This is a genomic window from Gammaproteobacteria bacterium (assembly GCA_013151035.1).
In the GTDB taxonomy this organism is placed as follows: Bacteria; Pseudomonadota; Gammaproteobacteria; order JAADJB01; family JAADJB01; genus JAADJB01.
On record JAADJB010000014.1, the window covers coordinates 1 to 57,671 of the forward strand.

The 57,671-nt window shown below is 46.7% G+C and carries 51 protein-coding genes and 4 tRNA genes (1 of these 55 running past the window's edge); 43 read left to right on the forward strand and 12 right to left on the reverse strand.

The features are described from left to right. Window positions 1–166 precede the first annotated feature (166 nt). Window positions 167–508, forward strand: coding sequence for a TusE/DsrC/DsvC family sulfur relay protein (locus GXP22_02940; protein ID NOX08441.1), 342 nt, complete (start codon window positions 167–169; stop codon window positions 506–508). A 64-nt stretch (window positions 509–572) separates the two neighbouring features. Here the strand turns inward: GXP22_02940 and GXP22_02945 are convergent, their stop codons facing one another. Then, on the reverse strand, window positions 573–1,007 hold the full coding sequence (locus GXP22_02945; GenBank protein NOX08442.1) for a bacteriophage CI repressor: 435 nt from the start codon (window positions 1,005–1,007) through the stop codon (window positions 573–575). A 158-nt stretch (window positions 1,008–1,165) separates the two neighbouring features. Between GXP22_02945 and GXP22_02950 the strand changes: the two genes are divergently transcribed. Continuing rightward, window positions 1,166–1,327, forward strand: coding sequence for a hypothetical protein (locus GXP22_02950; protein ID NOX08443.1), 162 nt, complete (start codon window positions 1,166–1,168; stop codon window positions 1,325–1,327). A 42-nt stretch (window positions 1,328–1,369) separates the two neighbouring features. Here the strand turns inward: GXP22_02950 and GXP22_02955 are convergent, their stop codons facing one another. Both GXP22_02955 and GXP22_02960 read right to left on the reverse strand, forming a co-directional pair. After that, window positions 1,370–1,588 (reverse strand): hypothetical protein, encoded by a 219-nt coding sequence (locus GXP22_02955; GenBank protein ID NOX08444.1) that lies wholly within the window; start codon window positions 1,586–1,588, stop codon window positions 1,370–1,372. Window positions 1,589–1,601: 13 nt separating this feature from the next. Continuing rightward, window positions 1,602–1,871, reverse strand: coding sequence for a hypothetical protein (locus tag GXP22_02960; GenBank protein NOX08445.1), 270 nt, complete (start codon window positions 1,869–1,871; stop codon window positions 1,602–1,604). Between the two features lie 240 nt (window positions 1,872–2,111). Between GXP22_02960 and GXP22_02965 the strand changes: the two genes are divergently transcribed. Both GXP22_02965 and GXP22_02970 read left to right on the forward strand, forming a co-directional pair. Next, window positions 2,112–2,519 (forward strand): nucleotidyltransferase, encoded by a 408-nt coding sequence (locus GXP22_02965; protein NOX08446.1) that lies wholly within the window; start codon window positions 2,112–2,114, stop codon window positions 2,517–2,519. Beyond that, window positions 2,516–2,854: a nucleotidyltransferase domain-containing protein gene (locus GXP22_02970; GenBank protein NOX08447.1), complete on the forward strand. Its 339-nt coding sequence runs from the start codon at window positions 2,516–2,518 to the stop codon at window positions 2,852–2,854. The genes GXP22_02965 and GXP22_02970 overlap by 4 nt, the downstream gene beginning before the upstream one ends. A gap of 19 nt (window positions 2,855–2,873) precedes the next feature. On the opposite strand, the gene acs is transcribed toward GXP22_02970, so the two are convergent. From acs to dksA, 3 genes are read right to left on the reverse strand one after another with little or no spacing between them, the layout of a single operon-like run. Then, the gene (gene acs / locus GXP22_02975; GenBank protein ID NOX08448.1) at window positions 2,874–4,835 is read right to left on the reverse strand and encodes an acetate--CoA ligase; all 1,962 of its coding nucleotides are present in this window, start codon (window positions 4,833–4,835) and stop codon (window positions 2,874–2,876) included. A 12-nt stretch (window positions 4,836–4,847) separates the two neighbouring features. Beyond that, window positions 4,848–5,723 carry a tRNA glutamyl-Q(34) synthetase GluQRS gene (locus GXP22_02980; protein ID NOX08449.1) on the reverse strand — a complete coding sequence of 292 codons (876 nt, stop codon included), beginning with the start codon at window positions 5,721–5,723 and terminating at the stop codon, window positions 4,848–4,850. A gap of 18 nt (window positions 5,724–5,741) precedes the next feature. Then, a complete protein-coding gene (gene dksA / locus GXP22_02985; protein NOX08450.1) occupies window positions 5,742–6,104 on the reverse strand; it encodes an RNA polymerase-binding protein DksA in 363 nt (120 codons plus the stop codon). Window positions 6,105–6,533: 429 nt separating this feature from the next. On the opposite strand from dksA, the gene GXP22_02990 reads away from it, so the two are divergent. Together GXP22_02990 and GXP22_02995 are read left to right on the forward strand one after the other, a co-directional pair. Beyond that, window positions 6,534–7,301, forward strand: coding sequence for an HAD family hydrolase (locus tag GXP22_02990; GenBank protein ID NOX08451.1), 768 nt, complete (start codon window positions 6,534–6,536; stop codon window positions 7,299–7,301). 111 nt (window positions 7,302–7,412) lie between these two features. Next, on the forward strand, window positions 7,413–8,576 hold the full coding sequence (locus tag GXP22_02995; protein NOX08452.1) for a pyridoxal phosphate-dependent aminotransferase: 1,164 nt from the start codon (window positions 7,413–7,415) through the stop codon (window positions 8,574–8,576). Between the two features lie 20 nt (window positions 8,577–8,596). Here GXP22_02995 and GXP22_03000 read toward each other — a convergent pair whose 3' ends face one another. The 3 genes from GXP22_03000 to queF form a co-directional block, all read right to left on the reverse strand. Continuing rightward, a complete protein-coding gene (locus GXP22_03000; GenBank protein ID NOX08453.1) occupies window positions 8,597–9,286 on the reverse strand; it encodes a transposase in 690 nt (229 codons plus the stop codon). 161 nt (window positions 9,287–9,447) lie between these two features. Further along, on the reverse strand, window positions 9,448–10,743 hold the full coding sequence (locus tag GXP22_03005) for an FGGY-family carbohydrate kinase (protein NOX08454.1): 1,296 nt from the start codon (window positions 10,741–10,743) through the stop codon (window positions 9,448–9,450). 173 nt (window positions 10,744–10,916) lie between these two features. Continuing rightward, entirely contained in the window at window positions 10,917–11,306 is a 390-nt protein-coding gene (queF, locus tag GXP22_03010; protein NOX08455.1) for an NADPH-dependent 7-cyano-7-deazaguanine reductase QueF, read from the reverse strand. A 148-nt stretch (window positions 11,307–11,454) separates the two neighbouring features. On the opposite strand from queF, the gene smc reads away from it, so the two are divergent. From smc to GXP22_03160, 30 genes are all read left to right on the forward strand, one after another. Beyond that, window positions 11,455–14,967, forward strand: coding sequence for a chromosome segregation protein SMC (gene smc, locus GXP22_03015; GenBank protein NOX08456.1), 3,513 nt, complete (start codon window positions 11,455–11,457; stop codon window positions 14,965–14,967). Between the two features lie 12 nt (window positions 14,968–14,979). Then, the gene (zipA, locus tag GXP22_03020) at window positions 14,980–15,660 is read left to right on the forward strand and encodes a cell division protein ZipA (GenBank protein ID NOX08457.1); all 681 of its coding nucleotides are present in this window, start codon (window positions 14,980–14,982) and stop codon (window positions 15,658–15,660) included. Between the two features lie 54 nt (window positions 15,661–15,714). Continuing rightward, window positions 15,715–17,715, forward strand: coding sequence for an NAD-dependent DNA ligase LigA (gene ligA / locus GXP22_03025; protein ID NOX08458.1), 2,001 nt, complete (start codon window positions 15,715–15,717; stop codon window positions 17,713–17,715). Window positions 17,716–17,773: 58 nt separating this feature from the next. Continuing rightward, a complete protein-coding gene (locus tag GXP22_03030) occupies window positions 17,774–18,367 on the forward strand; it encodes a hypothetical protein (protein ID NOX08459.1) in 594 nt (197 codons plus the stop codon). Further along, window positions 18,354–18,515, forward strand: a complete 162-nt coding sequence (locus GXP22_03035; protein ID NOX08460.1) for a hypothetical protein — start codon at window positions 18,354–18,356, stop codon at window positions 18,513–18,515. Before GXP22_03030 ends, GXP22_03035 begins: the two co-directional genes overlap by 14 nt. Before the next feature lie 101 nt (window positions 18,516–18,616). Further along, on the forward strand, window positions 18,617–20,275 hold the full coding sequence (locus tag GXP22_03040; protein NOX08461.1) for a thiamine pyrophosphate-binding protein: 1,659 nt from the start codon (window positions 18,617–18,619) through the stop codon (window positions 20,273–20,275). Window positions 20,276–20,281: 6 nt separating this feature from the next. Beyond that, window positions 20,282–22,084, forward strand: a complete 1,803-nt coding sequence (locus GXP22_03045; protein ID NOX08462.1) for a glycosyltransferase family 2 protein — start codon at window positions 20,282–20,284, stop codon at window positions 22,082–22,084. A 79-nt stretch (window positions 22,085–22,163) separates the two neighbouring features. Beyond that, window positions 22,164–22,694: a hypothetical protein gene (locus tag GXP22_03050; GenBank protein ID NOX08463.1), complete on the forward strand. Its 531-nt coding sequence runs from the start codon at window positions 22,164–22,166 to the stop codon at window positions 22,692–22,694. A 148-nt stretch (window positions 22,695–22,842) separates the two neighbouring features. Continuing rightward, complete coding sequence (locus tag GXP22_03055) at window positions 22,843–23,700, forward strand: alkaline phosphatase family protein (protein NOX08464.1); 858 nt, start codon at window positions 22,843–22,845, stop codon at window positions 23,698–23,700. A gap of 176 nt (window positions 23,701–23,876) precedes the next feature. After that, complete coding sequence (locus GXP22_03060) at window positions 23,877–24,296, forward strand: DUF2141 domain-containing protein (protein ID NOX08465.1); 420 nt, start codon at window positions 23,877–23,879, stop codon at window positions 24,294–24,296. A gap of 241 nt (window positions 24,297–24,537) precedes the next feature. Then, window positions 24,538–25,863, forward strand: a complete 1,326-nt coding sequence (rhlE, locus tag GXP22_03065; GenBank protein ID NOX08466.1) for an ATP-dependent RNA helicase RhlE — start codon at window positions 24,538–24,540, stop codon at window positions 25,861–25,863. Between the two features lie 172 nt (window positions 25,864–26,035). Continuing rightward, on the forward strand, window positions 26,036–27,841 hold the full coding sequence (recQ, locus tag GXP22_03070; GenBank protein ID NOX08467.1) for a DNA helicase RecQ: 1,806 nt from the start codon (window positions 26,036–26,038) through the stop codon (window positions 27,839–27,841). Window positions 27,842–27,920: 79 nt separating this feature from the next. Then, window positions 27,921–28,997: a GDP-mannose 4,6-dehydratase gene (gene gmd / locus GXP22_03075; protein ID NOX08468.1), complete on the forward strand. Its 1,077-nt coding sequence runs from the start codon at window positions 27,921–27,923 to the stop codon at window positions 28,995–28,997. A 7-nt stretch (window positions 28,998–29,004) separates the two neighbouring features. Beyond that, the gene (locus tag GXP22_03080; protein NOX08469.1) at window positions 29,005–29,934 is read left to right on the forward strand and encodes an NAD-dependent epimerase/dehydratase family protein; all 930 of its coding nucleotides are present in this window, start codon (window positions 29,005–29,007) and stop codon (window positions 29,932–29,934) included. Continuing rightward, window positions 29,931–31,130, forward strand: a complete 1,200-nt coding sequence (locus GXP22_03085; protein NOX08470.1) for a DegT/DnrJ/EryC1/StrS family aminotransferase — start codon at window positions 29,931–29,933, stop codon at window positions 31,128–31,130. The genes GXP22_03080 and GXP22_03085 overlap by 4 nt, the downstream gene beginning before the upstream one ends. 165 nt (window positions 31,131–31,295) lie before the next feature. Continuing rightward, window positions 31,296–31,787, forward strand: a complete 492-nt coding sequence (gene purE, locus GXP22_03090; protein NOX08471.1) for a 5-(carboxyamino)imidazole ribonucleotide mutase — start codon at window positions 31,296–31,298, stop codon at window positions 31,785–31,787. Further along, the gene (locus GXP22_03095) at window positions 31,784–32,875 is read left to right on the forward strand and encodes a 5-(carboxyamino)imidazole ribonucleotide synthase (GenBank protein ID NOX08472.1); all 1,092 of its coding nucleotides are present in this window, start codon (window positions 31,784–31,786) and stop codon (window positions 32,873–32,875) included. Before purE ends, GXP22_03095 begins: the two co-directional genes overlap by 4 nt. An 84-nt stretch (window positions 32,876–32,959) precedes the next feature. Continuing rightward, a tRNA-Lys gene (locus tag GXP22_03100) sits at window positions 32,960–33,035 on the forward strand. A gap of 131 nt (window positions 33,036–33,166) precedes the next feature. Continuing rightward, window positions 33,167–33,835, forward strand: a complete 669-nt coding sequence (locus GXP22_03105; protein ID NOX08473.1) for a hypothetical protein — start codon at window positions 33,167–33,169, stop codon at window positions 33,833–33,835. A gap of 644 nt (window positions 33,836–34,479) precedes the next feature. Next, window positions 34,480–34,564 (forward strand) — tRNA-Leu (locus GXP22_03110). 45 nt (window positions 34,565–34,609) lie between these two features. Further along, window positions 34,610–35,914, forward strand: a complete 1,305-nt coding sequence (locus GXP22_03115; GenBank protein NOX08474.1) for a trigger factor — start codon at window positions 34,610–34,612, stop codon at window positions 35,912–35,914. A 22-nt stretch (window positions 35,915–35,936) separates the two neighbouring features. Then, entirely contained in the window at window positions 35,937–36,572 is a 636-nt protein-coding gene (gene clpP / locus GXP22_03120) for an ATP-dependent Clp endopeptidase proteolytic subunit ClpP (protein NOX08475.1), read from the forward strand. 13 nt (window positions 36,573–36,585) lie between these two features. Continuing rightward, a complete protein-coding gene (gene clpX / locus GXP22_03125; protein NOX08476.1) occupies window positions 36,586–37,860 on the forward strand; it encodes an ATP-dependent Clp protease ATP-binding subunit ClpX in 1,275 nt (424 codons plus the stop codon). A gap of 192 nt (window positions 37,861–38,052) precedes the next feature. After that, window positions 38,053–40,479, forward strand: a complete 2,427-nt coding sequence (gene lon, locus GXP22_03130) for an endopeptidase La (GenBank protein NOX08477.1) — start codon at window positions 38,053–38,055, stop codon at window positions 40,477–40,479. Window positions 40,480–40,567: 88 nt separating this feature from the next. After that, window positions 40,568–40,840 carry an HU family DNA-binding protein gene (locus GXP22_03135; protein ID NOX08478.1) on the forward strand — a complete coding sequence of 91 codons (273 nt, stop codon included), beginning with the start codon at window positions 40,568–40,570 and terminating at the stop codon, window positions 40,838–40,840. Window positions 40,841–40,851: 11 nt separating this feature from the next. Continuing rightward, window positions 40,852–40,927, forward strand: a tRNA-Val gene (locus GXP22_03140). A gap of 6 nt (window positions 40,928–40,933) precedes the next feature. Next, window positions 40,934–41,010, forward strand: a tRNA-Asp gene (locus tag GXP22_03145). Window positions 41,011–41,199: 189 nt separating this feature from the next. Beyond that, window positions 41,200–43,116: a hypothetical protein gene (locus GXP22_03150; protein NOX08479.1), complete on the forward strand. Its 1,917-nt coding sequence runs from the start codon at window positions 41,200–41,202 to the stop codon at window positions 43,114–43,116. Window positions 43,117–43,141: 25 nt separating this feature from the next. Continuing rightward, window positions 43,142–43,291, forward strand: coding sequence for a hypothetical protein (locus GXP22_03155; GenBank protein NOX08480.1), 150 nt, complete (start codon window positions 43,142–43,144; stop codon window positions 43,289–43,291). Continuing rightward, entirely contained in the window at window positions 43,278–44,543 is a 1,266-nt protein-coding gene (locus tag GXP22_03160; protein NOX08481.1) for a dicarboxylate/amino acid:cation symporter, read from the forward strand. Before GXP22_03155 ends, GXP22_03160 begins: the two co-directional genes overlap by 14 nt. A gap of 26 nt (window positions 44,544–44,569) precedes the next feature. Here GXP22_03160 and GXP22_03165 read toward each other — a convergent pair whose 3' ends face one another. After that, window positions 44,570–45,355 carry an enoyl-ACP reductase gene (locus GXP22_03165; protein NOX08482.1) on the reverse strand — a complete coding sequence of 262 codons (786 nt, stop codon included), beginning with the start codon at window positions 45,353–45,355 and terminating at the stop codon, window positions 44,570–44,572. 240 nt (window positions 45,356–45,595) lie between these two features. Between GXP22_03165 and GXP22_03170 the strand changes: the two genes are divergently transcribed. From GXP22_03170 to GXP22_03200, 7 genes are all read left to right on the forward strand, one after another. After that, window positions 45,596–47,662, forward strand: coding sequence for an ABC transporter substrate-binding protein (locus tag GXP22_03170; GenBank protein ID NOX08483.1), 2,067 nt, complete (start codon window positions 45,596–45,598; stop codon window positions 47,660–47,662). Then, the gene (locus GXP22_03175; GenBank protein ID NOX08484.1) at window positions 47,659–48,636 is read left to right on the forward strand and encodes an ABC transporter permease; all 978 of its coding nucleotides are present in this window, start codon (window positions 47,659–47,661) and stop codon (window positions 48,634–48,636) included. The genes GXP22_03170 and GXP22_03175 overlap by 4 nt, the downstream gene beginning before the upstream one ends. Further along, complete coding sequence (locus GXP22_03180) at window positions 48,630–50,051, forward strand: ABC transporter permease (GenBank protein ID NOX08485.1); 1,422 nt, start codon at window positions 48,630–48,632, stop codon at window positions 50,049–50,051. Before GXP22_03175 ends, GXP22_03180 begins: the two co-directional genes overlap by 7 nt. Beyond that, window positions 50,048–51,847 carry an ABC transporter ATP-binding protein gene (locus GXP22_03185; GenBank protein ID NOX08486.1) on the forward strand — a complete coding sequence of 600 codons (1,800 nt, stop codon included), beginning with the start codon at window positions 50,048–50,050 and terminating at the stop codon, window positions 51,845–51,847. The genes GXP22_03180 and GXP22_03185 overlap by 4 nt, the downstream gene beginning before the upstream one ends. Before the next feature lie 99 nt (window positions 51,848–51,946). Further along, on the forward strand, window positions 51,947–53,485 hold the full coding sequence (locus GXP22_03190; GenBank protein ID NOX08487.1) for a VWA domain-containing protein: 1,539 nt from the start codon (window positions 51,947–51,949) through the stop codon (window positions 53,483–53,485). Between the two features lie 4 nt (window positions 53,486–53,489). After that, the gene (locus GXP22_03195) at window positions 53,490–54,680 is read left to right on the forward strand and encodes a hypothetical protein (GenBank protein ID NOX08488.1); all 1,191 of its coding nucleotides are present in this window, start codon (window positions 53,490–53,492) and stop codon (window positions 54,678–54,680) included. Window positions 54,681–54,691: 11 nt separating this feature from the next. Then, entirely contained in the window at window positions 54,692–55,708 is a 1,017-nt protein-coding gene (locus GXP22_03200) for an NAD-dependent epimerase (protein ID NOX08489.1), read from the forward strand. On the opposite strand, the gene GXP22_03205 is transcribed toward GXP22_03200, so the two are convergent. Next, window positions 55,697–57,400 (reverse strand): proline--tRNA ligase, encoded by a 1,704-nt coding sequence (locus tag GXP22_03205; protein NOX08490.1) that lies wholly within the window; start codon window positions 57,398–57,400, stop codon window positions 55,697–55,699. The two genes, GXP22_03200 and GXP22_03205, sit on opposite strands and share 12 nt — an antisense overlap. Before the next feature lie 47 nt (window positions 57,401–57,447). Next, on the reverse strand, window positions 57,448–57,671 hold the 3' portion of the coding sequence (locus tag GXP22_03210) for a DUF4124 domain-containing protein (GenBank protein NOX08491.1). The gene runs 247 nt beyond the window's last position; only the last 224 of its 471 coding nucleotides appear in the window; the start codon falls outside the window, past its right edge — the gene reads right to left on this strand; its stop codon occupies window positions 57,448–57,450.

Below are 57,671 nucleotides of genomic sequence, written 5' to 3' on the forward strand. Positions count from 1 at the left end.
ACGATTAACCCCAGCGTACCATAGGCACGCTGGGGTTAATCGTGGTCTGTCCCCGGTTTTAACAATGGTGCGCAATGCGCACCTTTTTTTTTGCACCTATAATCTTGACAATCATTAATACCATACTAAAATAATAAGGTATTATAAGCTGACAGGAGATTGGGGTATGACCTTGAACATTGCTGGACGAACGATTGAAACGAATTACCAGGGCTTTCTTTTTAATATGGCCGACTGGAGCGAAGACTATGCCTCAGAGATTGCCGAGCGTGATAATCTGAAACTCTATAATGATCACTGGGAGCTAATTTATTACTTCCGTGAAAGTCATATCGCCAATATGGCAGCTCCGACCATGCATCAGATGGTTCGAGATCTGGGCCGAAAGAATGTGCGTTTTCATGAGCAGAAGGCCTATGAACAGCATATCTATAGTTTATTCAACAATGATCCTGTCCATGAGTTGTGCAAACTTGCCGGTCTGCCCATGCCCCAGCCTGACGATTAGTGCAAAACCGGGGACAGACCACGGTTTATTGACATAAACCGAATAAACCGTGGTGTCCCCGGTTTTACTCTGCCAGGTGTATGATCTCTCGAATCTTTGCTGTTGGCACCTGGTTTAATTTGTGATCAATCATCTCACGGTGCAATAGTTGCAGGATACGTTGAAACTTCTCTGTGCTGAGTATGCGCTGTTCATCATTTATTGTTTGATAAATCTGTGCCGCCAGGGTGTAGATGATGTCCTGATTGGTTGGCAGGGTATAGAGGGTATCGCCTTCAAGGATCACGGTCTGACCCTTAATTAGCCAGTCGAAGGAGATGTTTTTAACCTGACTATATTGGTACAACTCATCCCAGGGGATTGAATTACGCTGTTTACGGTCGACTATATTGCGAGGACTTATATGGAGTATGTCACCTAGATCGCTGTCACTTTGCACGCCTTCACGTTCACGTATGCGATCGAAAATATCCCGTATTTTTAACTCTGATTTGTTCAATCTTTACACCGCTTGCATATTATATGTATAATGAATTACATAATATATGCAATAACTACATATATTATGTAATATTTTAGCTATAAATATCAATAAGTTATAAATAATAGCACAGAGATGTGTATTGGTGTTGTTAGTGCAAATCATGGAGAGATGCGATGAAGATTAAGGATAGAGAAAAATTACACCGTGAGATCGTTGAATTACAGACACTGCTGTTGGATGTTGATAAGGACAGCGATAAGGAAGTGGTTTGGGCGGCCTATTTGATTAGCTACAGTCTGAGTCAGTGTTGGAGATCTTTACTCAAAATTAGTTAGAAGCATAAGGGGATAGACCTGAGGTCTGTCCCTGTTTATCTTCTATGATTTCCGTCGTCGCGCCATGCTGATAAGACCAATGAGACCGGAGCCGAACAACCAGATGGCGGATGGAATCGGTACGGCAGAGGTGGATAGTACACTGAGACGCAGGATGTCGGTGCCGAAATCATCCAAGATATAGGTCAGATCCCATATCAGACCGGCATCCAGTAGACTTAGATTGATGAGGCTAAATTCTCCGATGATGGTTTCTGCCACCAGGAGGTCAAAGCTATTTCCGGCATACTGAGGTGGAACCCTTTGTGCTCTCCAGGGCGATGGAACCACCACCATCTGTGATCACATTGCTGTTCGCAACCGGTGCCCACAGACGCACATAAAGATTGTCTGTCTCTGCGGGCGTACTGTTCGATAACCAGTTGGTGCTATTGAACCAGTCGTTGTTACCTGCGCCATTGTCAAAGGAACGGGTCGCGGCCACTGTTGACTGGATACACAAAGTAAGTATCAGGCAATAGATAAAAGATAGTGGGTGTTTCATTGTCTTATTCTCCTTTTGGCCCAGAGTCTCATTTATTTTAATCTACTAGGAAATAAAGCAATAATCATTTTAATGTATTTTTTTGATTGCTATCAATGTGTTATATATATCAATAAATGGGAGATGGATGAACTGTAAAGATATGGGTAATAAAAGTTGGTATTTATTACACTTTTTATTTTTTGGGGTCTACACGTTGAAGGAATTGCTATACTATCCTCATAATGGCAGGGTGACAGGATGGGTGATGTAGATATTCGTTGGCGACAGCGTTTTCAGAGTTTTTCTAATGCGCTGGCTCAGTTGACAGAGGCGGTTAATATTCGGCAACAGCGTGCGTTGACTAATCTTGAAAAACAGGGCTTCGTCAAGACCTTTGAGTTTACTCATGAGCTGGCATGGAAGGTGATGCGGGATTATTTTATCTATCAGGGTGATGCGAGTATTATGGGTTCCCGGGATGCAACCCGTGAGGCCTTTCAGAACAACCTGATCAGTGATGGTGATGTCTGGATGGATATGATAAAGACCCGTAACAAGGCAGTGCATACTTATGATGAGGCCACTGTTAACGAGGTGATAGAGAAAACTACTTCAGCATATTATCCCCTGTTTCTGGTGTTTGAGAAGAAGTTGCGTAAGCTGTGAGTGAGCTGCAATCGACTGGTCTGTCAGTTGAAACAATAAAAAAAATACAACAGGTGTTTTCCGGGTATCCAGAGATTGATCAGGTTTTTTTATATGGTTCCCGTGCGAAAGGTGATTATCGTAACGGCTCTGATATTGATTTAACAATTATGGGTGATCTGCTGAGTCAATCACAACTGACCCGAATAGAAAATGACTTGGATGATTTGCTGTTACCCTACAAGATTGATCTTTGCTTGTATCTCACTATCGAAAATCAGGATCTCGTTGATCATATTCAACGTGTCGGCATCCTGTTTTTTAAACCGGGGACAGACCACGGTTTATTGACATAAACCGTGGTCTGTCCCCGGTTTATGCGTGTGGTTGGCAAACGCTATCGATGATTATTCGGTTAGCAATCAGATCATCGACCACGGCAGGGTCTGCCAGGGTTGAGGTGTCGCCTAATTGGTCGATCTCGTTGGCAGCAATCTTGCGCAGGATGCGACGCATGATCTTGCCGGAGCGTGTCTTCGGCAGGGCGGGGGCCCACTGAATGATATCCGGTTTGGCAATCGCTCCTATCTCCTGGCGCACCAGGGCAATCAGTTCATTGAGTAGCTCATTCGAGGTCTCTATGCCTTTAATCAGAGTAACGTAGGCATAGATGCCCTGACCTTTGATATCGTGTGGGAAGCCGACCACGGCGGCTTCTGCTACGGCTTCATGCAGCACCAGTGCACTTTCGACCTCAGCGGTGCCCATACGATGCCCCGATATATTCAGTACGTCGTCGACGCGCCCTGTAATCCAGTAATCACCATCCTCATCACGACGGGCACCGTCACCGGTAAAGTAGAGCCCTGGATAGGTGCTGAAATAGGTATCAATAAAACGCTGATGATCGCCGTAGAGGGTACGCATCTGCCCAGGCCATGAGCCGGTAATGACCAGGTTGCCATTGCTGGCTCCTTCAATAAAAGCACCTTCACTATCAACCAGTGCCGGTTTTATACCAAAGAAGGGACGGGTTGCCGAGCCGGGTTTTAAGCGGGAAGCACCGGGTAATGGGGTGATGAGGATGCCGCCGGTCTCGGTTTGCCACCAGGTGTCGACAATTGGACAGCGTTGCTCACCGACAACCCGGTAATACCATTCCCATGCTTCTGGATTGATGGGTTCGCCAACACTGCCTAATAAACGCAGTGATTGACGGCTGGTACGCGTAACCGGTTCGTTACCTTCACACATGAGTGCGCGGATGGCAGTGGGGGCGGTATAAAAGATATTGACCTGATGTTTGTCGATCACATCCCAGAAACGTGAGGCATTGGGATAGGTGGGGACACCCTCAAATACCAGAGTGGTGGCACCATTGGCTAATGGGCCATACACAATATAGGAGTGGCCGGTCACCCAACCGACATCGGCGGTACACCAGTAGATATCGCCATCGTGGTAATCGAATACATAACGATGAGTCATGGCAGCAAAGAGTAGATAACCCCCGCTAGTATGGAGTACGCCCTTGGGTTTGCCGGTGGAACCGGAGGTGTAAAGGATAAACAGGGGGTCTTCGGCATCCATGATCTCTACCGGACAGTCTGCGGAGACAGTGGCTATAGCCTCGTGATACCAGACATCGCGGGTGTTATGCCAGTCAATATCACCACCGGTACGACGGATCACCAGGGTGGTGTGGACATTGGGGCAGGACTCCAGGGCGCGATCAGTATTGGCCTTTAACGGGATGTGTTTGCCCGCACGCACTCCTTCATCTGCGGTGATGACCAGACGACAATCCGAGTCGAGAATACGATCTTTTAATGATTCAGGAGAGAAGCCACCAAAGACGACAGAGTGCACTGCACCGATACGGGCGCAGGCGAGCATTGCCATGGTGGCCTCCGGGATCATCGGCATATAGATGCAGACACGATCTCCTTTTTTAACGCCGCGTTGTTTGAGTACATTGGCGAAGCGGCAGACTTGCTCATGCAGTTCCCGATAACTGATATTGAGTGAGTCGCCGGGATCATCGCCTTCCCAGATAATGGCGGTCTGATCAGCGCGGGTTTCCAGGTGACGATCTACGCAGTTATGGCAGACATTGAGTTTACCGCCCTCAAACCAGCGAATATGGCCTTTGTGATAATCTTGTTCAGAGACCTTGTCCCAGGGTTGAAACCAGTCCAGATGTTGTGTGGCCTGTGCTGCCCAAAAGTTGTCAGGGTCATCAATGGATTCCTGATACATACGCAGATAAGTATCATTATCAATGAGTGCATGAGCAATAAATTCGTCGGATGCTTGATAGACCTTGTTTTCTGACATCTTGGTTCCTTGTTAAATTTGTTGTGTACCGTTAGCGGGGATAGTCTTTACATTCCAATGTTGGATAGCCCACGCCAGAATTTCTTCGAGTGATGCTTCTTCCAGCGCCTGTTCCGGTGCTTGATGCAGGAATCGTAACGCATCCAGAATCAATCCGGTAGGGCTTTGTTGATCCAGGGACAGGCTTTGGTGGCGTTTACCCAGTTTTTCACCCACGGCGTTAATGGCAACAGGGATGTGTAGATAACGGGGAGTAGGCAGGGTCAGGGTTTGTTGCAGGAGTATCTGCCGGGGTGTGGAGTCTATCAGGTCGTGGCCACGTACCACATGCGTGATGCCTTGTTCATGGTCATCAATGACGGTAGCCAGATGGTAACTACTGGTGCCATCGGCTCGGACAATAACAAAGTCACCGATATCCTGCTTGATGTTCTGTTGGTAATTACCAAACAGGCGGTCGTTAAAGCGGATGATTCGGTCATGGGCATACAGGCGCCAGCTCTGTTTATGTCGAGGATCGAAAGGCCTGTTATGGCAGGTACCGGGATAGAGGTTGTTTTCCTGTTGACGGATATCATGGCGTGAACAAGTGCAAGGAAATACTCTGGACTGGTCGATGAGTTGTTGTAATGCTTGTTGGTAGATATCGCTGCGTGGGCGTTGATAGAGGACTGAATCGTCCCAGTGCAGGCTGAGACGTTCCAGGCTACGCAGGACGTTATCAGCACTGTCTGAAATGCTTCGTTCGCGATCCAGATCGTCAATACGGACAAGCCATTTGCCCTGTTGTGCACGGGCATCAAGAAAGCTGGCGAGTGCGCTGATCAGTGAGCCGAAGTGTAGATCACCAGTTGGAGAAGGGGCGAATCTACCGGTATATTGTTTCACTGCTACCCTGTTGATGTGTTACATGCGAGACTGCTTTTCACGGATCTCATCAAGGGTCTTACAGTCGATACAGAGGGTTGCTGTTGGGCGTACTTCTAATCTGCGCACACCAATTTTGACACCACAGGAGTCACAGTATCCGTAGTCTTCGTGTTCCAGTAATTCAATGGATTCATCAATCTTCTTGATCAGTTTGCGTTCACGGTCACGAGTACGCAGCTCCATGCTGAACTCGGACTCCTGGGTGGCACGATCATTGGGATCAGGAAAGTTAGCCGCATCATCTTGCATGTGATGTACGGTGCGATCCACTTCCTCCATTAACTCACTCTTCCATGTGAGCAGGATCTTGTGGAAGTGCTCAACCTGATCAGGGTTCATGTATTCTTCGCCTTTTTTCTCTTTGTAGGGAGAAATGCCATGATTCAATGGGGTATCGGTGCTGACGGCACGTTTTTTAGTCGTGCCAGCCTTCTTGGGAGCGGTTTTCTTCGCCACAGCCTTTTTTGGAGCCTCCTTTTTAGCTACCACCTTTTCAGGCGCCGATTTTTTTATTGTGCTAGCCTTTTTTGGCATGGTCTTTTTAGCTGCCGCTTTCTTCTTCGTTGGCATGTACTTCTCCTGCTGAAATTCTGTATTGCAAATAATCAGGCTTTATCAAACGCCCTAGTTTCATCGCAGAGCTGGTCTGAGTCAAGTATTATTGATGCTTTGATCTGTAGCTTCTCTGGATAAAAGGTGCGGTTTTTGTCTGTATTTTTAGCGTATCATATAGAAATTACTTTAATTTATGTTGGAGAAATTGAGTCAATGAGTGATCTGGAAGCAATATTATTTGATGTTGATGGTACCCTGGCGGAAACAGAGGAGGTGCATCGTATCTCTTTTAATGAGGCGTTTAAGCGTGCAGGACTGGATTGGGTATGGTCAGAGAAATTATATGGTGTGTTACTGGAAATATCCGGTGGTAAGGAACGTATTCGCCTGTATCTGGATGAGCATAATACTGCTTTTTCACGCCCGGATGATCTGGATGGCTTTATTGCTGGGTTGCATAAGGTTAAAACAGAGGTTTATACCTCGACTACCGCAGCAGGGGGTATTCAACTGCGTCCGGGGGTTCGGCGTTTAATTGAAGAGGCACGGACGGCGGGTGTGCGTCTGGCCATTGCGACCACCACGACCCTGGCGAATGTTGAAGCCCTGTTAACGGCGAGCCTGCATCCCGATAGTATGAGCTGGTTTGAGGTGATTGCTGCTGGTTCTATGGTGCCGGATAAAAAACCAGCGCCGGATATCTATGAATATACCTTGCGTGAAATGAAACTGGAGCCTGCGCAATGTGTAGCCCTGGAGGATTCCAGTAATGGTCTGCGTTCAGCGATGGGTACCGGTAGTGGTATCCCTACGGTGATTACCGTGAGCCATTATTGTCAGGGCAATGATTTTACCGGTGCCGCCCTGGTGGTGGATCACCTGGGTGAGCCGGGACAGGCTAATCAGGTGATTGCTGGTGAAGGTGTGGTGAAGGAAGGTATGGTGGATCTGAATTGTTTGCGTGGGGTCGTAGGTGGATGAGGGGTATTGGTGCGCAGTGCGCGCCCTACCTGATATATGCCACAGGGTAGGGTGCGTACTACGCACCAAAAACCTCTGTGGTTTAATTTTTTCAGGATAGGTCAGTAGTTAATGAAAAAACCATTTCCTCTTGCCTCTCATCTTGATCGGATTCAGCCCTTTCATGTGATGGATCTGCTGGCGCGTGCGCGTGCGTTGGAGACGGCTGGACGAGATATCGTCCACATGGAGATTGGTGAGCCGGCGTTTGCGACACCAGTGCCGATTGTGGAGGCTGGTCAGCAGGCTCTGGCACAAGGGCATACCCACTATACTCCAGCACTGGGTCTACCTGCCTTGCGTGAGGCGATTGCGGGTAGCTATCAACAAAACTATGGAGTGTCCGTCGATGCCGCACGTATCATTATTACACCGGGTTCATCAGGGGCCTTGTTGTTAGCACTGGCAACGCTGGTGGATACCGGTAAGCGAGTAATGATGACCGATCCCGGTTATCCCTGTAATCGTAATTTTGTTTATTTGTTGGGGGGTGAGGTGAGTGCCATTCCAGTGACGGCGGCATCGAATTATCAACCAACGTGTGAACAGCTACAGCAGCATTGGGATGAGCAGACCACGGCTTTAATGTTGGCATCACCCTCAAATCCCACGGGTAGTTTGATTACTATGGGTCATCTTCAGCGGTTATATGATGAAGTGAGTGTGCGGCAAGGTCGTTTGATTGTTGATGAGATCTATCATGGTTTGGTCTATGAAGACGGTGTGCAAACCGCATTGTCGATAGCCGATGATTTGTTTGTGGTGAATAGCTTTTCCAAGTTCTATGGCATGACCGGTTGGCGACTGGGCTGGCTGGTGGCACCGACGGATTATGTGCCAGAGCTGGATAAACTGGCACAAAACCTGTTTCTAGCGGCACCAACTCCCGCGCAGTATGCCGCACTGGCTGCCTTTAAACCGGAGACGCAAGAGATTCTGCAGCAACGGCGCGATGACTTTCGAAAACGTCGGGATTATCTGGTTGAGGCTCTGCGAGAGATCGGTTTTGCTATTCCGGTAGTGCCACAAGGTGCTTTTTATATTTATGCCGATTGTTCACAATTTAGTGATGACAGTATGGCTCTTGCCAATACTTTGTTAGAAGAGATCGGTGTTGCGATTACCCCCGGTCTGGATTTTGGTCAATATGAGTCAGCAACCCATGTGCGTTTTTCCTATACCACGAGTATGGAGCGGTTAAAGGAAGGGGTAGCGCGTTTGCGGCAGTTTTTTTAAACCGGGGACAGACCACGGTTTTAGCTGTTTTTTCTGGGACGACCAGATTCCCCCGGCATCACCCTGCGGCCAAGGATTGATTCAATCTGTGCTTTGAAATGGTCTGTTCCTAATGCAAAGTTACCATTGGTTGCAGAACGGATGTTATCAAGTATTTCAGTGTCAATCGGATGTTGAAATAGTTTGCGATAGTTTTGTTTGCGGTGGTTATCATCGTGACCAAGACCTTTGTAAATATCGTGTGGTGTAATCAAATCAGAGTTATCATTTAGTGCATTAATTCGATAACTGGACCACTGATATTCTTCGGGGTGCTTGACCATGTATGCTCGTACTGGATTTGATTCTATATAGCGGTAGCAGTTAAGGATGTAATTTTCTTCTTGTGTGATGCAGGAACGGAATCGGCCTTCCCACAATGTGCCGCTACGATGATGTGAGCGGTTAATATACTGAACATAGTGCTGTCCCAGACGTTTCATTAAAATACTAACAGAATCTTTTTTATGTGGCGTAAGTAGTAAATGAACATGATTGGTCATGAGGACGTAGGCATGAATAGAACATACACTTAATTCGGCGTATTCTTTCAGCCAATCCAGATAAAACAGATAATCATTTTTGGTGTAAAAACAGGGTTGACGGTTGTTGCCACGTTGAATGATGTGTAAAGGCGTGTCAGGTAACACAATACGAGGTCGTCTTGGCATAATGCAATCTTCCTTGATTGATTAGATGTTTTTGTGAACTGGGCACCACAGTAACTGGAACAACAGAAGTGCGCACTAAATGTGATCCAATACTTTTGCTTGGGTTTATATTACCATCTTTTTGGAAATGCTTCGCTAATAAACCGTGGTCTGTCCCCGGTTTACTTCTTTGCCAACAGCGCTGCCCCATAGGCGGCCTCCTGTTGTTTGGCTGGCTGTACAGGGATGCCTAGCCGTTGGCTACGAATCTGTTGCCATATTTTATTATTAGCGCCACCACCGATGGTCTGTATTCGCTTGGGGTAGGGTGTGCCTAATTGTTCTAATCGGCGATAGCCCTGATATTCGATATCGGCGATACCCTCGAACATCCCTTGCAGGAACAGGTAGTCGTCAGCCGGGCGTGGTTCAAGCTGGGGTTGCTTGTGTGAGTTGTTATGCGGGAAACGTTCACCAACTGAGGGTAGGGGATAATAATCCAGTCCGCAGGGTTGTTGTGGGTCAATCAGTTGGCTGAGGCGTTGAATCTCATTATTGTTAAAGAACTGGCTCAATACGTTGCCACCACTATTGGAGGCACCGCCCACCAGCCATTGATCCCCAAGTCGATGACTATAGACCCCGTAGTCAGAGGCAAATACCGGTTGATCTGACAGTATCTTGATCACCAGGGTGCTGCCAAGGGCAGTAACGGCGTCACCGAGCTGACAGCTGCCGGTGGCAATAAAGGCCGCCGTACTGTCGGTGGTGCCCGCCTTGATTTGACACTTTGGGTTGATATTGCAGCGTTTGGCAAGCGTGGGAAGTATTCTCTTGATAGTCTGGCCTGGCAGATGAATATCCGGCAGATTATCCTTATCTATTCCAATTATAAACAATAGGTTATTCCATGAACTTAAAGTAGAATCATAACCTAGTTTCAGGCTGTTATTGGCATCGCTGTGGTGGAATTCACCACACAGATGACCAGTCAGCCAGTCGGCCTGATGCAGGGCCTTGAAGGGGGTGATGGGTTTGTCGTGCTGGATCAGCCAGAGTAGTTTTGCCAGGCTGGAGGTGGGACTGGAGAAGGCATTGGCTGCGGTATTGTGGTTGGCTGCCAGTGCCTGTATCTGTGCCGCTTGTTGCTGTGCACGCTGGTCGTTATACATCAGTGCCGGGCTGAGAACGGTTCCCTGGGCATCGCACAGCAACAGAGTGGCTGAGGTGCCATCAAGGGCGATGGCCTGTAGGTTCTGTAGTGGATATTGTTGACCCAGTTCACTGAGGCAGGTATCCAGTGCCTGCCACCAATCAACAGGATCCTGTTCGACCTCATTACCCTGTTGCCGGGATGGGGGTAGGTCTTGACGTGTCTGGGCAAGGATATGCCCCTGTTCGTCAATTAGGCAGATGCGACAGGCCGAAGTGCCGATATCAATGCCAAGCCAAGTGGCGGGTTGCTGAGAAGTGTTCATGCTATTAAGTGCTCGATGGGAACAGACCTAAGATCAGTCCCCGGTTTAGTGTGACCTCAGACCCGCACAACCCGGGGACAGAGCCGGTTTTTGGCTCTGTCCCCATCGAGCACGTACCACAGCGGTTGATGTCGCAGAACCCCGGAAACCGTGGTCTGACCCCGGTTTATGGTTTATGGCAGCTGCACCGCTTCTGGTGCCACCCAGTCCGGATTGCGGTGTTCCACTACAACCGTGGTATAGATGCCACCACGGACATTAAACTCAGCGGTCAGGCGCATGAAGCGGGGGTTGCAGGCCTTGACTAGATCACTCAGTATCCGGTTGGTGACATCCTCATGGAAGGCTCCCTCCTCACGGAAGGACCAGGTGTAGAGCTTGAGGGATTTCAGCTCGACACAGGCCTGATCCGGTACATAGGCGATATTGAGGGTGGCAAAGTCCGGTTGCCCGGTCTTGGGGCACAGGCAGGTGAATTCGGGCACGTCGATACGGATGGTGTAGTCGCGCTGTGGGTGAGGGTTGGGGAAGGTTTCCAGTTCTTTGCTTGCTTGTGTGCTCATGTCGTTCCATTCATATTAAAAATTACAGAGGCTATTATGCCCTATTTTCTATTTTTTACATAACAAATAACACGCAAGCTATTGATAGTTCGTAAGGTGAAAAATTCTTACTTGCCTATTTTTACTGTCCTTTGTATTGTCGCTCTCCATGCAACTATCAAAAATAAAATTAGCCGGATTCAAGTCCTTTGTTGATCCGACCACGATTGATTTCCCTAGCAACCTGATTGGCATTGTCGGGCCGAATGGCTGTGGTAAATCCAATGTTATTGATGCGGTGCGTTGGGTGATGGGTGAGAGCTCGGCCAAGCACCTGCGTGGTGAGTCGATGGCGGATGTCATCTTTAATGGTTCATCGGCGCGTAAACCGGTGGGGCAGGCCTCGATTGAACTGATCTTCGATAATTGTGAGGGTCGTATTGGTGGTCAATATGCACAATATAACGAGATATCCATCAAGCGTCAGGTGACCCGGGATGGTCATTCGCAGTATTTTCTGAATGGCACCAAGTGTCGTCGGCGTGATATTACCGATATCTTCCTCGGTACCGGTCTTGGACCACGTAGTTACTCCATTATTGAACAGGGCATGATCTCACGTCTGATCGAGGCGCGGCCTGAGGATCTGCGGGTCTATCTGGAAGAGGCTGCGGGGATCTCCAAGTATAAGGAGCGCCGTAAGGAGACCGAGAAACGGATTCGTCATACGCGTGATAACCTGGATCGTCTGCAAGATCTGATTGATGAGATTGAAAAGCAGTTGGAGAAGTTGCAGCGTCAATCCAAAACCGCTGAACGCTACAAGGAATTCAGGCAGCAGGAACGCAAGATTCGTGCAGAGTTATTGGCCTTGCGTTACCAGGCACAGGATACGGATAACCAGCGTTTTCAGCAGCGCATCAAGGAACAGGAGACGGCACTAGAGGCGGTGGTTGCGGAACAACGTGCGATTGAGGCCGAGATTGAAAAGGGACGCAGCGAACTCATTTCTGAGAACGATGTATTAAATGAGGTGCAGGGACGTTTCTATGGTCTGGGCGCGGATATTGCGCGTGTCGAGGAGACCATCCAGCATGGTAAATCTAATCGCCAACGTCAGCAGCAGGAACTCACGCAAATGGAACAGGCCTGGAATGAGCTGTTGGCACATATCAAGCATGATGGCGAACGTCTGCAAGAACTGATGGATAATCTGAAGCAGCGAGAGCCTGAGCTGGAACAGTTGCGGGTCGCCGAACAGACTTCGGGTGATGCCTTGAGGCAGGTTGAACAGGCGATGCAGAGCTGGCAGACCGAGTGGGAAGATTATAACAAGCGTGCCGCAGAACCGGCACAGCGTGCCCAGGTTGAACGTACCCGTATTGATCATCTGGAACGTCAGTTGAAACAACTGCAAGAGCAGTTGGCAAAGATGGAGGCGGAGCAGGAATCTCTACAGGGTGAGGATCTGGAATCACTATTGCAGGATCTATTGCAACAGCAAGGTGAGGCTGAAAAGGATAGTCAGGGGCTGGATGAAAAAATGGTGGCACTGCGTCAGCATATTGATGAAGCGCGTAAGAGTCGCCATCAACATTCCTCGCAACTGGATGAGGCGCGTGGCAAGCAGCAGGATCTTCGTGGTCGCAAGACCTCGCTGGATGCACTGCAGCAGGCCGCCCTGGGGCAGAGTAATTCCTCGATTAGTCACTGGCTGGATAAATGTGGTCTGGCTCAGGCACCGCGTCTGGCACAGCAGATACAGGTTGAGTCTGGTTGGGAAAAGGCGGTTGAGACCGTTCTCGGTTTTTATTTGGAAGCGGTTTGTGTTAATGATATTAATAAGTTATCTGATAGTCTTAATGAATTGGATGAAGGTGTGTTGGCGTTATTTGATACCGGCACATCCGCATCATCGATAACCACACCGACCGATGCCAAGGCATTATCTGACCTGGTACAAGCACCCTGGTCGATGTCGAGTTTGTTAGGCGGGGTGTATGTGGCTGAGGATCTGGCACAGGCACTTGCCTTGCGTTCTTCACTACAGGCGCATGAGTCGGTGATTACGCGTCAGGGTATCTGGTTGAGTGCGGGTTGGTTGCGGGTCACCCGCGATGTTGATGAAAAGGCCGGGGTACTGGAGCGTGAGAAAGAGATCACCTCTCTGGCTACACAGATTGATGAGCAAAAACAGTTGGTCGAGAGCCAGACCCAGATACTCGAACAGACCCAACTGGATATACAGACAAGTGAGCGGCAGCGTGAAGATTTACAGATCAAGGTGAATCAGGCGCATCGCCATGTCAGTGAGTTGAATGCACAGATCAATGCCCGACGTTCACGTCAGGAGCAGGTGAGTAAGCGTCTGGATAATCTATCCACTGACAGTGGTGAATTACAACAGCGTCAGACCCAGGATCGTGAGGCACTGGCACAGGCACAGGTGAATCTGCAGCAGGCATTGGATGCAATGGATCAGCTGGAACAGGAGCGAACTATTTTTCAGCAACGACGTGAACAACTGCGTGAGCAACTGGAGCAGTCACGTTCCAGTGCGCAGTCGGATCGTGACAAGGCGCATGCGATTGCCTTGAATATTGGTTCTATGAAGACCTCGCATGAGGCGATTGAGCAAGGGCTTGGACGTATGCAGGGGCAACGTAATCATCTACAGACCCGGCGTGATGATCTGCGTAAGGTGCTGGATGAGAGTGAGACACCGCTACAGGAGCAGGAGCGTGATCTGGAACAGAAACTACAGTTACGTTCCGAGGTTGAAGCAGAGTTAGTGGTGGCGCGGCGCAAGGTTGAAAGCACCGAGCATGACCTGCGCAATAATGAACAGGCACGCGGGCAAAAGGAACAACAGGTGCAAGTGACCAGGGATCAGTTGGCGCAGGAACGCATGGCCAGTCAGGAGAGTGTGGTGCGTGCCAAGACCCTGCTGGAACAGATTGTCGAGACCGATTTTGAATTGGAAACCTTGCTCGAGACCATGCCCGAGGATGCCGCGTTGGATAAATGGGAGGCAGAGGCAGAACGTCTGGCGCAACGGATACAGCGTCTGGGGCCGATTAATCTGGCAGCGATTGATGAATTTCAGGAAGAGTCGGAACGCAAGACCTACCTGGATGCACAGAATGCTGATTTGGTGGAGGCGCTGGAGACCCTGGAAGAGGCGATCCACAAGATTGACCGCGAGACCCGTACACGCTTTAAAGAAACCTTTGATAAGGTGAATATCGGTTTGCAGGCGATGTTCCCACGTTTATTTGGTGGTGGCCATGCCTATCTTGAGTTGACCGGGGATGATCTTCTCGATACCGGTGTCACCGTGATGGCGCGACCACCGGGTAAGCGTAACAGTACCATTCATTTATTATCGGGTGGCGAGAAGGCGTTAACCGCAGTAGCGATGGTGTTTGCTATTTTCGAACTGAATCCATCGCCTTTCTGTATGCTGGATGAGGTGGATGCACCGCTGGATGAGGCCAATGTTGGACGTTTTTGTGCCATGGTCAAGGAAATGTCCGAGCACGTGCAGTTTATCTTTATTACGCATAACAAGATTACTATGGAATTAGCGCATCAGCTGAGCGGTGTGACTATGAGTGAGCCGGGTGTCTCCCGTCTAGTGACGGTGGATATTGCCGAGGCAACGAAGATCATTGCGGCATAGGATGAATCAATCATGGGTGTAATGGGGTGGGGCTTTTTTGTACTTGCGGCTATTGTCGTGATCGTTCTGTTGCGCCGTGGAATGCTGGCTTATCAGGAGCGCAATCAGCGTGCTGAGGCGATTGCACGAATGCGGCACACGGATCCCGCGTTAGGCGATCTGCAGCAGGAAGAAGATGAGCTTGATTTGCTGGATGATTATGACGATCAGGTGGCTCCAGCACCTTTGTCGGATGATTTATTTACAGAACAGGATATGCCCGCCACAGCGCAGGAAGAAAAGCTGATCGTCCTGTATGTGGTGGCACAATCCGGGCAGTTTTTCACCGGCAAGGATATACAGCAGGCGATGCAGCAGACAGGTCTTTGTTACGGTGATATGAATATTTATCATGCCTATCCACATGGGACGAGTGCCGGTAACAGTCTATTTAGTGTCGCCAATGTGGTGGAACCGGGGACCTTTGATATCGATACGATGGATAAATTCAGCACCCCCGGCCTGAGTCTTTTCTTGCAGATGCCTTGTTTGATGGATGAGCTTAAGGTGTTTGATCAAATGGTCGTAGCCGCCAGAAAACTAGCCGAATGTCTGCATGGTGAAGTGCTGGATGATCATCGCAGTGCTTTCCTGCAACAGACGCATGACCATTTGCGTGATGAGGTGGTGGCCTATCGTTTGAGACTAATGTAGTGCGTACCACGCACCATCAAAGCCACACGAAAATAACAAATTAACAAGGCATCAATGAATTTAAAGCTAAAATCAAGGCTGCATAATCTGCGGGAGACGATTCGTCATCATGACAATCTTTATTACATGCAGGATGCCCCTGATATCCCTGACGCTGAATATGATCGTCTGTTACGTGAACTACAGGAATTAGAGCGAGCCCATCCCGATCTGATTACGCCAGACTCACCCACGCAACGTGTCGGTGGCAAACCATTGGAAAACTTCTCCCAGGTGCAGCATCGACTGCCGATGTTATCGTTAGACAATGCCTTTTCCGATGAGGAGTTTCTCGATTTTGATCGTCGTGTGCGTGAGCGTCTGGAAGTGGAGTCGGTAGACTATGTGGCTGAACCCAAGCTCGATGGGCTGGCGATTAGCTTACTGTATGAAGCGGGTGTATTGGTACGGGCAGCCACTCGTGGTGATGGTTCTACGGGTGAAGATGTGACGGTTAATATTCGTACCATTCCTTCAATACCTTTGAGTTTATTAGGATGCAACCTGCCAAATATCATAGAGATACGAGGTGAAGTTTATATTTCACATGAGGGTTTTTTGCGTCTTAATCGGCAAGCGTTGGAGCAAGACCAGAAGCCTTTCGCCAATCCGCGCAATGCCGCAGCAGGGAGTCTGCGCCAGCTTGATCCGCGTATTACCGCGACGCGTCCACTGGAGATGTATTGCTATGGCGTGGGCTATGTCGAGGGTGATATGGCTGATCGTCATAGTGAGCGTCTGGATCAATTACGCGCTTGGGGGATGCGGGTCTACCCTGGCATAAAGAGACTCAATGGACAGCAAGCCTGTCTGGATCATTACCAGTGGATGACCGGGCAGCGTGAACAACTGCCGTTTGATATTGATGGTGTGGTGTACAAGGTGGATCGCCTCGATCAGCAACAAGAGATGGGCTTTGTTGCCCGCGCCCCGCGCTGGGCGATTGCGCGTAAATTTCCGGCACAGGAGGCGATCACCACGGTGCTGGCGATTGATGTGCAGGTAGGACGTACCGGGGCGATTACCCCGGTGGCACGTCTTGAACCTGTTTTTGTTGGCGGGGTCACGGTCACTAATGCCACCTTGCATAACGAGGATGAAATTCGGCGCAAGGATGTGCGCGTGGGTGATACGGTGATTGTACGTCGTGCCGGTGATGTGATTCCTGAAGTGGTGAGTGTGGTGTTGGGGCAACGTCCGCTGGATGATACCCAAGCCTTCGTCATGCCCACCCATTGCCCGGTCTGTGGTTCCGAGGTTCTGCGAGCCGAGGGTGAGGCGGTGATGCGTTGTAGTGGTGGACTGTTCTGTGGTGCCCAGCGCAAGGAGGCAATCAAGCACTTTGCAGCGCGTCGTGCCATGGATGTGGATGGTCTGGGTGACAAGATTGTGGAACAGTTGGTTGACAAGGGATTGATCAAGACAGTGGCTGATCTTTATCAACTGCGTATTGAAGATGTCGCCGAACTGGATCGTATGGCTGAAAAATCGGCACAAAACCTGCTGGATGCGCTGGAAAAAAGTAAGCAGACCAGCCTGCCCCGTTTCCTGTTTGCCCTGGGCATTCGTGAAGTGGGTGAGACCAGTGCGCGTATTCTGGCGCAACACTACGGTCGTCTTGAGGCCCTGATGGAGTCCACTGAGGAAAAACTACAGGTGATCGATGGTATCGGCCCCGTGATGGCACAGCATATTGCCGGTTTCTTTCATCAACCGCATAATCTTGAAGTGATCCAGCAACTGCAAGAAGCGGGTGTGCAATGGCCTGATGAAGAAGTGATGATTGAACAGCCATTAAAGGGCAAGATCTTCGTCCTGACCGGTACCCTGGAGCATATCAAGCGTAATGAGGCGAAGGATCAATTGCTAGCCAAAGGGGCAAAGGTGAGTGCTAGTGTGTCGAAGAAGACGGATTATGTGGTGGCCGGAACCGATCCGGGTTCAAAATATACCAAGGCACAGGAGCTAGGGGTTAGTATTTTGACTGAAGATGAATTGATGGGGATGTTGGATTAATTTGAGAAATGATAAATGTAAAAACAATAGCCTCTGCGGTAAGATAAACAACGTGAACATGCAAAATAAACAACCAACCTGTTTTATTGTTGCCGGGCCCAATGGTGCCGGTAAAACAACCTTTGCCTTACGTTATCTGCCGGATGTGGAAAAATGCAATAATTTTGTGAATGCAGATTTAATTGCAGCTGGTCTTTCGCCCTTGCAACCTGAACGTGAAAAAATTATGGCTTCGCGTTTGTTGTTAAAAGAAATAAACCAGTTTATTAAAAAACGCCAGAGTTTTGCATTTGAAACCACCTTGTCTGGGAGAACCTATCTAAAACTGATTCGTCAGTTAAAGCAGGACAATTGGCGAGTGGTTTTGTTTTATCTTTTTTTACCCAATGTAGAGTGGTCTGTGAGCCGCGTGCGGGAGCGTGTTGCTCATGGTGGACACAATATTCCTGATATAGACATCCGTCGAAGATTCCCCCGTAGCCTGAAAAACCTCATACATGATTACGCTGGGCTTTGTGATGAAGTAATCTGTTTTAATAATCAGTCTATAGAACCCGAGCCCGTATTCACACAAGACAGTGAAGGGTTACATATTTTAAATAACAATCTATACCATGCTTTACTAAAGGAGGCGAACAGTGACGCAAACTGAAGAACGTACCAAACGAGCACTAAAGGCTTTAAGCCAGGCGATACAAGAAAGCTTGCAGCGTAAACGCCTGCTTGGTCAGTATGCGGTGATGGGGGAAAGCAAAATGCCTTCAAAAGTACCTGCCGATCAACTACCTGATAATAAATGATATAACCCATTTAAGCTTATGTTTTATGTGGCTTGGGTTTACCCAAAGCTCACACTGAGCGCATCGTAACCCAACAACGCTTGTTTTGAGATGAATCTGTAATGATTACAGTCAGTAAATTAATTGTTCGATATATGCAACGTCTGGGGATTGATACCATCTTTGGTATGCCGGGTGCGCACATTCTGCCGGTTTATGATTGTCTGTATGACTCGGATATTACCACTGTATTAGCCAAGCATGAACAGGGTGCTGCCTTTATGGCGGGCGGTTATGCGCGGGCATCGGGTCGTATTGGTGCTTGTATTACCACGGCGGGGCCGGGTGCGACCAATCTGGTGACGGGTGTGGCGAATGCCTATGTTGATAAACTACCGATGCTGATTATTACTGGTGAGACCTCGACTCATATCTTTGGTAAGGGTGGTTTGCAGGAGAGTTCGGGTGAGGGGGGCAGTATCGACCAATCATCCCTATTCAAGGGGATTACTCGTTACCACAGTATTATTCAACGTACCGATTATTTAACCAATGTGCTGAATCGTGCGGCAAAGATTCTGTTGTCGAATAACCCGGGGCCGGTGTTGCTGAGTTTTCCTTTTAATCTCCAGCAAGAGATGGTGGATGAGACCTTGCTGGATAATATCAGGACGGAGAAAAACATTGATGCCAGCGTGGGTGGGGCTCAGGTTATTGCTCGCTTTGCTGATCTTCTGATTGAGGCGAAGGCGCCGGTTATTATCGCCGGTTATGGATGTATTCACTCCGGGGCAGAACAACAGGTGGCCGCCCTTAGTGAGACAATGGCGATTCCGGTTGCCAGTAGTCTGAAGGGCAAGGGTATCATCAGTGAACAGTCACCGTTGTCATTGGGTAGTCTGGGTGTGACGTCCTATGGCCCAGCACGCGATTATATTGTTGAGCAGGCGGATCTATTAATTATCCTTGGTGCGGCATTTAATGAGCGCACCAGTTATGTGTGGGATAAAGACTTGTTGGCGCAAAAGAGGGTTGTTCAGGTTGATTACGATGAGGAACAACTGGAGAAAGTATTTACCGCTGATCTTGCTATTCAGGGTGATATCAAGGCAGTGCTGGAGGCGGTGTCGAGTCGTATTCAGCAACAGGGAGTGGGGCCCAGAGTGTTGGATCAACTGCCCGAGATGTTGATGGATACCGATCCGAACAGTGATGCCGGAGTCTTTAGGCATCAGTTTGCCCTGGTTGAGGCATTTTTTACCTGTTTGGAGACCCATTTTCCGCAGGATATGATGTTATTTGATGACAATATTATCTTTGCTCAGAATTTCTTTAGGGTATCCGCAGCCAATACTTATTATCCAAACTCAGGTGTGTCTTCGCTGGGGCATGCCATACCGGCTGCCATTGGTGCTCGTTTTGCCAGGGAACAAACGGTGTTTGCGGTGTTGGGTGATGGAGGGTTTCAGATGTGTTGCATGGAGATTATGACGGCGGTGAATTACCAGATCCCGATCACCATTATTATGTTTAATAACTCCACCATGGGGCTGATCAGAAAGAATCAGTATCAGCAATATGAAGAGCGTTTTATTAATTGTGATTTTATTAATCCTGATTATGAAGTGTTAGCACAATCCTTTGGTATCCATTATCGACGTATTGAAACTATAGATGATATTGAACCGATGTTTACTTCAATGGATCTTACTGGCTCGATTAATCTGATCGAGATCATGATTGATAAAGACCTGTTTCCCGGTTATATCTCAAAAAGATAATAGCGAATGTCTGCTAATCTCTGTCCGCGACTGGATTATTTTCTTACCCGCTATGCGGGAGATGCGGTGTTTGATGATCTGCATACTCGCCTGCATGCGGTTAACCGGGGTAGTGATGATCTGTTGTCTCTTTATCATGCCGTCATCCCGCTGATTGAACAACGGCTCTGGGCGCAGGGGCTTGATGAGGCCTTGCTTGAGCCTTATCAGCAGTTGTTTCAGGAGATGGAAGGGCATATTGCGGGCAAGGGACAGGATGATCGTCATCGTTTTATCATCGTGATTCCGGTGGCGGATCGTCCACAACATCTAAAAACCTGTCTTGATAGCCTGTTGTCGCTGTGTCGCTTGTACGGCTATACCCGTTTACAGGTGTTGATTGCTGATGATAGTGCTGGATGGGATAACATCGATCAGCACCAGCAGATTGCGGCATATTTTAATCAGCAGGGGCTACAGACAATTTATTATGGACAGGATGAGCAGAGGCAACAGATCGCTGACTTGACCATGGATCAACAGCAACAGCTTGCCCCGATTATTGGTGATGGCCATGCCTCAGTGTTTTCTCACAAGGGCGCGTCTATTATGCGTAATATCAGCTACCTCAAGTTGCGTCAGCTTGCAGCCAGGGATGAACGGGTATTGTTTTATTTTATCGATAGTGATCAGGAGTTCAGGGTCAAGGTAGCAACAGTTGATGGGGGCAGGGATTGCTATGCAATTAATTATTTCTATCATTTGGATCAAATATTTTCCAATACAGATGTCTCGATATTAACCGGTAAGGTCGTGGGTGATCCACCGGTATCCCCCTCGGTAATGGCGGCTAATTTTATGGATGATGTGATTCACTTTTTGAAGCGTATGAGGGATTATTCATCCAGCCAGGTCTGCCAGTTTCATCCGATTAACGTGACCGGGGTCGATGATGCTGCCTATCATGATATGGCGGACCTATTGGGTTTCAAGTCGGTATCAAAGCACTATGATTATGCCTGTTCAACTCAGGGTGAACATGATCATAGCGCTTGTTTTAAGGAGTTTTCTGAACAGTTGAATCACTTCTTTGATGGTGAGCATCCAACACGCAAGAGTTATTACCAGCATGAGGATCTATCGGCAGGTATTAAACCGGCACGAACAATCTATACGGGTAACTATATCTTCAGACCCGCTGTATTGAAGTATTTTATTCCCTTTGCCCACTTGAAGTTACGTATGGCAGGGCCAGTACTTGGGCGTATTATCAAGGCGGAGATAAGTGAGGGTTTTGTCTCGGCTAATTTACCCATGCTACATAAGCGCACGATACAGGCTATTGGTGAGTCAGAATTCAGACCGGGTATTGATCGACAACAGAACAGGGTTGATTTATCCGGGGAATTTGAGCGGCAGTTTTTCGGTGATGTCATGTTGTTTAGCATGGAGACATTGACCGCGCAGGGTTATCCGACACAGATGATTCCGGCGGAACAGATAGAGCAATGCCTGTTTGATACCGAGGTAAGGATGTCTCAACAATACCGGCAAAAGCAGCAACAGATTATAGAGAAGATAAATTTGTTGAAGGGTTTATTTTATGATCAGCATCATTGGTGGAGTGATGCCCCGGAGTTGGATCAGGCAAGGGCAGACTTCGGGAAGTTTATTGATAATATAGAACATAATTTTGGCAGAAATTCACCGGCCTATACCATGATTGAGTCAGAGGAGAACAAGGCAATGCATCATCAAGAGATCCTGCAGGCTATTATGGGGTATGCCAAAAATCGTGATGACTGGCAGCAGATGTTGGCTGATGATTAAATCCAGGGTGTTATTCTCACGATAGCTTCGATCTTGTCATCCTCGCGCATGCGGGGATCTATTAACTGGATAATAGTGAATGAATATTTTTATATTAAATACCGGACGATGTGGTTCGACGAGCTTTATCAAGGCCTGCCAGCATATCGCTAATTATACCGCAGCCCATGAATCCAGAGTTACAACACTTGGACAGGAACGACTAGCCTATCCCGATCAACATATCGAAGCCGATAATCGATTGTCATGGTTACTGGGCAGGCTTGACCTGGCCTATGGTGATCAGGCGTTTTATGTACATTTGGTCAGGGCGGTGGAGGATACTACGGCAAGTTTTTCCCGACGTGCAGACTTTGGTATTATGAAGGCCTATCGAGAAGGTATCCTCATGGGTGGGCAAGAGGTTCAGGCAACCAATACAGTGGCACGGGATTATATTGATACCGTTGAGAGTAATATTGAGTTATTCCTCAGAGACAAAACAAGAACAATGAGTTTCCAACTGGAAACCGCCAAGGCTGATTTTTCTATGTTCTGGGACAGGATTGCTGCCGAAGGTAACCTAGAACAAGCGTTGGCAGAATGGGATATTATCCATAATGCTTCGTAGGTAGGATGCATATTACATTATAATTACCCCGAGCATTTATTTTACGCATGAAGTCAGGTCCTCTGTCATCAAAATGACTTTTTAGTGTCACTTATTTGTTATAAAACTTACGTATACTTCTTAATATTCTGTATTCGGAGTGTATATCATGACAGACAAAGTAATACTCATTGTTCTTGATGGTTTAGCGTATAAGACTGCCGAACAATGTATGGGGTTTGTTCAGTCGTTAGGTGAGCAAGGTCGGGCGACTCTTTACAAGGTACAATGCGAATTACCATCGATGTCTCGCCCACTCTACGAGACCATTCTGACGGGCGTGACACCCGCCGTTAGTGGAATCGTTCACAACCAGGTGGTACGTAACTCCAACCAACAAAGTGTTTTTAGTTTGGCGCGTGAAGCGGGATTGTCTACCGCTGCTGCTGCATTTCATTGGTTCAGCGAGCTGTACAACGAAAGCCCTTACAATCCTGTACGAGACCGCCATACCGTCAATACCGAACAACTCATCCAATATGGTTCTTTTTACCACGATGGGCAATACCCTGACGGTCATTTGTACCTTGATGCTGAATTATTACGTCGCCGTTACGATCCTGACTTTCTATTGGTTCACCCTATGAGTATTGATGAAGCAGGGCATCGCTCTGGACTTGATAGTTCTCATTACCGTAATGCCACACGCCGATCCGATAAAGAGTTATCTGAATACCTTCCAGCCTGGATTGAAGCGGGTTACCAGGTTATCATTACTGCGGATCATGGCATGAATACGGATAAAAGCCACGGAGGCTCTTTAGCCGAAGAGCGAGATGTTCCGTTATATGTTATTGGCGATCGCTTCTCTCATCAAACAGGTTGTGCACCAAAACAAACTGAGATTTGCGGTATTGTTTGTGAACTACTGGGACTTCTTGATCATAGTAAACCGGTGACTGAAAATTTATTACTGAATGAAGAGCGGGAACGATTTGAACACAAAATAATAATGGGAGCTTGGTAGCTGACAAGACACTTTTGATACCGAATTATTATTAGGGAATATTTTCCAATTCTTGATGTGTTTTTGAATAACAACTAACCTGTTGTAGCTATTTTATTGACGTATAATTCCTTAAGACGTATGGTTAAATTGTAAATACACGTTACACATGATTAGAATTTAGTGAAAATATATATATGAGATATCTACAAATATTTATATCTGCCGCATTATTGGTCGTAATTAATACTGCAAGTGCAACAGATCTACAGGTTAATATTTCTGGCATTATAGAACCCGAAGGGTCTATAAGAGTTTCTTTGTTCCCTCAAGATAAAAAAGAGCCGTTCCCTCAACCAGTCGATGTAAAACAGCTGGCTACCGATGCAAGAATTGAAGGTGTTTCAGTCGTATTTAAAAATATTGATGCTGGAACGTATGCTATTTCTGTATTACATGACAAAAATAATAATAGTGAAATGGACACATTTTTTGGCATTCCACAAGAACCATATGGTAACAGTGGTGAGTACACTCGCTTTAAGCCTAATTATGAAGACTCAAAATTTGAAGTGAAAAATCAAAAAAGCATCACAATAGAAATTAAAGTTCACTAGCCTGGACGTCGATCGACAAAATACGGCTAAATGCTTTAATCGGGGTTGGTATTGGCAGGTGGAAATAATTCGCTCTGTTTGAGCCTGATCTGTTATACTTCCGCGCATTCGGCGCACTTTCGGTCTGCGCCTCACTCTGTCGTGGTATAAACCCTTCCCGGTACACCCCGCAAAATAACTATCCACCCTGGATCGAACGTAGGCAAAGGCCTTGTGCAGGTTGGTTCTGGAGCATTCTTAAATGTCATTTGATTCCCTCGGTCTGTCGGCCGAATTAATCCGTGCTGTGTCTGAACAAGGCTATAGTGAACCCACCCCGATTCAAAAACAGGCGATTCCGATTATTCTTTCGGGACGTGACCTTCTGGGTGGCGCGCAAACCGGCACCGGTAAGACCGCCGGTTTTACGCTGCCATTACTGCATCTTTTAAGTCAACAGGCACAAGGTAATGGGCATCGTGCTGTACGTGCGTTGATCCTTACACCCACACGTGAGCTGGCCGCTCAGGTGGGTGAAAGTGTGGCGACTTATGGTAAACACTTACCATTAAAGTCAATGGTCATCTTTGGTGGTGTCAAAATTAACCCGCAGATTGCAAAGCTGCGTCATGGTGTCGATATCCTGGTGGCAACACCAGGTCGTCTACTGGACCATGCCAGTCAGCGTACGGTTGATCTTTCCAAGGTTGATATCCTGGTGCTGGATGAAGCGGATCGTATGTTGGATATGGGCTTTATTCACGATATTAAAAAGGTGCTGGCTCTATTACCTTCGAATCGACAGAATCTATTGTTCTCAGCCACCTTCTCGGAGGATATGAAACGCTTGGCAGACAAACTGCTGGATTCACCTGCACTGATTGAAGTGGCTCGCCGTAATACGGCATCAGAGAGTGTTGAGCAGATGGTACATCCGGTTGATCGTGAACGTAAACGTGAATTATTATCCTTCCTGATCGGGTCGCAGAACTGGCGTCAGGTATTGGTGTTTACGCGTACTAAACATGGTGCTAATCGTTTGGCGGAACAGCTTGGAAAAGATGGCCTGACAGCTGCAGCGATTCATGGTAACAAGAGTCAGGGTGCGCGCACGCGAGCACTGGCTCAATTCAAGGATGGTACTGTGCGTATTCTGGTGGCGACTGATATTGCTGCGCGTGGGCTGGATATCGATCAACTGCCGCATGTGGTGAATTTTGAGTTGCCGAATGTACCGGAGGACTATATTCATCGTATCGGTCGTACCGGTCGTGCGGGTCGTGAGGGTGAGGCGATGTCACTGGTCTGCGTGGATGAGAATAAACTGTTGCGCGATATCGAACGTCTGATGAATCGTGAGTTGCCGAAGGTGGTGGTGGATGGTTTTGAACCTGATCCATCAATCAAGCCACAGCCGATCCAGAATGGACGTAACTCGCGCGGTGGCAAGGGACGTTCAGGGGGTAATGGTGGGCATAATCGTGCACGTTCAGGTGGACGTAATTCCAATGCCTCGGGTAAGCCGCATAGGAAACCAGCGGGTTCCGGGAATTCTTCATCGAATCGTGGTAATCGGCGCGCAAGTTAAATCAGGGCCATGCTCTTATGGTTCAAGGTGTGAAGTACCTGTCTTTAGCAGAGACCCTTGCCCGCATGGACGCGGGCATGGAGCCTACAGGGATGTATTCACGGCGTGTCTCTGTTAAAGGCGGGTGCTTCATATCTCTTGCTGTGCCCTGCATGATGACACGGAAGTTGAAATGAGCAATAACGAGACACCATTGGATACTCTGCAACGGGTCTTTGGTTATTCCTCTTTTCGGCCACAACAGCAGACCATTATTGAAGGACTGATTGAAGCTCAATCAGCCTTTGTATTGATGCCAACCGGTGGTGGTAAGTCACTCTGTTTTCAGATCCCGGCACTGCATCGTTCTGGTGTGGCGATTGTAGTTTCACCACTGATTGCCTTGATGAAGGATCAGGTTGATAGCCTGCAGGCGAATGGTGTTGCTGCCGCCTATTATAATTCCAGTCTGTCGGCAGAGGTATCGCGTCGGGTGTTGGCGCAATTCCATGCCGGGGAGCTGGATCTTTTGTATATTGCGCCTGAACGTCTGCTGGGCGATAGCTTCCTGGCACGACTGGAAGAGATCGAGATTGCCCTGTTTGCGATTGATGAAGCGCATTGTGTGTCACAATGGGGACATGATTTTCGCCCGGAATATGTGCGCCTGGGTCGCTTACGTGAGCTTTTTCCGCAGATTCCTCTGATCGCCCTGACAGCGACCGCTGATGCACAGACCCGCCAGGATATTATCTCTCGCTTGCAATTGGGGTCGGCACCTTGTTATGTATCGAGTTTTGATCGACCTAATATTCGTTATACCGTTCTGGAGAAATCCAAACCCTTTGATCAGTTGATTCGTTTTTTGGCTAATCGTCGAGATCAATCGGGGATTATTTATGCCTTGAGTCGTAAACGGGTGGAGGAGATTGCCGGGAAGTTACAGATACAGGGGCTCTCGGCAGAGCCCTATCATGCGGGCATGCCAACCGCACATCGTCAGCAGGTGCAGGAGGACTTCATCAAAGATGAATTACAGATTGTTGTTGCCACCGTGGCCTTTGGTATGGGAATTGATAAATCGAATGTACGCTTTGTGGTGCATTATGATATGCCCAAAAATATTGAGGGGTATTATCAGGAAACAGGACGTGCCGGGCGTGATGGGGTGGATTCTGAGGCACTTCTTTTATACGGGGCTCAGGATGTTGTTATGGCGCGTCGTTTGTTGGATAACAATCAAAACCCGGATCAGCAACGGATTGAGATTCACAAGTTAAATGCGATGGTGGGTTTTTCAGAATCATTGACCTGCCGCCGACGTGTACTGTTGAATTATTTTGCCCAGGTCATGGATCAAGACTGTGGTAATTGTGATGTCTGCCTTGATCCCCCGCAGCGTTTTGATGCCACCGAGCTTGCGCGTAAGGCGTTGTCCTGTGTCTATCGTATACAGCAGCGTTTTGGTATCAAGCATGTTATTGATGTATTGCGTGGGGCGAATAATGAACGCATCCGTCGCTTTGGCCATGATCAGGTCTCGACCTATGGTATTGGCACCGAAATGAACGATGATGAGTGGGGCAGCATTCTGCGTCAGTTGATCCACCGGGGTTATCTGATACAGGATATTGCCAATTATTCGGTGCTTAAATTAACACCCTCAGCACGTCCTCTGTTGCGTGGTGAGATCGCACTGGAACTGGCGCGGCCACGCATTAAGGAAAAGACGCGTAGTAAGAAGGCGAAAAAACATACCGCCTATGGCCCTTATGATGAAAACCTTTTTGAGCAGTTGCGGGTGTTACGTAAACAACTGGCAGATGATCAAGGCGTGCCACCCTATGTGGTGTTTGCTGATGCCAGCCTGATACAGATGGCACAGGATAAACCACAGAATGAATATGAACTGTTAGCGGTATCCGGTGTTGGTCAGCATAAGCTGGAGAAATATGGTGACGCCTTTCTGAATATGATTGTTGAGTACAGTGAAAGTTAAGCACAGGTTTTAGTAAAATAATAGCTCGCTTGCTAAAGATCGTTTAGAATCGTGATAGGTTAATTAATCTTTGGATGAAATAATGAAAAAAGCGTTGATTACGGGTGTAACTGGGCAGGATGGCGCCTATTTGGCTGAGTTTTTGCTGGATAAGGGCTATGAGGTTCATGGTGTTAAACGCCGATCATCCTCCTTTAATACAGGTAGAATCGATCACCTTTTTCATGACCCTCATGAAGACGGTATTCCTTTTTATTTGCATCATGGTGATATGACCGATTCCAGTAGTCTGATGCACATTATTCAGAAAGTGCAGCCGGATGAAATCTATAATCTTGCTGCGCAGAGTCATGTGGCAGTCTCTTTTGAGGAGCCGGAATATACCGCTAATTCTGATGCCCTGGGTGCCTTACGTATCCTTGAGGTTATACGAAGCCTGGGTCTGGAAAAAAAGACGCGTTATTACCAGGCTTCAACCTCGGAGTTGTTCGGCAAGATTCAGGAAACACCCCAAACAGAAAATACACCTTTTTATCCACGTAGCCCCTACGCGGTTGCCAAGCTATATGCCTACTGGATTACTATTAATTATCGTGAGGCCTACGGGATTTATGCCTGTAATGGTATCTTGTTTAACCATGAGTCACCGATACGCGGAGAAACCTTTGTTACACGCAAGATCACTATGGCGCTTGCCCGAATAAAACTGGGTCTGCAAGACTGCCTGTATCTCGGCAATATGGAGGCAAAGCGGGACTGGGGTCATGCCAGAGATTATGTCGAGATGCAGTGGTTGATGTTGCAGCAAGATAAGCCGGAGGATTTTGTGATTGCCAGTGGCGTACAGTATTCGGTGCGTGATTTTGTTAATCAGGCTGCTACCGAGCTTGATATGGCAATTCGTTGGGAAGGAACCGGTGTGGATGAAAAGGGCTATGTCATAAAAGATGGTAAGGATCATTGTGCGGTTGCCATTGATGAGCGTTATTTCCGTCCCACTGAGGTGGAGACCTTGCTGGGAGATGCAAGCAAGGCGCGGGATAAATTGGGTTGGCAGCCAGTAATTACATTTGCTGAGTTAGTCAAAGAGATGGTGGCATCGGATCTGCGTGAGGCTGAGCTGGAATTACCCACTCATGTCAATAACGCACGTTAGACGTGAGATGAAAAAAGGACTCCTTTTATTAACGGGTGGCAGTGGCATGGTTGGCCGCAACCTGATCGAATACAATAAAGATAATAGCTGGGATATACTTGCACCGAGTAGTTCAGAGCTCAATTTAACTGATGCGGATGCTACGCTTGAGTATGTTCAGTCAGTAGCTCCGGATGTGATTATCCATGCGGCAGGTCGAGTCGGAGGGATTCAGGCGAATATTGCTGCACCAGTAGATTTTCTGGTGACCAATATGGATTTGGGCAGGAATATTGTGTTGGCAGGGTATCATGCCGGTGTGAAGCGGCTGTTAAATCTGGGGAGTTCATGCATGTATCCACGCGATGCGATTAACCCCCTGAGCGAGGATATGATTTTGAGCGGCTCACTGGAACCAACCAATGAGGGCTATGCGCTAGCAAAAATTATGACAGCCAGACTTTGTCAGTATATCAATCAGCAGGATAGCGCTTATCAATACAAGACTCTTGTCCCGTGTAATATCTATGGTTGCTATGATAAGTTTGACCCGCAACATTCCCATTTGATTCCTTCTATTATTCATAAACTTCATCAGGCAATAATAGCTTCATGTAATACGGTTGAGATATGGGGCGATGGTGAGGCTCGTCGTGAATTTATGTATGCCGGTGATCTGGCTGATGCGGTTTTTTATATGCTTGATCATTATGAGGATTGCCCTGATCTGATTAATATTGGTATGGGTGAGGACTACACGATTAATCAGTATTATGAAAAGGTGGCTGCTATTGTCGGCTATGAGGGTAACTTTAAGCATAATATGGATCGACCGGTGGGTATGCGACAGAAGTTATTATCAGTGATACGGCAAACAGATATCGGCTGGAGACCGAGGGTGGATTTGTATAACGGTGTGAAAAAAACGTATGAGTATTACACGGTCTATCAATCATGAGTTTCCGCTTTCCATTGGCGACATCAAGTTGGGATAATGATGAATACGCAGCATTACAGCGGGTCATTGATACCGGACGATTCTCAATGGGGAACAGTGTTGCTGATTTTGAAAAAGGTTTTGCCGACTATATTGGTTCGAAATATTGTGTCATGGTGAACTCGGGATCATCAGCCAATCTTCTTATGATTGCTGCCTTGCGCTATACCAATAACCCTGCTTTGAGGATCAAGCCCGGAGATGAGGTGATTGTGCCTGCTGTTTCATGGAGTACGACCTATTACCCATTGCATCAGTATGGGCTAAAGATTAAATTTGTCGATATTGATATGCAGACATTGAACTATGATCTGGATCAACTGAGTGCTGCGATCTCTGATAAAACTCGGCTGTTATTTGCTGTCAATCTATTGGGTAATCCCAATGACTTCAAGCGCGTTAATCAATTGATTGAGGGGCGGGATATTATCCTTATTGAGGATAATTGTGAATCAATGGGTGCTGAAATCAAGGGTAGAAAGACGGGTGGCTTTGGTGTCATGGGCAGTTTTAGCAGCTTTTTTTCGCATCATATCTCAACCATGGAAGGTGGGATGATTAATACGGATGATGAAGAGTTATATCATGTTTTGTTGTCCTTGCGTGCGCATGGCTGGACGCGTAACTTGCCAAAGCATAATCATGTTTGCGGTGAAAAGAGCGATGACCCTTTTAAGGAGTCCTTTCACTTTGTATTACCCGGTTATAATGTTCGACCATTAGAGATGTCGGGGGCATTAGGTCTTGAACAATTGAAAAAATTGCCTTTTATGGTTGAGCAACGTAGAAAAAACGCTCGTTTGATGCAATCAGCATTAACACATGATTCAGGGCTTATGTTACAGCAGGAGACGGGATCCAGTAGTTGGTTTGGTTTTAGCCTGGTGATTCACCCTGATTCTGCCATGCAACGTGAAGACCTGTTACCTTTGTTGAATCAACAAGGGTTTGAGTGCCGCCCCATTGTTTCTGGTAATTTTGCTAACAATGAAGTGGTAGAAAAATATTTTGATTTTGAGATTCATGGGGCATTGCATCATGCGGATTATATTGATCGAAGCGGAATAATGATCGGGAATCATCATTATTCCATGCAGGATGCGGCTGATGTATTGGCAGAGATGATTGCCTCACCGAATTACAAACGATTGCAGTAGGGTGGTTTGATGGCAGGTAGGGTGCGTACCACGCACCATGGTTTTATGGATTCCCGCCTGCGCGGGAATGACAAGTCAGCGGGAATGGCAAGGAGTTAACGTAATAGCGGTAATGATATATAATATCGGATTATTAATCAGAGACTCCCTCGTATGGAGAAGAAAATGCAGCCTTTAGTTGGTATTATTATGGGTTCCAGTTCTGACTGGGATACCATGAAAAATGCAAGCATGACCCTGGATCAGCTGGGTGTAACCTATGAAACCGAAGTGGTTTCTGCGCATCGTACCCCGGATAAATTATTTCAATATGCCGAACAGGCTGCTGGTCGGGGTATCGAAGTGATTATTGCCGGTGCCGGTGGTGCGGCGCATCTACCAGGCATGGCCGCTGCCAAGACGATATTGCCGGTACTGGGTGTGCCGGTGCAATCGAAGGCATTGAAGGGTATGGATTCTCTGCTTTCTATCGTACAGATGCCTGCCGGTATTCCAGTTGGAACGATGGCAATCGGTAAGGCGGGTGCAGTGAATGCGGCATTGCTGGCAGCAGCCATGTTAGCCAATCATTATCCAGAAATCCGTAAGTCCCTTGAACACTATCGTACGCAACAGACAGAAGCGGTATTGAATAACCCGGATCCGGCGGCTGCATGAGAATTGGTATATTAGGCGGTGGTCAGCTTGCGCGTATGCTGGCACTGGCGGGTATTCCATTAGGACAGCGCTTTGTTGTGCTTTGTCCAGGAGATGACCCGGGTGCAGCAACAGTGGCTGAACACCTCCATGCTCGTTTTGATGACAGGAATGCACTGGCAGAGCTGGCACAGCAAGTGGATCTGGTAACTTATGAATTCGAGAATGTGCCGCCTGAATCGGTTGACTACCTGAGTGATACCTTGCCTGTTTATCCCCCTCCCGGGGCATTGGCAACGGCGCGTGATCGTTATCGGGAAAAGACCCTGTTCAATAAACTTGGAATTGGTACCGCTGCCTTTGTAACCCTGGATACGCTGGCTGACCTGCAACAGGCTATTGAACGTATTGGTCTACCGGCAATTATCAAGACCCGTACTGAGGGTTATGATGGCAAAGGGCAACAGTTAATACGGGATGCCTCACAGATTCCTGCCGCATGGGAGTCGATGGCGGGTGCTAAAGCAATTGTTGAGGCCTTTGTTCCCTTTGATCGTGAGGTATCAATTATTGCCGTTCGCAGTGTCTCGGGTGAGCTGGCCTTTTATCCCTTGAGCGAGAATCAGCATAAAGAGGGTATTCTGCGGCAATCAAGGGCTCTGATTAATGATTCGATGCAGGAAAAAGCAGAGTTCTATGCGGAACGTTTGTTGACGCACCTTGATTATGTCGGGGTGCTGGCGATAGAGTTTTTCCAGATCGGTGATGAATTATTAATCAACGAGATGGCACCCAGGGTACATAATTCAGGGCACTGGACCATTGAGGGTGCCCAAACCAGTCAGTTTGAGAACCATATCCGGGCGATTCTGGATCTGCCCTTGGGATCGACGGCTGCACTTGATCCATCGATAATGATTAACATTATTGGTGAATTGCCTGATAGTGGCGAGGTGTTGAGTCTATCCGGTTCGCATCTGCATCTATATGATAAAGAGGAACGATCCGGGCGCAAGCTTGGGCATGTTACGCTGCATTCGGCTGATGAATCCGTGTTACAGGCAGGTTTAATCGCATTGGCTCGGATGAAGGGTATCGATTTATCCTGAATTAAAGGGTATTGACCCCTTTTCTTGTTATTAAAATCTGCGTACAATGCACTTCTCGGTAGCAATGCTGAATATCCCTTATACGGGCCGTTAGCTCAGTTGGTAGAGCAGGTGACTCTTAATCACTTGGTCGAAGGTTCAAGTCCTTCACGGCCCACCATATAAATCAATAGCTTATACGTTTGCATTCCTCTATTCTTATTCGATAACATCAATAAAATCAGGAGTTTAGCCTTGATATTAAACCCGAATCCAAAAATTACTATTGAGGATGTTCATGGTGTAGATTGTATGATAATCGATGATGCCTTTCTTGATCCGGATGCTTTGCGTGAATACGCGAAGAGTTCCCTGCATTCGCCTCGCAACATAAGAAACCCGATCGGTTATGAAATACACCCTGTTGATCTGAATGAGAGGTTGCCAGATTATGCGGTTGAACTTGCCGGTATGATCCATAAGCATATCGGTGAAAACATCTGTAATTTTTTTGGTTTGAATCCATCAGAAGTCAAGCTTGAGGTATTTAAAGGACCTTATTTTAATTGCGTCGGTGTTGATAAAATCCCGGTTTTTACACCGCATGTGGATATCGGTCATGTTTCTTCTTTTGCGTATCTGGTGCTGCCTGAAAATTGTGCAGGTGGCACACGGATTTATCGGCATATTCCCTCCGATAAGATATATGTATTGCAGGAAAATAGTCATTCTTTAGCAGGCTTAATGAAAAAGACATTGACAGAACCGCTTGTAGAAAGCACTGAAGAATGGGAAATGGTTCAGTATTTTGAGATGAAATACAATCGTCTTATTGCATTTAACTCCAGTTCGATTCATAAAATCGATTTAACCGGAGGGCGGTTTACAATGCAGATAGAAGCTACGCGTTTATGTTTGAACGCATTTTACAGGTATGTCTACCCTGATGGTCGCCTTGCCTCCAGAAAAGCGACCACATAGTTCGCTAAATCGGTTTTTTGTGGATCAGTGACAGGAACACTTTGTGCTAACATCCTGTTTTAATGGATGAGTTGTTTACTATAATGAAAAAAGACATTCAATATTATCTGCCTGAGGGGTTGTCATATCAGCTCTCGGGTGATCTCGGAAAGGCTGAGTCCCAATACCCTGAATAATCTGGGTATAGCTTTAATAAAATAACCATCAAAATAGGTCATGGAGTTCGCATCTTGATTCAGTGGTAATAGTGCAGAAATGCCAGCTAATGTGCGATTGTTGCCCGGCGCTATAAATAGTTCGACATTATTCTTCCCACCGCTTGCACTGGCAACCCCAGGCAGTCAGCAATAACAGTGGCAATAGTGGTTCGCTTAAAAAAACGTATAGAATTGACGCGTGAATTTTGTCATGTGTGCGCCTTTATTTTTATCCGGTTTCTCATTTTAAGCTTCTCATTATAGTTATGTGCATGTTATGAATAGGCTGTTTCTACGTTAAAGATACACCTATCTATATAATATTCAAGTAGATAACGTGACTATGCTTTATGGTTTTTATCTTGTCTGGTTAATGTATATTAATCTTTATTCAATAGCATAATCACGTTACAATGTGCGTATCTGTGGTTATGCTATTGATGTTTTGCGAGGGTGGTGGAATTGGTAGACACGCTGGTTTTAGGTACCAGTGGGGGAACCCGTGAGAGTTCGAGTCTCTCCCTTCGCACCAATTTTTTTATGTTGTTGAATTTTTTGAGTATTTAGAGGTGGTTTTATGCAAGTCTCCGTAGAGTCAGTGGGCGAATTAGGTCGCCGTATGACCATTCAGTTACCCGCAGAACGGATTGATACTGAAGTAGATAGTCGGTTGAAGTCTATGGTGGGTACGATTCGTCTTGATGGTTTTCGTCCGGGTAAGGTGCCTTTTAAGGTGATTCAACGCCGTTTTACCAAACAGGTGCGCGGTGAAATCCTGAATGACACGATGTATGCCACCTTTCAAGAGGCGTTAACACAGGAAAATCTAAAACCTGCGGGGGCACCTTCTCTGGAAATGCAGAAAAATGCGGCGGGTGAAGATATTGAATACCGGGCAACCTTTGAAGTGTATCCCGATATCACCCTGACCGATCTAACCGATACCAGTATCGAGACACCGGTTACTGCGATTAGTGATAGTGATGTGGATGATGTGCTGGATAAGTTGCGTAAACAGCGTGTTGAGTGGTCACCTGTTGATCGTGCCGCACAAAAGGGTGATCAGTTGACCTTTGATTTTGATGGTAGCATCGATGGTGAAAGTTTTGCCGGTGGTTCCGCCAAAGATTATCAATTGGAACTGGGCTCTGGTCAGTTTATCTCGGGCTTTGAGGATGGTATGGAAGGCGTTTCAGTGGGTGAAGAAAAGACCCTGGATCTTAAGTTTCCTGATGATTATCAAGCCACTGAGCTGGCGGGTAAGGCGGTACAATTTGCCGTTAAGGTCAATGTGGTTGCTGAACCCAAGCTGCCAGATCTGGATGATGACTTTGTTGCCGGCATGGGTATTAGTGAAGGTGGTGTCGAGGCATTGCGTACCGAGGTACGTGACAATATGCAGCGTGAGATGGATCAGAATGCGCAGTCAATTATTAAAAACCGAGTGTTTGAGATATTGATGGAAAAGAACCCAATTGAGGTTCCATCGGCATTACTTGAAGAGGAAGTCGCCCGTATGCTGGAGGAGTCTGCCAGTAAGGTGGCGACTCAATCTCAGGATAAGGATGCTTTACGTGCTGTGTTTGAAAAAAGTGCGTATCGTCGGGTTTCGTTGGGTTTGATTATTGGTGAGATTATGAAACAGCATTCGATTCAGCCCGATCAGGATCGTATGCGCCAGACCATTGAAAAAATGGCTGCCAGCTATGAGGATCCTGCGTCTGTTGTTCAACATTATATGGATACACCTGAGCTTTTACAGGGTATTCAGGGCGTTGTAATGGAAGAAATGGTGGTAGAGTGGCTATTGGGCCAGCTACAGGTTGAAGAAAAGAAAATGAATTTCCAGGAATTAATGGAAACTCAGCAGACAAATCTTTAAGGAATCATCAGTGATGACAGTAATGGGTGGAAAGCAAGGTGGGCTGGATGTAGAAGCATTGAATCTCATTCCTATGGTGGTTGAACAAACTGCAAGGGGTGAACGTTCCTATGATATCTATTCCCGTTTATTAAAAGAACGCATTATTTTTTTGGTAGGGCCTGTTGAAGACTATATGGCCAATGTTGTCGTGGCGCAGTTATTATTTCTGGAGTCTGAAAACCCGGATAAGGATATTCATCTGTATATTAATTCACCGGGTGGTTCAGTCAGTGCGGGTTTGGCGATATATGACACTATGCAGTTTATCAAGGCGGATGTAGCGACAATGTGTATTGGTCAGGCGGCCAGTATGGGAGCATTATTGCTGGCCGGTGGTGCTGCTGATAAGCGTTATTGTTTACCGCATTCACGGGTGATGATTCATCAGCCTTTGGGGGGTTATCAGGGGCAGGCAACAGATATTGATATTCATGCGCGTGAGATTTTACTGATCAGAGAGCGTTTGAATAGTATTTTATCGCGTCATAGCGGGCAGGATTTGGAAACAATCCAGAACGATACAGAACGTGATAACTTTATGAGTGCAGATGAAGCCAAAGAGTACGGTTTGATTGATGATGTGCTTAGTCAAAGAACAGTGGATTCAGGTGAATAAATGAGGTTTTATCATGGGTGATGATCGCGACGATAAAGGTGATGATGGCAAGTTGTTGTATTGTTCCTTTTGCGGAAAAAGCCAACATGAGGTGCGTAAGTTAATCGCAGGTCCTTCGGTTTTTGTTTGTGATGAATGTGTTGAATTGTGTAACGACATCATTATTGAAGAGATGAAGGAAAAGAATGCGGAGACAGATGAGACCTTACTGACACCTAAGGAAATTAATGCCATTCTTGATGAATATGTGATTGGGCAAACGCGGGCAAAAAAGGTGTTGTCTGTTGCTGTATATAATCACTACAAGCGTCTTGGAGGGCATTATGATAGTAATAATGATGTTGAATTGTCCAAGAGTAATATCCTGTTAATTGGTCCAACCGGTACCGGAAAAACACTGCTTGCAGAGACCCTGGCGCGACTACTGAATGTGCCTTTTACCATTGCTGATGCCACCACGCTGACCGAGGCGGGTTATGTGGGAGAAGATGTTGAAAACATCATTCAGAAATTGCTGCAAAAGTGTGATTATGATGTGGAGAAGGCACAGACGGGTATTGTCTATATTGATGAGATTGACAAGATCTCGCGTAAGTCAGACAACCCTTCAATTACTCGCGATGTCTCCGGTGAAGGTGTACAGCAGGCATTATTGAAGTTGATTGAAGGCACGGTTGCCTCTGTTCCACCACAGGGTGGGCGTAAACACCCGCAACAGGAATTTTTACAGGTTGATACCAGTAATATTTTATTTATTGTGGGCGGTGCCTTTGCCGGGTTGGAAAAAGTCATTCGTAACCGTTCCGAGAAGGGTGGTATTGGTTTTTCGGCTGAGGTTAGAAGCAAAGATGAATCCGGTAATGTTGGTGAGATATTATATGATGTCCAATCAGAAGACCTGGTTAAATATGGTTTGATTCCTGAGTTTATCGGTCGTTTGCCGGTTATTGCTACGTTGGAAGAACTGGATGAGGATGCCTTGATTCGTATCCTGACGGAACCTAAAAATGCCATTACCAAACAATATCAAAAACTGTTTGAGATGGAAAATTGTGAGATTGAGTTTCGTGAAGAGGCCTTGCGTGCGGTTGCGCGCAAATCAATGACGCGTAAAACAGGTGCTCGTGGTTTGCGTACGATCCTGGAGCATGCTCTGTTAGATACGATGTATGATATACCATCAATGGATAATGTTCAGAAGGTGGTGGTTGATGAATCGGCAATTGATGGTAAGTCCAGTCCTTATATTATCTTTTCTTCAGAAGAAAAAAGGCTTACTTCTGAATAATGCTTCTTTATTAATATTCGGGGTTGAAGTTTTTCGATCCCGGATCCCTTTGATTCCATTGCATAATGTATTTTTTTTATAATACCTTGTGGTATTCGGTGTTGAATCTGTTGTATGTTGACCCTATATACTTAAATAAGTGGAGCTACCATTCCGGTATCTACCATTAATTATTATTTAGAGGAAATGTGAATGAGCCAGGATATTCAAACGGCAACGGTTAGTCAGATAACCCCTGTATTGCCTTTGCGAGATGTGGTTGTTTATCCGCATATGGTCATCCCGTTATTTGTTGGTCGAGAAAAATCAATTCATGCGCTTGAGAATGCGATGCAGGATGATAAAAAAATCATGCTGGTGGCGCAAAAGAGTGCGGAGATTGATGATCCTTCTTCTACCGATATTCACACCATTGGCACATTGGCCAGTATCTTGCAATTACTGAAACTTCCTGATGGCACCGTTAAGGTGCTGGTTGAGGGTGTGGCGCGTGCAAAGATTGTTGATTTTGTTCAGGTGGATGATTTCTTTTCCGCCGAGGTTGAAAAGCTTCAGGTTGATGATGTTGAGAATGATCGGGAAGTGGATATCTCAATGCGGGCATTGCTCACCTTGTTCGATCAATATGTGAAGTTGAATAAAAAGGTTCCTCCCGAGATTTTGAGTTCACTCGCCGGTATAGAGGATGCCAGTCGTCTGGCGGATACCATTGCGGCACATATGGCCTTAAAGGTTGATGAGAAGCAGAAGGTTCTGGAGATTGAATCCACAGCACAACGTCTTGAACACCTGATGGTTATGATAGAGGGTGAAATTGATGTATTGCAGATTGAGAAAAAGATTCGTACTCGCGTTAAGCAACAGATGGAGAAGAGTCAGCGCGAATATTATCTGAATGAACAGATGAAGGCTATTCAGAAAGAATTGGGTGAGATGGAAGATATGCCCAATGAAGTGGAAGAGCTGCAACAGAAAATTGACAATGCTGGCATGTCAAAAGAGGCCAATAAAAAGGCATTATCCGAACTTAATAAGCTAAAACAGATGTCGCCGATGTCGGCTGAGGCAACGGTGGTTAGGAATTATATTGACTGGCTGGTTAGTGTGCCGTGGAAGAAACGGAGCAAGATTCGTCATGATCTGAGTCGTGCCGAGGATGTGCTGGAAGCGGATCATTATGGTCTGGAAAAGGTAAAGGAACGTATCCTTGAGTATCTTGCTGTGCAGAAACGGGTGCGTAAGTTAAAGGGGCCGATTCTGTGTCTGGTGGGGCCACCGGGTGTGGGTAAGACCTCATTGGGGCAGTCGATTGCTCGTGCCACAAATCGTAAGTTTGTGCGTATGTCTTTGGGTGGTGTGCGTGATGAGGCCGAGATTCGTGGTCATCGTCGTACCTACATTGGTTCATTGCCTGGAAAACTGTTACAGAATCTATCTAAGGTCGGCACGCGGAATCCTTTGTTCCTGTTAGATGAGATCGACAAGATGGCAATGGATTTCCGTGGTGATCCCTCTTCTGCATTATTAGAAGTGTTGGATCCTGAGCAGAATCATGCCTTTAGTGATCATTACCTGGAAGTCGATTTTGATCTGTCTGATATCATGTTTGTGGCAACTGCCAATAGCCTTAATATTCCAGGGCCATTGCTGGATAGAATGGAAGTTATTCGTATTCCTGGTTATACCGAGGATGAAAAGATTCACATTGCCCAGCGTTATTTGCTGGCAAAACAGATTAAGGCCAATGGCCTTAAGGATGCCGAAATCTCGATATCTGAATCGGCCCTGCGGGATATTGTTCGATATTATACGCGTGAGGCCGGGGTGAGAAACCTTGAGCGTGAGATTGCCAAGATTTGTCGTAAGGTGGTTAAGGAGTTAGTGCTAGGTAGCAAGAAGAGCAAGCTGAGTGTTACTCATAAGAATATTGAAAAATACCTGGGTGTGAAGCGTTTCCGTTATGGTATGGCTGAGGAAAAGGATCAGGTTGGGCAGGTAACAGGTCTGGCATGGACAGAAGTAGGTGGTGAATTATTGAGCATTGAGTCGACGATTGTTCCGGGTAAGGGGCGACTGATTCATACCGGCCAATTGGGCGATGTGATGCAGGAATCCATTCAGGCAGCAACAACAGTCGTGCGTAGTCGTGCTGATAGCTTGGGTATTGATCCTGATTTTTATCAGAAATATGATATTCATGTGCATGTACCGGAAGGAGCAACACCCAAGGATGGCCCCAGTGCTGGTGTGGGTATGTGTACGGCTCTGGTTTCAGCGCTGACCAGTATACCTGTACGCGCCAATGTTGCGATGACAGGGGAGATTACTCTGCGTGGTGAGGTGCTGCCTATTGGTGGTCTGAAGGAGAAATTACTGGCAGCACATCGTGGTGGTATTACTACCGTATTGATCCCGATAGAGAATGAAAAGGATTTGGTTGATATCCCTGAGAATGTGAAAAAGAATATTACTATTCATCCGGTGCGCTGGATTGATGAAGTCCTGGAATATGCCTTGTTGACCCGCCCTGTTCCAAATGCGGGTAGTTCGGCTGAAACGAAGACGCGTACCAGGAAAAAGACGGTGAAAGGAAAGACGGGAACGGTGCGTGCACATTGATGTGGCTATAAGATATAAATAAGTCTATTTTTTATAGGATAAAGAAGTTTTTTGTAGTAGAATGATTGGCGAATAATAAGGGGGAATTATGAATAAATCAGAGTTAATCGATGCCGTAGCGGCTGCAGCAGATATGTCCAAGACGGGTGCTGCAAGTGCAGTTGATGCTGTATTAGCAAGTATTACCGGTGCACTGAAAGCAGGTGATTCAGTAACCTTAATTGGCTTTGGAACCTTTGAGGTTCGTCAAAGAGCAGCACGTAAAGGACGTAACCCACGTACGGGTGAAGAGATGCAGATTAAGGCATCAAAAGCGCCTGCATTTAAGGCTGGTAAAGCATTAAAAGATGCTGTAAACTAGCCGACTTTCTTGGGTGCTTAGCTCAGCTGGGAGAGCAACGCCCTTACAAGGCGTGGGTCGGGGGTTCGATCCCCTCAGCACCCACCAAGATCTGGAGTGGTAGTTCAGCTGGTTAGAATACCGGCCTGTCACGCCGGGGGTCGCGGGTTCGAGTCCCGTCCACTCCGCCATATAGACGAGGAGGGGGTATCAGAGATGATACCCTTTTTCTTATTCTTATTGTTATGGACCCGGCACGGATCAATCAGATCCATTCATTATATAATTCCAAAATTTGTTGTAGAGATGTAGAATAGAGTGCTTCATTGACGTGAGCGCGTATTTTTGCGTGTCAAAAAAATTAATAAGAGAGATTTGTTATGTTGCAGGTTATTCGTGATCGGGTCACAGGCTGGTTTGCATGGGTTATTGTTGGTCTGATTTCAGCGATATTTGTTTTAGGTGGAGTTAGCTCTTATCTGGATGACGATGCCAGTTTTTATGCCGCGCAGGTGAATGATGTTGATATTTCTATATATGAATATCAACGTTCATATCAGCAACAGAAACAACGTATGCGTCAACTAATGGGTGCAAGAGCGACCCCTGCTTTGTTGGAAAGCAAGGCGTTTAAGGCACAGGTGCTTAATCGTCTGGTTGATGATGAGATTCTTGTGCAGGCCGCAATGAAGATGGGTTTTTCTGTGGGGGATCAGTTGCTTGCTGTACATATTCAGCGCATTCCTGATTTTCAGGAAGACGGTGTATTCTCTTCTGAACGTTATCGTAATTCATTAACGATACAGGGGATGTCACCTTCTCAGTTTGAGTATTACATGAGACGTTCTATTTTGTTAAATCAGATTAGAGGTTCTATTGAGTTGCCTGTCATTATTACCGAACGTGATGTGACTGAACTATTGGCGATACAGAGCCAGCAACGTTCATTGCAGTATATACAGTTGCCACTGGCAGCAGTGAATAAGGATATTGATGTTTCTGATCAGGAAATATTGCTTTTTTACACGGATCATAAGCAGGATTATATGAATCCAGAACGTGTGCAGCTGGCCTATATTGAGCTGGATGTTAATAAGCTAATAAAACAGGTTGAAATCCCTGGAGAAGATGAGGTTCTTACCTTATATGAGGAACAAAGTGATTCCTTTGTTAAGCCGGAACAACGACAGGCACGTCATATTTTAATGCAGGTATCCTCTGATGCAGGTGATGAGGCGTTAGCCTCAGCTAGAAAGAAAGCGCAGTCTGTTCTTGAGCGGATTAATCAGGGTGAGGATTTTGCTGTATTAGCAAAAGAGTTTTCTGATGACCCCGGATCTGCCCAGCAAGGCGGAGATCTTGGTTTATTTGAAAAAGGCTTGATGGAAGCATCATTCGATGATGTGGTGTTTTCCCTGAAAGAAGGGGATGTGAGCGATCTGGTGCAGACGACCTTTGGTTTCCATATTATTCAATTGACTGCTATTCAGGAAGAAAAGGTCAAGCCACTGGCTGAGGTGCGTGACGAGATTATCAGGAATTATCGTACGGATAAGGCTGGAAAATTATTTGTTGATCAATCAGACCTGCTGGCAAATCTGAGTTATGAGTCACCTGACAACCTGGAGGTGGCGGCAGAGGCACTGGGTTTGACAGTCATTAATACCGACTGGATTACTCGACAGGGTGATGGTCAGGGTATTAGCGGGAATCCAGAAGTTCTTACTGCTGCGTTTAGTCATGATGTGCTGGATCTGTCTAATAATAGTGAGGTGGTTGAGTTGTCGCCTGATCATGTTGTTGTGCTGCGGGTGCTTCAACATGAGGCTGCTTCAGTTAAACCGCTTGATCAGGTTCGTGAAGATATCAGCGTGGCTATCCATAATAGTAAGGCAGGGAAGGCATTACGTGCTCGTGGTGAGGCCTTGCTTGCTCGTGTCAGAGAGGGTGAAACCCTGGCGGTATTGGCGCAGGAGCTGGATCTTGAATTGAAAAAGAGTAGTGTGATTAATCGTACGGATAGCACTTATGATCGTGCCATTATTCAAGCTGCATTCCAGATGTCGGTGGATGAGAATAGTGCCGCATTGGTTGATGGTGTGGTGTTGTCTGCGGGTGATTATGCCCTGGTGCAGTTACTGGATGTAGAGGAAGGTGACGCACTGACACTGGATGATCCTGCGCGTAAAGGCTTTCGTCAGAAGCTTGAGCAGTTGTATGCGAATAGTGAGTATGAGTCGTTTATGAAGGGTTTGCGTGATAAGGCGGATGTTAATTTGAATTTGGGTAAATTATAAGAGGCTCGTTCTCTGGATACGAGACATGGATTGCTCCTTTATATCAGAGACTCGCCGTAAAACCATCCCTGGTGGCTCCATGCCCGCGTCCATGCGGGCAAGGGTCTCTGATATAAAGGAGCAACCCATGTCTCTTGAGTTAGCTTGGTGTATTGGTGGCGATGTTAAAACTTAAACTTCATTGGCAGATTATTATTGCTCTGGTTCTTGCTGTGGTTGCGGGGAGCTTGAGTGGTAAGGATGCGGCTGTGTTCGGTCTCCGTTTTTATCAGGTCTACGATTTTATTGGCACCTTGTTTATGAATGCCTTGAAGATGTTGATTGTGCCGTTGATCATGTCTTCTATTATCAGTGGTGTTGCGCGTTTGGGTGGTGGCTCTCTGGGGCGCTTGGGTGGCAAGACCTTGACCTATTATGCGGCTACCAGTCTAATTGCGATCCTGATTGGTTTGAGCATGGTTAATCTGATTGAGCCGGGTATTGTCGATGGTGAACCAGCGCATGAGTTGATTGGTCTTAATCAGGCGGCAGACGAGGTGGTGTCCCGGGTAGAAGGTCGGGGTATTGCGGATGTAGTTGATGTCTTTTTGCGTATGGTGCCGGTTAATATTGTTGATGCGGCTGCACAAGGGCAGATGTTGGGGCTGATATTTTTTAGCCTGTTATTCGGATATTTTATGACCCGGGTGACAAAGGAACATCATGGGGTTCTGGCGACATTCTGGGAGGCGATCTTCGCAGTAATGATGAAGATCACCGAGTGGGTGATGTCTTTTGCACCGCTGGGTGTGTTTGCTCTGGTGGCTAAGGTGGTTGCGGTGACGGGGTTGGCTGCGATAAAACCCTTATTGTTGTTCTTCCTGACAACATTGGGGGCATTATTTGTCCACTTTGCCATTGCCTTACCTTTGATTCTATTGTTTGTTGCCAGGGTCAATCCCTTACCACATTATCAGGCGATGGCACCGGCATTGTTAACCGCATTTTCTACCGCATCGTCCTCATCAACCTTACCGATTACTATGGATTGTGTGGAAAAGCGTGCTGGAGTATCTAATCGCACCAGTAGCTTTGTATTGCCGCTGGGGGCAACGGTTAATATGGATGGTACCGCTCTGTATGAATGTGTAGCCGCATTGTTTCTGGCTCAGGCCTATGGGCTTGATCTGGGCTTTGCCGAACAATTTTCTATTGTGTTGATTGCGTTACTGACATCCATTGGTGTTGCCGGTATTCCGGCGGCTAGTCTGGTGGCGATTACGATTATTCTAACCTCAATTGGTTTGCCTGCCGAGGCGGTTGGTATCATCCTTGCCGTTGATCGTGTGCTGGATATGTGCAGAACCAGTGTTAATGTGTTCAGCGATTCTTGTGGTGCGGTAGTGGTCGGAAAGCTGGAAGGTGAGCAGGATATTCTAAAACGGTAGGGTGCGTACCACGCACCGTATACCTCTTATTCGATACGTCCGGACCCTACAATATGGTAACCGCCATCAACATAGATAACCTCACCGGTGACACCGGATGAAAGGTCGGAGGCGAGGAATGCAGCGGTATTACCGACCTCATCAATAGTGACATTTCTACGCAGGGGTGAATTCTTTTCACCGTATGCAAGTAGTTTTCTAAAATTACTAATACCCGATGCTGCCAGGGTGCGGATTGGACCTGCTGAGATGGCGTTGACACGGATATCCTCAGGGCCAAGGTTGAAGGCAAGGTAGCGCACATTGGCCTCCAGACTCGCCTTGGCAACACCCATGATATTGTAGTTTTGCAAGGCACGTTCTGCGCCGAGGTAACTTAGGGTGATGATAGAACCCTTGCGCCCTTGCATCATGTTGCGTCCAGCCTTGGCTAGAGCAGCGAGGCTGTAGGAACTGATGTCGTGAGCGGTATGGAATCCTTCCCGTGTCAGGTTGTCGAGGTATTCACCTTCGAGCATTTCGCGCGGGGCAAAGGCAACGGAGTGAATAATGATATCGAGGGAATCCCAGTAATTATCCAGTTGTTCAAACACGTTGGTGATTTGTTCATCACTACTGACATCACAGGGAATGACGATATCCGAGTCACATTCGGCAGCCATCTTCTCAACACGTCCTGCTAGCTTGTCATTTTGATAGGTAAAGGCGAGTTCGGCACCTTCTCGACGCATTGCTTGTGCAATACCCCATGCAATTGAACGAGTGCTTGCCAGACCTACGATGAGTGCCCGTTTTCCATCTAAAAAGCCCATAGTCTTTACCTTGATAATAATTATTCAAGCTCAAAATTATACGCTACGATTAATTCGGGTGCGATAAGTTTTTATTGTGGATATTTTATCCATTTCATGCAAGTCTTGACCTGCCGTATTTAAGTGGGAATTGTCTTGTTGCGTTTTATTTCTGGTTTTTTATTACTATTGCAGCTATCTGCCTGTGATATCGGGGTGTGGAATAACCCCTATCCTACCCGTCAAGCTACGGATAATGTGATGTATTCCTCCTTTAGTGAACGTCCCAAACATCTTGATCCGGTGCGCTCTTATAGTTCAAATGAGTATGCCTTTATAGCCCAGATCTATGAGCCGCCCTTGCAATATCATTATCTGAAAAGGCCTTATCAATTGGTACCATTGGCGGCAAGCTCCATGCCAGTGCCAGTTTATCTGGATCAGGATAACAATATTCTGGATGGATCGGATGAGACAGCCGCTGAGATTGCCTATTCTATTTATGATATTCATATAAAACAGGGTGTTTATTATCAACCGCATCCAGCATTTGTACGAAACCAGGGTGGTTTTTTATACCATCCGATCCAGCCGGATGTATTGCCATCAATCAGTCAATTATCTGATTTTCAGGAAACCGCCAGCCGGGAGTTGATTGCGGAAGATTATGTCTATCAGATCAAGCGTATGGCTGATGTTAGTCTGCATTCTCCGGTATTGGGGCTAATGCAGGACTATATTGTGGGGTTGAAGGAGACCTCGGCACAGATTAAGAAAGATCGTGTGGGTCATGCAAAGACATCTAGCGGTGATTTTTTTGATTATCGCACGATTGATCTGATCGGTGTTCAGGTGCTTGATCGTTATACTTTTCGCATCAAGGTGTATGGCGAATATCCGCAATTATTATACTGGTTGGCAATGCCTTTTTTCGCCCCGATCCCGTGGGAAGCTGATCGTTTTTATGCACAGCAAGGTTTGATTGAGAAGAATATTAATTTTGACTGGTATCCGGTGGGTACCGGGCCTTTTATGTTGACGGTGAATAATCCGAATCGTCAGATGGTGCTGGAGAAAAACCCGAATTTCAAACATGAAAGCTATCCGCAGGAAGGGTCGGTTGAGGATGTTGCTGCTGGTCTGTTGCAGGATGCAGGCAAGGCCCTGCCCTTTATGGATAAGGTGATCTTTAGTCTGGAGAAGGAAAATATTCCGTACTGGAGTAAGTTTCTGCAAGGTTATTATGATGTCTCGGCGATTAGTTCAGACAGTTTTGACCAGGCAATTCAATTAGCCAGTAGTGGCAATATGACCTTGAGTGATGAGATGCGGGAGCAAGGTATTGTCCTGCAGACAGCAGTGGCAAGTTCAATCTATTACATGGGTTTTAATATGCTGGATTCGATTGTGGGTGGCGATAGTGATAAGGCACGTAAACTACGTCAGGCGATCTCCATAGCCATTAATTATGAGGAATATATTTCTATCTTTATGAATGGTCGTGGTATTTCGGCACAGGGACCGATCCCTCCGGGTATCTTTGGTTTTCGACAGGGTGAGGAGGGTATGAATCCCTATGTTTATGATTGGCGGCAAGGGCAGGCTGAGCGTAAATCGATTGTGCAGGCAAAACGTCTTATGGTTGAGGCGGGTTATCCACAGGGCAGGAATGAGATGACAGGTAAACCGCTGTTATTGTATCTGGATAGCACGGGTGGTGGAGTGGATGATCGGGCACGTATGGACTGGTTGCGTAAACAATTTTCCAGTATCGACATCCAGCTGATTATTCGTAACACCGATTATAATCGCTTCCAGGAGAAGATGCGTAAAGGGACTGCGCAGATCTTTCAGTGGGGCTGGAATGCCGATTACCCGGACCCTGAAAACTTTCTGTTTCTGCTTTATGGCGAGAATGCCAAGGTGGCTATGAATGGTGAGAATGCAGCCAATTATCGTAACCCGGCGTTTGACCGCTTGTTTTTGCAGATGAAGACGATGGACAATAGCACCAAACGGCAACAGATCATTGATCAGATGATCTCTATTGTACAACGGGATGCACCGTGGATATGGGGCGTTAACCCGCGTCAGTTCAGTCTGCATCATGCCTGGTATGGTAATGCCAAAACAAACTTGATGGCGAATAATACCCTGAAGTATAAAAAAATTGATTCAGACCTCAGGACGCAGATGCGGCAGCAGTGGAATAAACCGGTGATTTGGCCACTGTTGTTGATGTTATTACTGCTTATTTTATTGGTCCTGCCTGCCGTGGTTCTTTATCGTAGACGTGAACAGATGTCTGTCAGCAAGGGGATGAAATGACCGCTTATATCTTGCGTCGTATCCTGTATGCCGTACCGATCCTGTTAGGGATTAATATCCTGACCTTTGCCTTGTTTTTTGTGGTGAACACACCGGATGATATGGCGCGTATGCATCTCGGTATGAAGCGAGTTAGCCCGGAGTTGATTGTTAGCTGGAAGGAAGAACGAGGTTATAATAAACCGCTCTTTTACAATGAGCGTTCGGTCGGACTTGAGCAGTTGACCGATACCATATTCTTTCAAAAATCCATGCGCCTGTTTAGTGGACATTTCGGGCGTTCGGATGCGGGCAGGGATATTGGCAGTGATATCAAGCAACGGATGTGGCCCAGTCTTGCCATAGCCATCCCGGTATTACTGGTTGGTCTGTTGGTTAATGTGACCTTTGCCTTGTTGATCAGTTTTTTCCGAGGGACTTATCTGGATCTTGGTGCCGTTATTCTATGCGTAATCCTGATGTCGATTTCGGGTCTTTTTTATATTATGTTTGGCCAGTTTATGATCGGTAAGTTGTTTAAGCTGGTGCCGATCTCGGGTTATGAAGGCGGCTGGGATGCGATGCGTTTTCTTGTGTTACCGGTGATTATCGGCGTGGTTAGCGGTATTGGCGGGAGTACACGGTGGTATCGAACACTGTTTCTGGAGGAGATTAACAAGGATTATGTGCGCACGGCACGCGCTAAGGGAGTCTCCGAAATTCGGGTGCTATTCCGTCATGTCCTGCGTAATGCACTGATCCCAATCCTGACAGGTGTTGTTGCTGTTTTGCCGTTGTTATTTATGGGAAGTCTTATTACAGAATCATTTTTTGGTATTCCAGGGTTAGGTAGTTATACCATTGATGCCATTAGTAGCCAGGATTTTGCCATTGTCAGGGCAATGGTCTTTCTTGGCTCCGTGCTTTATATCTTTGGCTTATTGCTAACTGATATTTCATATACCATTGCCGACCCCAGGATTCGTTTATCATGATTACCCCGGTATTTCTATGGACTGATATCCTGTTGGGTGTTTTATTGGTTTTTTTGTCAATTTATGTTTTCCATGTGTGGCATACGCCTCCCTTGCGCCAGCGTTGGCAACAGATATTACGGCGACCTATTGGTGCTGTATCGCTGCTTGTCTTGCTCACCTATTTATTGGTTGCAGTGCTTGACTCCATGCATTTCAGGACATCTTTAGCTGCTGCCGAGCATAGTCGTGAGGTGCATTATTCAGTGGAGGTGTTGAGTGTACTGGATGTTATATTAACCTCGCTGCGTAATGCGCAGGAGCGCACTTATTCTGCGCCCTTTGCGACCCATGCTTATGTGCGGGAAACTCTATTAGTAGCGGGTGTGCAACAACGTATCTATCCCCGCTTGAAATATGGTGGTGCGCACCTGGATGATCCGGCACAGGATCGAGGTGCGGATCTGAAGACCCGGCTGGGATTATTGTTAGTGAAAGGTGTCGTGTTTAGTGCTGCCTTTATCCTGTTATTGGCGAGCTGGATGAGTGCTAGAGGCTCAAACTCTTTGACTGGAGTCTTGTCTATGATGATCCGGGGCAAAGGCCTGTATCCCTGGCGTTCACTGGCACTGGCATTGCTGGTGTTTTTTATGTTGTTGTTTATGATTACAGATCTCTCATCACTGTATCATATCCTGGGTACCGACAAGGTCGGTCAGGACGTGTTGTATCAAACCATCAAGAGTGTGCGCACAGGTCTGGTGATTGGTACCCTGACGACTCTGGTAATGCTGCCCTTTGCGATAATTCTGGGTGCCATGGCGGGTTACTTTCGCGGCTGGATTGATGATTTGATACAGTATTTGTATACCACCCTGAATTCTGTTCCAGGGGTATTGTTAATTGCGGCATCGGTATTGATGCTACAGATCTATATGGATAAAAATCCCGAGGCCTTTGAGACCATGGCAGAACGTGCCGATATGCGTCTATTGTTTTTGTGTCTGATATTGGGGATTACCAGTTGGACGGGACTATGTCGTATGTTACGCGGAGAGGTGTTGAAGCTACGTGAGATGGAGTATATCCAGGCAGCACGCTGTTTTGGTGTCTCTCATGTGCGTATTATCCTGCGTCATATCCTGCCCAATGTGATGCATATTATCCTGATCACTGTGGTGCTTGATTTTAGTGGTCTGGTGTTGGCGGAGGCGGTGCTTTCCTACATCGGGATCGGGGTTGATCCTACTACCTTTAGTTGGGGCAATATGATTAATAGTGCGCGTCTGGAGATGGCGCGGGAGCCGGTGGTCTGGTGGTCGTTGATGGCCGCCTTTATCTCGATGTTTGTGCTGGTGTTGTCGGCTAATCTGTTTGCCGATGTGGTGCGTGATGCATTTGATCCTCGCACTATGATGTCCGGGGGTGATCGATGACTAATACATCCTTGCTATTGCAGGTGCAGGATCTGCATACGAGTCTGTTGCTTGAGGATAAACGCTTGCGTGTGGTGGATGGTATTGATCTTGAGATTCACCGGGGTGAGACCCTGGCTATCCTTGGGGAATCCGGTTGTGGCAAGTCCATGACTGCATTATCGCTGATGCGACTCTTGCCGACACCGGTTGGTCAGATTACACAGGGTAAGATCAGTTTGGGCGGGCTGGATATCCTGTCTCTGTCAGAGAGCGATATGCGTCGTCTGCGTGGTGCCCGGATTGCCATGATCTTTCAGGAGCCAATGACCTCGCTGAACCCGGTGCAGACCATTGGTCAGCAGATTGCCGAGAGTGTACGAATTCATTCGGATCTTAGTGGGCAGGCTGTACGTGAGCGGGTGCAGGCGTTGTTAATCAAGGTGGGTATTAGTGATAGTGAACGCACCTATGATAGCTATCCACATCAGTTATCAGGTGGTATGAAGCAACGCGCAATGATTGCCATGGCATTGGTGGGTGATCCTGAGTTATTGATTGCTGATGAACCGACAACGGCGCTGGATGTCACGATACAGGCGCAAGTCTTGAGCTTACTCAAGGAACTGCAACAACAGACAGGTATGGCCATCTTGTTGATTACACACGACCTTGGGGTTGTCGTTCAAGTGGCAGACCGGGTGGCAGTGATGTATGCCGGTCAAATAGTGGAACAGGCGGACTGTCAGCTGTTTTTCCAGCAACCTCGTCACCCTTATAGCCAGATGCTGTTTGAGTCATTGCCCTCGTTAAAGAAAAAAGGTAGCCCGTTAGCGGTTATTAGTGGACTCGTTCCTGAATTGGATCAGGTGTTTTCTGGTTGTCGTTTTGTTAATCGATGTCCCCATGCGTTACCCATATGCCATGACCAGATTCCTCTGTGGCAGGATTCGGCAATGGTGCGCTGTCATCGGCACGCTGAAGAGATAGAATCGATACCGGTCAAGGACACGGAGGTAACTGTTGGAACCGGTTTTTCGGCACAACCGGCCTTACTCAAGGTTGTTGACCTGAAGGTTCATTTTCCACTTAGGAAAGGCTTGTTTAATCGGGTGAAAGATTATGTGCGTGCGGTAGATGGTGTCAGTTTTAATATAGCCGCCGGGCAGACCCTGGCTCTGGTTGGTGAGTCCGGTTGTGGCAAGACCACGGTAGGCAAGGCTATCCTGCAGTTGTATCAGGCAACAGCAGGTTCGGTCTTTTATGCCGGACATGATCTGCAACAAGGTGACGGACGTTCTCATCTGACGGAATTACAGATGGTATTTCAGGACCCGTTTGCATCATTGAATCCGAGAATGAATGTCATGGAGTGTATTGAGGAAGGGATGTTGGTGCAGGGAATTGAGCGCGATGTTAATGCACGCAGAAGACGGGTGAGTCAATTACTTGAGCAAGTCGGTTTAGCACCAGACTGTGGTCAACGTTATCCCCATGAATTTTCCGGGGGACAACGACAACGAATCAGTATTGCCCGGGCGATTGCGGTTAATCCACGCCTGTTGATTTGCGATGAACCAACCAGTGCGCTGGATGTATCGGTACAGGCACAGATTCTTAATCTATTTAAGACCCTGCAACAAGATTTGGGATTGTCCTATCTGTTTATTAGCCATGATTTGTCAGTGGTTAGCTATCTTGCTGATTATATTGCTGTTATGTATCAGGGGCGCATTGTAGAGCAAGGACTTTCTGGCGATATCCTGCAACACCCGCAACATCCTTATACACAAACCTTGTTGCAGGCAGCCCCTTAAAATGGTTTTTATTCCAGTATGTTGCGAAATGTTTGCAATATTATCCGTTAGGTATGTATAGTAAGCTTATGAATTCATACATAGATATAAATGGGTAATATGATGACCTTGATCAGAAAGATATGTTTATTGTTGCTGTTGAATCTACTTCCATCATTGTTACAGGCGCAAACCGACGGGATTGATGCTGTATTGGTGCTGGATAGCTCAGGGAGTATGCAAGACACTGATCCAGATCGTTTGCGAGTACCTGCCGCGAAATTATTTTTATCATTGCTGGGTAAAGATGATCGAGCCGGTGTGATTAGTTTTAGTGATGAAGCCTATCCTGTGGTACATGTGCGGCAGGCCTATGGTCAATATAATCAGGATATTCTATTTGAGGGGGTCGATAAGATCTCGGCAAAGGGTGCCTATACCAATCTGCATGCGGCGCTGGTATCTGGTCGCAAGATGTTACTGAATGCTAGTGAGAAAGGTCGTCGCCGTATTTTGATCTTGATGTCTGATGGTCGCATGGATGTGGGTGATGCCGACAAAGATCGCCGTTATACCCGTGATATTATGAATAATCTGGCGAGTGGTCTGAAGCAGGATGGGGTTGAAGTCTTTAGTATAGCCTTTACCCGGCAGGCTGATGCAAAGCTGATGCGGGCGATTGCAGAAAAGAGTGGCGGTGTCTTTCATAGTGCTGCCGGTGTTGATGATCTGCATGATGTCTTTGGTTCGATCTTTGAGAATGTCAAACAGCCGGATATGCTACCTATGGAAGGCGGGCGCTTTGTGGTCGATGCTGCTGTTGAAGAGGTGACTATTGTGGCTAGTCGCAGACGTCCCGAGCATAGTGTTGTACTGGAGCTGCCTAATGGAAAGAAATTAACAGCCAATAATATTGGTCGTATGGGTCGTTGGTCTGAATCGCCTCGATTTGACATGATTACTATTCAGAAGCCGATGGCAGGTGACTGGAAAATATTATCCTCCTCAATTAATGACAAGGCCTATGTGGTCACTAATCTGGGATTGGAGGCGAATCTTAAGAAAAATGAAATTCCTCTAGGTGCAGAGATGGACCTTTCGGCATGGATGCTTAAAGATGGCAAGGTGATTACGGTGGATGCATTGTTACAGGGTACGGAATTTATTGCCGAGGTAATTTCACCCACAGGGGATAGTAATCGTATTAAATTATGGGATAGCGTTGATCGTTCTGATTCACCCGATGGTCGTTATCAAGGTCAATTACTGCTTGACCATGAGGGCAGACATAAGATTAAAGTCGTTGCCAAGGCGGCCACTTTTCAACGTGAAAAAACTTTTTATTTAAATGTATTGGCACCATCGAAAGATAAGACTGCTGTTGAACCTGTAGCAAAAATCAAGCCCAAGGCCGAACCTAAGCCCGAACCTAAGCCTAAAGCCGAACCTAAGGCTAAGGTTGAAGAGCCGGTGGCTGATAAGGTTGAAAAAAAGGCGATTGATATTGGTTTGATCGTAATGATCTTTGTTGGTGCCAATGTAGTGGTCGGAATATTTATTGGGGGCTTCCTGTGGTGGCGTTCACGTAAGAACAAAAAACAGGCAGAGGACGATAAGAATAAAGACGAAGATGAAGACGAAGACGATGAATTAGGATGAATTGATGGTGATTCAATTAGATATCATTAGTATTTTGTTGGCCTTGGAACTGCTAGTGGTTTTGTTCGCGGGTTGTATTATTCTTTGGTTTAAGTTTAAAAAAGAAAAAAATAAAAAACCACAGGTTATTATTGAAAAACAAAAGGCATCTCTGAGCACACCTAAGGATTCCCTGGATTCATCCTATGAAGACTGTTTGCGTTCAGAATTGAAGCAATTGCAGGATACGATGACTGGCTTACCGGAGAGTCAGGTGGGTGATGTAATGGATAGTCGTGCCTTGCTGGAAGTACGTCAGGAATTTATCAAACTGGAATTGTCGGCTCAGGACTGGTTGTCTGATTCTGATACTCACCATGAAAAATTGATGGAAGGGATTCGTTTATTGCTTACTCATTTTAATAAGTTATCTGATATAGGACCGGATAATACGGTCGTGAAGGATGATGAGGAAAAAGTGGATGGTTCGGAAAACTATGAAGATCAGCTGGAGTATTTTAAATCAGTTATTGATAATCAACTGAATGTGATGCGTGCTCTACGCGAGAAATTGGCGGTAGCAGCGGGCTCGGAAGATGGTTTGTCGGATGAAATGAAAGAGCTTATGGGACATCTGGAACAGGCTGAGAAACAGGCCATTGAATTAGGCCGTTGTGTTGAGGTTCTGGAGGAAGAAAATGAACGTCTGCGTCAGGATACGGGGTCGCAGCAAGATGTTGCTGTGGCAGGGGAAGTTAAGTCTAATGATGAGGTGATGGAAGATATCGGTGGTATGGAATCCATGGTATCAAATCAGCAGGAGACGATTAGTAAGTTAAAGGGGTTGTTGGATGATCTTGCTCTTGAAGCATCCAAAGCAGAAGAGCTGGAAGATTTAATTGGACATATCCAACGTGCTAATAAAGAGCTGAGTGGTTGCATTATGGTGTTGGAAGATGAGAATACGATGTTACGTAGTGAGATGGAGCGGTTGCGTAATAATTTATCGGCAATATTGCTGGCAAATAATGAGGCGGGTGATGATTCTGAATTGCAGTACAAGAATGAGTCGTTATCGAAGAAAATGGAAAGTCTGAAGTCCATGATTGATATTAAGGATACCACTATTGGTGAGCTACAACAGAAGGTTGAGGCATTAAAATCGGAATATATGACGGCAACAGGCAAGATGCCGGATATTGGTGAGGACGAATAAAAGTACACGTTATGAAGATATTGCTTACAGGTTCTGCGGGTTTTATTGGTTCTGCATTGGCGATTCGTTTACTGGATCGCGGCGATGAAGTGATTGGTATTGATAATCTGAATGATTATTATGATGTTAATCTGAAATTATCTCGCCTTAAGCGTACCCAGGAGCACCCTGCTTATACCGATATAAGAGGTGATATTGCAGATCGTGAATTAATAGCGAACCTGTTTGAAGAACATCAGCCGGATGTGGTGGTTAATTTAGCGGCACAGGCAGGTGTGCGCTATTCAATTGAGAACCCACATGCCTATGTTGATACCAATGTGGTTGGTTTTGTTAATCTGTTGGAAGGCTGTCGTCATAATAAGGTAAAGCACTTTGTATTCGCCTCCAGTAGTTCGGTTTATGGTGCGAATACCAAAATGCCATTTTCTGTACATGATAATGTTGATCACCCGGTCAGTTTGTATGCTGCAAGTAAGAAATCGAATGAATTAATGGCGCATACCTATGCCCATTTATTTGATGTGCCTGTAACCGGGCTACGTTTTTTTACCGTTTATGGTCCCTGGATGCGACCTGATATGGCATTGTTTAAATTTACCAACAAGATTATGAAGGGTGAATCGATTGATGTCTTTAATTACGGTAAACATCGGAGAGACTTTACCTATATTGATGATATCGTAGAAGGTGTGGTGCGGGTGATTGACCGTATACCACAGGGTAATCCACAGTGGGATAGTGATCAACCTGATCCTGCTAGTAGTCGTTCACCCTATCGGGTTTATAATATCGGCAACAACCAGATTGTTGAGTTGATGCGTTATATTGAGCTGCTGGAGGAATCCTTGGGGGTAAAGGCGAAAATGAATATGTTGCCCCTGCAACCGGGTGATGTGCCAGATACCTATGCGGATGTGACTGACCTGGTAGAAGATGTCGATTATAAACCGAATACCAGTGTGGAAGATGGGGTCAAGGCCTTTGTTGAATGGTATCGAGAATATTACAATATTTCACCGAGTTGATTGCAAAAACGAAACAATCTCACTGAGCGCAATAGTCTGGTTTTCTCCGTTACGCGCCTTGTATTCAATCAGGCCCTGATCCAGATTTTTTTCTCCGATCACGATTCGGTGCGGAATGCCAATCAGTTCCATATCGGCAAACATAACACCAGGCCGTACCTCACGATCATCGAATAATATTTCAACACCGGCTTCTTGTAGTTCTTTATACAGAGACTCTGCTGCATCGCGTACACGTTGGGACTTCTTCATATTCATGGGTAACAGGCAGACCTGAAAAGGGGTGATGGATGCCGGCCAGCAGATGCCGTTGTCATCGTTATTCTGTTCGATAGCAGCAGCGACTAAACGTGATACCCCAATCCCGTAACAGCCCATCTGCAGGATGCTATCCTTGCCTTGTTCATCTTGTACCGAGGCATTCATTGCCTTGCTGTATTTGTCACCGAGCTGGAAGATATGACCGACCTCAATACCGCGGGCGATGGATAGTGTGCCTTGACCATCCGGGCTGGGGTCTCCTGCTATTACATTTCTCAGGTCGGCATCATCAACCAGTGGTAGGTCGCGTTCCCAGTTGACGTTTTGTAAATGTTTTCCATTTTCATTGGCACCACAGACGAAATCAGACATAAGCAGTGTGGATCGATCTGCAATGATCGGGATTTGTAGACCGACAGGGCCCAATGAGCCTGGCTTGCAGCCGATGATATCGTGTATACGTTCTTCACTGGCAAATGTCAGTGGAGTGGTAATCTGTGGGATCTTTTCAGCCTTGATGGTATTCAGTTCATGGTCACCACGTAATATCAGGGCAATAAGTTGATCGTCTTCACCTTCAACAATCAATGTTTTTATACACTGTTTACTTTCGATCTTGAGGAATGCAGCGACTTCATCAATGCTATGTTGTTTCGGTGTGTCGATGGTTGCTATGGATGCCCCTGCCTGCGCACGGGTACTATCCGGTGCAATAATGGCCTCGGCAAGTTCGACATTGGCGGCATAATCACTGCTGTCAGAGAATGCGATAGCATCTTCTCCAGCGTCTGCCAACACATGAAATTCATGGGACATATTGCCACCAATGGATCCGGCATCGGCTTGTACGGCACGAAAGTTCAGCCCTAAACGGGTGAATATACGTTGGTAGGTCTCATACATGACCTGATAGGTCTCATCCAGAGATTCTTTGTTCAGGTGGAAGGAATAGGCATCCTTCATCAGAAACTCGCGTGAACGCATAATGCCGAAGCGTGGTCTGACCTCATCACGAAATTTGGTTTGTATCTGGTAATAATTGATAGGTAACTGTTTATAGCTACGGATCTCATCGGCAGCCAGATGGGTGATTATTTCTTCATGGGTGGGACCGAGGCAGAATTCCCGATTATGGCGATCATGGAAACGCAGGAGTTCAGGGCCATATTGATCCCAGCGTCCGGATTGTTGCCATAATTCTGCGGGTTGTATTGCCGGCATCAATATTTCCAGTGCACCCGCTTGTTCCATTTCTTCGCGTACAATCGCCTCAACCTTGCGTAATACCCTGAGTCCCAGGGGTTTCCAATTATAGATGCCGGCTGCCAGCTTGCGAACCATGCCCGCTCTCAGCATGAGTTTGTGACTAATGATCTCTGCATCGGCTGGGATTTCTTTCTGGGTGGAAATCGGGAATTGGGAAACGCGCATGGTAGGGCTGACCTTATGGGTAAGTAGTATGAAAATGATTGCAGGGGTTATAAATCAGAACAGTTTTTCTCAATCTTGTCACGCAGTTGTTGCCTGAGTCGACGGCGTTGCTCTTCGGACAGGCGGACATATTCACCTTCGGCGGTACGAAAACGTTGTCGTGCAGCATTGCCGAGATTGGCCAGATCAATACGTGCTTGTCTGCATTGCTGGATTAATTGCTCCTGCTTAACAATATCAATTTTCTGTTGTAGTTTCTTTTCCTTGCGCT

Bases quoted from the DNA above. Each gene is read 5' to 3' on its own strand.
- lon (NOX08477.1), top strand. From the start codon at position 38,053: ATGAGCCAGGATATTCAAACGGCAACGGTTAGTCAGATAACCCCTGTA.
- GXP22_03155 (NOX08480.1), top strand. From the start codon at position 43,142: ATGGATTGCTCCTTTATATCAGAGACTCGCCGTAAAACCATCCCTGGT.
- GXP22_03195 (NOX08488.1), top strand. From the start codon at position 53,490: ATGGTGATTCAATTAGATATCATTAGTATTTTGTTGGCCTTGGAACTG.
- GXP22_03165 (NOX08482.1), bottom strand. From the start codon at position 45,355: ATGGGCTTTTTAGATGGAAAACGGGCACTCATCGTAGGTCTGGCAAGC.
- GXP22_03200 (NOX08489.1), top strand. From the start codon at position 54,692: ATGAAGATATTGCTTACAGGTTCTGCGGGTTTTATTGGTTCTGCATTG.
- GXP22_03095 (NOX08472.1), top strand. From the start codon at position 31,784: ATGAGAATTGGTATATTAGGCGGTGGTCAGCTTGCGCGTATGCTGGCA.
- GXP22_03105 (NOX08473.1), top strand. From the start codon at position 33,167: ATGATAATCGATGATGCCTTTCTTGATCCGGATGCTTTGCGTGAATAC.
- GXP22_02990 (NOX08451.1), top strand. From the start codon at position 6,534: ATGAGTGATCTGGAAGCAATATTATTTGATGTTGATGGTACCCTGGCG.
- GXP22_02965 (NOX08446.1), top strand. From the start codon at position 2,112: ATGGGTGATGTAGATATTCGTTGGCGACAGCGTTTTCAGAGTTTTTCT.
- purE (NOX08471.1), top strand. From the start codon at position 31,296: ATGCAGCCTTTAGTTGGTATTATTATGGGTTCCAGTTCTGACTGGGAT.
- GXP22_03055 (NOX08464.1), top strand. From the start codon at position 22,843: ATGACAGACAAAGTAATACTCATTGTTCTTGATGGTTTAGCGTATAAG.
- GXP22_03050 (NOX08463.1), top strand. From the start codon at position 22,164: ATGAATATTTTTATATTAAATACCGGACGATGTGGTTCGACGAGCTTT.
- GXP22_03115 (NOX08474.1), top strand. From the start codon at position 34,610: ATGCAAGTCTCCGTAGAGTCAGTGGGCGAATTAGGTCGCCGTATGACC.
- GXP22_03005 (NOX08454.1), bottom strand. From the start codon at position 10,743: ATGAACACTTCTCAGCAACCCGCCACTTGGCTTGGCATTGATATCGGC.
- GXP22_02940 (NOX08441.1), top strand. From the start codon at position 167: ATGACCTTGAACATTGCTGGACGAACGATTGAAACGAATTACCAGGGC.
- dksA (NOX08450.1), bottom strand. From the start codon at position 6,104: ATGAACCCTGATCAGGTTGAGCACTTCCACAAGATCCTGCTCACATGG.
- GXP22_03045 (NOX08462.1), top strand. From the start codon at position 20,282: ATGTCTGCTAATCTCTGTCCGCGACTGGATTATTTTCTTACCCGCTAT.
- rhlE (NOX08466.1), top strand. From the start codon at position 24,538: ATGTCATTTGATTCCCTCGGTCTGTCGGCCGAATTAATCCGTGCTGTG.
- recQ (NOX08467.1), top strand. From the start codon at position 26,036: ATGAGCAATAACGAGACACCATTGGATACTCTGCAACGGGTCTTTGGT.
- GXP22_03080 (NOX08469.1), top strand. From the start codon at position 29,005: ATGAAAAAAGGACTCCTTTTATTAACGGGTGGCAGTGGCATGGTTGGC.
- zipA (NOX08457.1), top strand. From the start codon at position 14,980: ATGGGTGTAATGGGGTGGGGCTTTTTTGTACTTGCGGCTATTGTCGTG.
- GXP22_03185 (NOX08486.1), top strand. From the start codon at position 50,048: ATGACTAATACATCCTTGCTATTGCAGGTGCAGGATCTGCATACGAGT.
- GXP22_02950 (NOX08443.1), top strand. From the start codon at position 1,166: ATGAAGATTAAGGATAGAGAAAAATTACACCGTGAGATCGTTGAATTA.
- queF (NOX08455.1), bottom strand. From the start codon at position 11,306: ATGAGCACACAAGCAAGCAAAGAACTGGAAACCTTCCCCAACCCTCAC.
- clpX (NOX08476.1), top strand. From the start codon at position 36,586: ATGGGTGATGATCGCGACGATAAAGGTGATGATGGCAAGTTGTTGTAT.
- ligA (NOX08458.1), top strand. From the start codon at position 15,715: ATGAATTTAAAGCTAAAATCAAGGCTGCATAATCTGCGGGAGACGATT.
- acs (NOX08448.1), bottom strand. From the start codon at position 4,835: ATGTCAGAAAACAAGGTCTATCAAGCATCCGACGAATTTATTGCTCAT.
- GXP22_03085 (NOX08470.1), top strand. From the start codon at position 29,931: ATGAGTTTCCGCTTTCCATTGGCGACATCAAGTTGGGATAATGATGAA.
- GXP22_03135 (NOX08478.1), top strand. From the start codon at position 40,568: ATGAATAAATCAGAGTTAATCGATGCCGTAGCGGCTGCAGCAGATATG.
- GXP22_03160 (NOX08481.1), top strand. From the start codon at position 43,278: ATGTTAAAACTTAAACTTCATTGGCAGATTATTATTGCTCTGGTTCTT.
- GXP22_03170 (NOX08483.1), top strand. From the start codon at position 45,596: ATGTATTCCTCCTTTAGTGAACGTCCCAAACATCTTGATCCGGTGCGC.
- GXP22_03150 (NOX08479.1), top strand. From the start codon at position 41,200: ATGTTGCAGGTTATTCGTGATCGGGTCACAGGCTGGTTTGCATGGGTT.
- GXP22_03175 (NOX08484.1), top strand. From the start codon at position 47,659: ATGACCGCTTATATCTTGCGTCGTATCCTGTATGCCGTACCGATCCTG.
- GXP22_03030 (NOX08459.1), top strand. From the start codon at position 17,774: ATGCAAAATAAACAACCAACCTGTTTTATTGTTGCCGGGCCCAATGGT.
- clpP (NOX08475.1), top strand. From the start codon at position 35,937: ATGGGTGGAAAGCAAGGTGGGCTGGATGTAGAAGCATTGAATCTCATT.
- GXP22_03190 (NOX08487.1), top strand. From the start codon at position 51,947: ATGATGACCTTGATCAGAAAGATATGTTTATTGTTGCTGTTGAATCTA.
- GXP22_03000 (NOX08453.1), bottom strand. From the start codon at position 9,286: ATGCCAAGACGACCTCGTATTGTGTTACCTGACACGCCTTTACACATC.
- GXP22_03060 (NOX08465.1), top strand. From the start codon at position 23,877: ATGAGATATCTACAAATATTTATATCTGCCGCATTATTGGTCGTAATT.
- GXP22_03205 (NOX08490.1), bottom strand. From the start codon at position 57,400: ATGCGCGTTTCCCAATTCCCGATTTCCACCCAGAAAGAAATCCCAGCC.
- GXP22_02995 (NOX08452.1), top strand. From the start codon at position 7,413: ATGAAAAAACCATTTCCTCTTGCCTCTCATCTTGATCGGATTCAGCCC.
- GXP22_02960 (NOX08445.1), bottom strand. From the start codon at position 1,871: ATGAAACACCCACTATCTTTTATCTATTGCCTGATACTTACTTTGTGT.
- smc (NOX08456.1), top strand. From the start codon at position 11,455: ATGCAACTATCAAAAATAAAATTAGCCGGATTCAAGTCCTTTGTTGAT.
- GXP22_03040 (NOX08461.1), top strand. From the start codon at position 18,617: ATGATTACAGTCAGTAAATTAATTGTTCGATATATGCAACGTCTGGGG.